The sequence below is a fragment of the Belliella calami genome (assembly GCF_022549695.1).
GTDB classification, from domain to species: domain Bacteria; phylum Bacteroidota; class Bacteroidia; order Cytophagales; family Cyclobacteriaceae; genus Belliella; species Belliella calami.
Genome location: NZ_JAKZGS010000024.1, coordinates 1 through 47,828, shown reverse-complemented (window position 1 = coordinate 47,828; position 47,828 = coordinate 1). Strand labels below are relative to the sequence as shown.

Here is a 47,828-nt window from a genome sequence, read left to right as displayed (position 1 = left end):
ATCTTTTTAATAATCTGAGAAAACAATGTAATATTACACATGAGAGGTCTTTGTTTTTGGTGCAAACCCAAAATACACATTTTGGGCAAAAATTCAGACCTCTCATATTTTATTTAGGACGCTATTGTGAAGTGACAATTAAAAGTTCCTATTCATTAGGTATCTATAAAGTTAGGGTTATTTTTAACCCAAGTGAAAAATCGATTGAATGGTGTCTCTATGAAGTGGGTTCAAGACAGTTTTATACCCCAAGGGAAGTAAAGATGTTCAGGATTGGCGATGATTGATGTATCAGATAATATTTGTTTCCAATACTGAAAAAGTAACCCTTCATGAAAGCGATTTTTATTTTAATCGTTTTGAACTGAAAGTAGTTCCGGTGGCACCTAGCACAGGTAGGATTAAAGTGAAAGCTAAGTATTATATCCAGAGGTGAAATAAAATAAAACAACAAACATCCCCCAAACAAACATCCCTGCTTGGGGGATTTCTTTTCTCAATAAATTCTCGTGGTTCACAGATTTCTGATTTGATGTGTGATCTATCAAATTACAGACATCAGGTCTATGTCCCTTTAAGGATTGTTCTCGTCTTTTTTACTACGAAGATATCAGGACTAACGCCCCTTTTTGTTAATGGGCAATTGGTTTTCTGGTTCATCTATCAAGTTACAAGAATCAGGGGCGTAGCCTATGTTTCTTCGTAGAGAAGTGCATATTCCAGCCGAATTTTAGAGGTGATAGCCCTGTGGTCTGGTTTTTTGATGTTTTGGATTTAAGAAGAATGGGATTCATTGTGAAAGAAAAAACCTCAGGGCTAGCACCCTATTGCGATGATTGACAATTGGTTGTCCTTCCTTTCGGGAATGTTAGAAATCATAAAAAATCATAATCCTATTTTGAAACTTTGGAATTAAATGTTATTATTAAGGATTGATTGTTTAAAATAAAATTTTTATCAAAAACTATTTACTTATGAAACTGAAATTTACCCCCCCCTATCCCATTTATCCATCTTCGGTGAGGTGAAGAGAAAAATTGGAGCTGTTTGCTTGACCGTTTCTATGATGATGTTGGTGTTTTCATGTATGGATCGGGAAGACGTCCTGCAGCTGGAACAAGACGCAGCCTCGGAAATCAAGGGTGTCAAGCAGTGGTTTGATATCAACAAAGTATCCCTCAATAAAGAAGGATCAGATGTTAGAGCAAGAGAAATGAGCAAGGAATTGATATTGCCGTTTTTCGAAAAGGAACCAGATTGGTCAAAGTTTAGTGAATATCATTTCCGAGATGGCCGGAAAGTATATGAAATACATCTCAAGAATTTGAGTGGGATCATGCCAAAGGGATTTTTTGAAGAATACGGCAATTCAGGCAGTGATTTGGTGGAAGAGAGTTTGCTGTTTGTGGAGCAGCCGGGTATGGAAGAAGGGTATTCGGTATTGGTGGCGAGGTACTTTAGCTATGGGGAGAAATCAAAAGGAATGACATATCACAGAATACCTTCGGGATGGTCAGGAAGAATAGATATGTTCAGTTATGACGAACGTCACTTGAGGAGTTTTGAGGTGGATGAAGGGAAGATAGTTTCACATATCACTTATCAGACAGAAGAAGAAAAGAAAAGAATAGGTAGAGAGAATGCTTTGGTAGTTTGTTCTGGCTATTGGGTTGATTTTCCATATTATGGTATTTCCGGAGGGGTTGGTTCTTCAGCTTCAGTTTATGTAACAGAGTGTACTGACGTGCCCACTGGGGGTGGAGGGAGCTTTGGTTATCCTTCAAATGAAGGAGGAGGAGGCAGTTCAGGTTTCGGTGACGGGTCTGGAAGTGGAAGTTCGACCTCAACCCCATGTAACAATACCAATAATTTTAGTGATCATTGTATTCCTGTTCCAGAGAGTTTAGAAGATTATATAGAGAGTATCTCAGATCCAGCAGAAAAAAGGGAAGCTCAATTGGATTATCTAAGGTCTCATGGGGGGAAAGACCTTGTTGAGATAATTGAGGGGTTAATGAATACATCAGGTCTTACAGTAGGGGACGTCATAGAGATCAATAAATTGGTCAATAAATTTTATCTTCAGCAGAAGGGACTTTTTATCATGGCAATCTTTAGCCCAGAGAATGTAGGGACAATACTTACCTTTGCCTTGGCAAATCCTAATTTGACTTCGACAGCAAGGAATAAGACATTTCAGTTATTTTCAAGACATGCTACTTATGGGAAAAATATTGTATACAAATCTCTAACGTCTAGTAATTTTAGGAATAATTTGATTCTAAAAACAGGGATGAACCCTTCTAATGCACAGGCACATCATGTGTTTCCACAAGCATCGGAATTCGCTAATTTTTTCACTTCTAAAGGAATTAATGTTCATAGCCCTGCTTATGGAGCTTGGTGGCCAACTGCTTCGCATCAAGCTAATGCATATGCATATAATCAAGCATGGAGGGTTTTTATAAATAGTAATCCAAATGCAACATCAGTCCAAATTCTTCAATTTGCAAGATCAATAATGGGTGAATATGGAATCGCAATTATGTTTTAATATCTTTGTCTTTAGATTGAAAGTAAATAAAAATGTGAATGAATAATAGTAATATATATACTTTAGGAACTAAGTTGCTGTCAAAAACATTTTCAGTTAACTCTATATGTTTAGGTTCTGGGGCAGATGAAAAAGGTAATAATGATGCAATGAATCTATTGGAAGGACATCTTGAAACATTTAACTTCCCAATTGCTTTTAAACATGTTTCTGGAAAAAACTACTGTGATCTAATGGGTTCAGGTTGGGGTATTTTATACTTGATTTCAGACAGAATGAAACATCTTTTGGAGAAGGAGAGACTTACTGGCTGGAAATGCTTCCCTATAGAAATAGTTGATAAAAATGGTAAGAAGATACAAGAAGTGTATCATGGTTTTTCCATTGTTGGAAGAAGTGGTTCAATAATCTATAAAAAGAGTGATGTTATAGAAAAGCAGTTAGTTCCTAATGGTCCTTTAAGTAAATATTATAAGGGAATACATCCAGAAATGGAAACTTGGGACGGAAGTGATTTTTTCCTTCCTAAAAACCATTGGGGAACTATGGTTACACAAAAAGCTAAAGATATTATGGTGAAAAATAAATTAACTAATATAATGTTGCAAAATCTCGCAGAAATAGAAGTTGGTGTAAATACTGTATTAGATTATTAAAACCAAGTCTAGTTCATAAATTGGATCAAAATTCTAGAATATAAAAAATCAATATGATTTGAATTGTTAGAAAAATAGAAATAAGAAACATCCCTCAAGCACAGATCTCTGCTTGAGGGATTTTCTTTTCACAACAACCCTTCCCCACTTTCAGATTCATCTGCTGCTTTGTGGAGGAAATCATGGAAGGGTTTCATTAGGTGAAAGGATTCTAAGGTTTTGGCTTTGAAGTCTCCTGAAAGAATGTCCTTGTCAGCCAATGGAGTGGAAACAATAAAGCTTTTGTATCTCAGCAAATCGATAAATGGATGCTCAGCATCGTAATCTCTTGGACTGGTTTTGAGCTGTTCGCCTTCGATACCTGAAAAATGATTCTTGAAAGTTTTTTCATTTAAGATATTCAACAATTCTTGTCCTGAGTAATCAATCTCCTGACGGATTTTTTTTAGTATGTCAGCTGATGGCATCCAAATTCCTCCAGCTATAAAACTTTCTCCAGGCTGGATATGCAAGTAATATCCGGGGCCATTGGATTTTTTTCCTCCTTTAGAAAAGTATGCTGCAAAATTGGTTTTGTATGGGGCTTTGTTGGCAGAAAAGCGAATGTCTCGGTTCTGTCTGAAAACACAATCTTTGGGTTTGAATGCAGCCAATGCTGGCTCCCAAGCTGTAACACCTTCTAGAAGTACTGCCACATCTCTCAGAAAAGCTTCTTTTATGTTGAGATATCGGTCACGGTTGGTATCCATCCATTCTTTGGAGTTGTTTGCAGATAAGTCTTTCAGAAAATCGAGGTATGGTGTAGGCATTTTTTTACTTTTGAAGGTTAGTTAAAAACTACGAATCTTTAAGATTGTTAACGTTAACAACGGATTAATCTCTTTTTATGATCTAAAACTCAGAAGCTGTATAAGAATTTTCCATTTTAGATAAATTTTTTTTTGGGACACAGACTAAGGGTAATGGTAAAATCTCTAAGATATCTAATTGTTTAAACAGTATTGTTCTGTGGGGACACAGAACAAGGTGGTCTAGTATCATCATTTGTATTATATAAAATCCACCAATCCTTCCAACTTCATCCCTCTACTTCCTTTGATCAAAATCAGATGGTCTTCTAATTTGGAATCCTGTAGCCAGTTTCTGAAGGAAAAAGGATCTGGAAAATACAGTGCTTTCATCGGAGCTTTGGCCAGTGCCGCTTGCGTATGCTTGCCGGCAAAGCAAATTTTATCAAAAGAATATTGGCTGACCAATTCACCTAATTTCTCGTGTTCGGCTTGGGTACTATCACCAAGTTCATACATGTCCCCCAAGATGATCATTTTGTGTTTTTTCCCAGTCATCTCGCCAAAAGTCTTGATCGCCACTTCCATACTGGATGGATTGGCGTTGTATGCATCTAAGATGATCAAGTTGCTTCGTTTTTCTACGAGTTGAGAACGCATATTGGAAGGCTTGTAATTGACGATAGCCTGAACTGCCTTTTCTATAGAAACACCGAAAAACTTCCCTAAAGTAATGGCGGTGGCAATATTCCCAAAGTTATATGCTCCTATCATGGAACTGAGATATGAATCTTCGCTTCCTTCTACTTTGAATCTTACAAAGGGATTGGCATCCACAAACTCAACTTCACAAAAATCTCCTTTGGATGGATATAGAATCGGTTTGTCGAATCTTTTGGCCATATTAGACAGAATTGGGTCTTGGGAATTAATAAAGACTGTTCCCTTATTTTCCCTAAGATGTTGGAAAAGCTCCGTTTTTGTTTTCAATACACCTTCCACGCCGCCCATTCCTTCCAAATGTGCTCTGCCAATATTGGTAATAAAACCATGCGTTGGCTCCGCAATATCACAAAGCTCTTTGATATCACCAGGTTTATTTGCACCCATTTCTACAATCGCAATCTCGGTATTTTTTTCTATTGCGAGCAAAGTCAATGGTACACCAATATGGTTGTTGAGGTTACCAATCGTAGCTGAGGTCTTAAATTTTTGCTTCAATACAGTATGAAGGAGCTCTTTGGAGGTTGTTTTTCCATTGCTTCCTGTCAGCCCAATAATGGGAATCTGCAACTGTCTTCTATGATGATTTGCCAATTTTTGAAGTGCGGACAGTACATCGTTTACCAAAAAGTACCTCTCGTGATTTTCAGGGATAATTTCTTTTTCATCCACAACAACCAATGCAGCTCCTATTTCGAGTGCTTGTGTAGCAAAAGAATTTGCATTGAAATTTGGGCCTTTGAGTGCAAAAAATATATTTCCTTGATCAATTTTTCTGGTGTCAGTACTGACTCCTGTGGACTGGAGAAAATGTTTGTAGAGAAGTTCGGTGTTCATTATTTATTTTTTACAATTAAAGTTTAAAATTAAGATATTCGAAACATCTTTATCAAAATTCTGTCGTTATTTATATCCATGATCAAGTATTATACTTTTTTTCTTCTCCTAATTTCAAGCTTAAGCTTCGCTCAGACGGCTTTTCGCTATGATCAAAACATTGCGGTAACGCAGAATGATGAGGATTTGAGTATTCCTTTTGCGGGAGGAATAAATGCTGCTCAGATTCAGACCATGGATGTAGATGGCGATGGCATAGAGGAATTGGTGATTTGGGATATTAACGCAAGGCAAACTTCAGTATTCAAAATTTCAGGAAATTCATATATATACCTTCCTGAGATGTCATATTTTTTTCCCTCGGATGTCAATGGCTTCTTGGTATTGGCAGATTATGATGGGGACGGGAAAAAGGATCTGTTTACAAGCAGTCCATTTGGGATTAGAGCTTATAGAAATGTAAGTCTAGCTGGTGCAGGTTTTCCCACTTGGGAACTGGCGCAAAATTTCCTTCGGCTAGACAATAACTCCAACTTGCAAGCCAACAACTTGGATATTCCATTGATCATGGATGTGGATGGTGATGGGGATTTGGATATCGCTACATTTAATTTTGCATCGGGAGATTTTTTGGAATTTTACAAGAATACTTCCGTGGAGCGCAAAGGCGTTCCTGATATTGATGGTTTTGCTTTCCCGGAGGCAAGATGGGGTGGTTTTGAGTTTTGTGATTGTGGGAGCTTTAGTTTTGGAGTGACTTGTGCGGGCTTTCCGATGGGAAGGGTTTTGGAAAATGAAAATAAAAACATCGAACATGCGGGAGGACATTCCATTCTTTATGCAGACTTTGATGGAGATGGCACTTTTGATCTCTTGATGGGACAGGATGAATGTGATGTTTTGTATTTTCTTCCCAATAAAGGAACCAATGCAGTTCCTGTTTTTGATGAATTTTCCAATACACTTCCAAGTGTTGGTGATTTACCTGAGTTTCCTATTTTTCATGCTTCACAGATTTTTCAAAATCAATTGATTATCAGTACCAATTCCTCTTCGATAGCTGGACCTTTCAAAGCTGATTATGGATTGAATATATTTTCAATTCCACTTTCTGGAGGATTGAAGGAGCCTTTTCTTCAAGACCAAATGCTCGATTTTGGAGAGAATTCCCGACCATTTTTCAAAGGGAACAAAAATAATGGATCTCTTATCGTCTCTTCAAATTCACTGATTGGTGGAAGGGTAGTGGGTCGGGCGATTTCGATAAATACCTCTCTGGATTCTTGGGAGATTCTTGATGATGATTATTTAAATTTATCGGAATTGGATCTGACGGACTTACAGTTTATAGAATATGTGAATACCCAAAACCAAACAATGCGATGGTTGGCCGGTACAGATACAGTCAATTTTTCACTTCAAAAAAAGCTTTTGTTTTCTCGTGATATTAATTTTCAAGATCTGGAGGAAATTTCAGTTCCAGGCATAACTCCTAGGCCTCTGGACCACTTTGAGTTTTTTACCTATCACAACCTAGATTATCTATTGATGTCCAGGCAGACAGGGGAATTGGTTTTGTTTAGTATAAGCAATTCAGGTTCTCCACAGCTAACTTTATTGGAGAGAGATTTCTTGGGTTTTGGAGACAGTCCTGCTGCTAGAAATCTTTCAGTTCATGTGATTCCAAATCAAACTCCAAGTTTATATGCAATAGATCAGCGAGGGTTGTTGTTTTTTGTTGAGGATTTTATGAATAGTGAAGAGAGGAAAAATGTTGGTGTACTGATAGAAGAAGAAAAGTTGGATACCAGACTTGGGAGAAACACGTGGTTAAGTCATGTTCCGGATCCTTTTTCGAGCCAATATGATTTGATTTTGGGAAATACAGCCGGTGGAATTCAATACTTAAAGGCTGCTGAAATAGAAGAGTTGCCTAGTGGGGATCGTTTTTTGGCGAACATATACCCTAATCCCACAACAGGGCCAATTAAGATTATTGCAAACCAAAATGTAGAAGCTAGATTAATCAATAGTTTGGGACAGATCTTGATGGATAACATCACCATTGAGGCAAACAGAGAAGTTGAACTGGAAGCAGGGATTTTAGCTCCAGGAGTTTATATTTTGAATTTCAGGTTGGAGAATGGGCAAAGCCTTAGTAGAAGAGTGATTATCAGACCTTGATCATGTTTTGCTGATGATTAACCGAAATAATTCCAGCAAGGTGGTTTAGATCAGTAATTGAAATCCTTATTGGATATCAATTTTGGTTCCACATGTGGAGGCATAGGTTTTAACATAGGAGATTAATTTGGTTTAAAGCAATTCCCCTGCAAGGATTCGGTTGCCTACCTGCATGAAAACGTATGTACATTCTATAAAGTAAACATATACGCTGTTTTACCATTGTGAAATAAAACAGGATGTTTTAATGCTTAGCACACTGCTGCATGTCAACAGTCCACAGTCATCCGACCACAGCAGCTTGAAATGAACTTCATACTATATTATTAATCGCTAGTATTAAGAAAGCGGATACATAATTAAACGAAGAATCAAAACCTGACATTAGACACTAATGTGTAAACCAAATTCAGGCAAGATCACACTGTTGACAGTTGACAGTCGCCTGTTGTCACTTTGATCTTGGCTGAATTTGGTTGCCATTGACAATTCAATAGCTCTCACTTTCATTTGGGAAATCTTTGGACTTGACATCTGTGATATAATCTTGAACAGCTTTTGTCATGATATTTTGAAGATCGGCATACTGTCTCAGGAACCTTGGTTTGAATTCTTGTGTGATACCGAGCATGTCATGAACGACCAATACCTGCCCATCTACATCTCCTCCAGCACCAATTCCAATTACAGGGATACTTACGGTTTCTGCGACTTTCTTTGCTAGTTTTGCTGGTATTTTTTCCAAAACCAAAGCAAAGCACCCAGTTTCTTCAAGTATTTTGGCATCTTCGAGAAGCTTATTGGCTTCTTCTTCTTCTTTTGCTCTGACAGTGTAAGTGCCAAATTTGTAAATGGATTGAGGTGTCAGACCCAAATGTCCCATCACTGGTACGCCTGCACTCAAAATCCTTGTGATTGACTCTTTGATCTCGGCACCACCTTCGACTTTCACTGCGTGTGCACCTGACTCTTTCATGATTCGGATTGCTGATCGAAGCGCTTCAGAGCTATTTCCTTGGTAAGAACCGAATGGGATATCTACCACTACAAATGCCCTTTTCACACCTCTTACTACAGAACTTGCATGGTAAATCATCTGATCCATCGTGATAGGCAAGGTGGTTTCATGACCTGCCATTACATTGGAAGCGGAATCTCCCACAAGGATAATGTCTATACCTGCACCATCCACAATGGCGGCCATTGAAAAGTCGTAAGCCGTGAGCATGGATATTTTCTCACCACGAGATTTCATTTCTTGTAAAATATGCGTGGTGATTCTTTTGATGTTGGATGATTGGTGTACGGACATAATGGGTTTAGTGTAAATGGACAGAATAGTCTTCAGAAGCCAAATTGACTGAAATGTGTTCGTTGAGGGTAGTAGATAATTCTAAGCCAGTATAATCTGGAGAAACTGGAAAGAGCTTATGGCTTCTGTTTACCAATACAGCAAGCTCCATTTTTTTGATAGGGATTTCCAAGAATGGCTTAAGTGCATAGGCAAGTGTTTTTCCTGTATTGAGCACATCATCGACTAGTATAAGGCATTTATTATCCAAATCAATGTTTTTTGATAAAGAAACATCCCCTTGTACGATGGTCTTTTTATCTACAACCACTTCTATAGAATCTACCGATATGGGAGAAATTTCTTTCAACTTACCAGCCAACAGATCAGCGAAGATTTTTCCCATGCCGGAAATACCTGCAAAAACCACCTCTTTTTCTGAAGCATTTCTTTCATAAATCTCGTAGGCCATCCGGGTTATTTTTTGCTGGATTTGACGATGATTTAATACCATTGATTTAGTGTTGCTCATTTGATTTGATTTTCTAAAGAGGAAAATTACGGCAAATGATTTTGGATTCAAATTTTTTTATGATCAGGACTGTCAATTATATCACATATTTTAGCGGTGATCATCTTCTTCGTTGAGGATATTGATGTAGCTGTCATAGCGATAAGGGTGGATGTGCCCTTCTTCCAACTTTTCCAAGACTACACAACCTGGCTCGTTGATATGCCTACAATTGTTGTATTTGCATTGGCCAAGATATTTTCTCATTTCCGGGAAATAATGCGACAGTTCATAATCGCTGACATCCAAAATACCGAATTCCTTGATTCCAGGAGTATCTATCAAATAGCCTCCGTCAATATCAAACATTTCTGCAAATGTAGTAGTGTGAACGCCTTTGGAGCTGAATTTTGATATTTCTTGTGTAAATTGATCAGCTTCAGGGATGATTTTATTCAGCAAAGTTGATTTCCCTACACCTGAATGTCCGGAAAGTAGCGTGGTTTTTCCTCGAAGCAATGGTAAAAATTGATCCTTAAGATCATACTCGCCCAAGGCAGAAATCTCCAGTACATCATACCCCAGGTATTCATAAATCTCATGGATGTCCTGAAGGTATTCCAAATCTTTGCCTTTATACTCCAAGTCCATTTTATTGACAATGATCGTAGCAGGAATTCGAAAACTTTCTGTACTCACCAAAAATCTGTCAATAAAACCAAGAGAGGTTCTAGGGTTTTTTAAAGTGACAATCAAAAAAGCCTGGTCAATATTCGAAGCGATTATGTGTGAAAAATGGCTTTTTCTTGTTGACTTTCTTATAATATAATTTTCTCTTGGGAGAATTTCATCGATTGTCCAAGTGGGTTGACCTTCTTCTTTGGCAACAGTAACATAATCTCCCACTGCTATTGGGTTGGTTAGCTTGAGGTTGTCCTGTTTGAACTTTCCCCTGAGACGAGATTTGACAAGTCCAGATTCGGTTTTTACCAGATACCAACTACCAGTGGATTTGATTACCCTACCTTGCATTGTTTGATTATTTAGATGCCATTACTTGATCGATGATTTTTTTGGAACTTCCTAGGTTTTCTTTGACCAACTTGTTAGCAGAATTGCAAGCTTGATTGTAAAGCTCTGGGTTTTCCAATTCTTTCATTATTATGAGAAGTTCTTCAATGTTTGATACTGAGCAACTGGCGCCATAGTCCATACTTATTTTAGCCTCGGGGAATTTTTTCGGTTTTCTAACTTTCCCAAATACCACAGGTATACCAAATGCCAAAGGTTCTAGAATGTTGTGCAGGCCTTTGCCAAATGCACCGCCTACATAAGCAATATAGGCAAATCGATACAAAGATGAAAGCATGCCGATATTGTCTATAAATAAGACGTCAGCTCCGAAGTTCTTCTCAATTTCCGAATGTTTTACTGTTTTTTTCTTTATCTTTTCAGCCCATCTGTCGACAATAACATCACTGATTTCATGCGGAGCAATTATGAATTTGTATCCATTTGATTCATTGATAAATGGGATTAGAATATTCATGTCTTCTTCCCATGCTGAACCGATCACGATCGTTTTGGAATCTCCAACAAATTGGTTGATTTCTGGAAAATCTCTGGGGGATTCACTGATTTTTGAAACTCTGTCAAATCTTGTATCTCCAGTAAGACTACAGTTTTTGACTCCTATTTGAAGTAGTAGATCAATACTTTTTTCATTTTGGGTAAAAATATGGGTGAAAGATTTTAAAACCCTTCTGAAAAATCCCCCAAATGGTTGGAAATAAACTTGATCCTCCCGCATGGATGCTGAGAATAGATACAATGGTACTTTTCTCTTTTTGGCTTCTAAAATGTAATTGGCCCACAAATCATATTTCACAAAAAATGCCATAGCTGGATTTAAAGTTTCTATGAATTTTTTAGCGTTTTTCCTCGTATCTATTGGTAAATAGACTATCAAATCTAAGTTGTTATTCAATTTCTTTTTGGCATTTTCATATCCGGAGGGACTAAAAAAACTGACTACAATAGAAATTTCCGGCATTTCTTTTTTGAGTTGACTTATTACAGGCTTTGCTTGTTCATACTCACCTAGGGAAGCGACATGAAACCATGCCACTTGCTTAGTATTATTGTTACTGAAATTTATAATCTCCTGAAACACATCTTTTCTCCCTTCTACAAAAAGCTTGATTTTGGGGTTGCTGTTTTTGAAGAGGTTTATGATTACTGAAAACAGCCTCATGGAAAAATTATAAATTAAATTCATTGTGCAAAAGTATGGTTTAGTTTTGGTTGTGAAGGCTTTTGTTTGATTTTCTCACATTTTCACCCAAATAAAATAAATTAATTTTAAAGAAAAAGCCTCAATCAATATTTGATTGAGGCTTTTTTCCAAATTTGTTTTAGAAAGATTAATTGTTCGTCAAATAAGCAGAAACACCTTCTTTTGTAGCTGTCATCGCTTCTTTTCCTTCTTCCCAGTTTGCCGGACATACTTCACCAAATTTCTCTACATGCTGAAGTGCATCTACCAATCTCAATGTTTCGTCAATGCTTCGACCCAAAGGAAGATCATTGATAGTTTCTTGTCTTACAATACCGTTTTTGTCAATCAAGAAAGTCCCTCTGTAAGCCACAGGAATTCCTTCGAAAGTCAATTCACCTTCTTCATTGTAATTCCACTCACCTGCCAATACGCCAAAGTTGTGCGCAATAGTTTTTGCAGTGTCAGCTACGATAGGGTAAGTTACTCCCATGATTCCGCCTTGCTCTTTTGGAGTGTTCAACCAAGCTAAATGAGACTCTTCGGTGTCTGTAGATGCTGCTACTACTGCAACTCCTCTTTTTTCGAATTCAGCTAATTTCTCTTGGAAAGCCAAAATCTCAGTTGGACATACAAAAGTGAAATCTTTTGGGTAAAAGAATAGAATAACTTCTTTGTTGCCAATGAATTGCTCCAAAGAGAATCCTTCAACTATCTCTTCACCGTTGATTACTGCTGGTGCATTAAAGATTGGTGCTTTTTTTCCTACTAATGACATATGATTATTGTTTTATTGTGATGCTATTTGATATTTGGGATTAACAATTTCAGGGGTTTCAATAATTTTCTCGAAGCTTTATACCTGAATTTGTTTATAAGAATCTATTTATTAGGTTATTTATAATGAACAACCAAAATTTTTTCCTTTTAGTTACACAAAAGTAATTATTATTGAAAATATTTCAAAATTGGCGCAAAATGATATTTGGATTATTTTGGGTAAATATAAATGTGGGAATAAAAATAGCCGTAAAAAGCTATTCGAATTCGTATTTGTTGGTTGGAAAATTTTCATGACCAAATAATATTTTTCGAAGGTTTTTTTTAAATGATTTTTTGTAGGTCTTAGGTTTGAATTCCTAGTCAAATTTTATTTATCTTGTATCTCTATTTTCGATTTCATGAAATGATTTAAGCACTCAATGGTTAAAGTTTTATTCGTTTGTTTAGGAAATATTTGTAGGTCACCCCTTGCCGAAGCAATTTTCAATCAAAAAGTTAAAGATAATGGTCTGTCTGAATTTTTCCACAGTGATAGTTGTGGGACATCAGATTACCATATTGGAGAATTGCCCGATGAGAGGACTCTTTTATGCGCCTCAAACAAAGGTGTGGCTATAAATCATAGAGGTAGGCAAATCAATAGAGTCGATATCAGAGAATTTGATTATCTGATTGCTATGGATAATTCAAATAAAATTAATATTGAAAGACTGATAGTTAGTCAGAATCTTAATCACAATCATATTTATTTGATCAGGGAGTTTCAACCAAATACTGATAAATTAGAAGTGCCAGATCCTTATTATGGGGGAATGGAAGGTTTTGAAAATGTCTATAATATCCTTGAAGATTCAATCAATCATTTTTTGGAGTTTCTAAAGGTGGAGCATAAAACCTATGTTTGACACTATACAACTGTATGGAAAAGAAAGGATATCTATAGTTTGTATCCACTTTTGATATATTTGTTACGTATTAGCAAAGGTAACCTTACAGGAATTCAAAGAGTGGTCGATAAGCTTTTAAATTGATGGCTTATACACCATTTGGAATGTGTTTCTTGTCATTTGTTCCAGCATGATTTCTTTTTCTTGAGTTATTTCCTTTATTAGAGTAGAGTTGTGGTTTTTGATTGTTAATAGATTTAGCTTTTCGTTGTATCTAATCGTAAAGTCTTCATCCAATTCACTGATTAACTTTTCCAATTTGAATTTTTGTTCATCAATCACAATCGAAATGCTTATGGCAGATGTTTGAAGAAGGTTAACTTTTAGTTTCAATTTTTCTAAAACACCGTAGATTTGTCGGACATGCGATTCATTGATAAAAGTGAAGTCATTGACTCTAAAGCTCACCAAAATTTGGTCTGTTTTTAAGACCAAACAAGGAGTCTGGTTACTTTTTGCAACATTATGAATGATAGTGCCACTTTCATTTGGGTTCAAAAATGATTTTACAAACAATGGTATGTTCGAATTAGCCAAAGGCTTTATAGTTTTAGGGTGAATTACCGAAGCTCCATAATAGGTTAATTCAGCAGCTTCTTTGTAATCAAGCTCGTCAAATTTGGTTGTATTGTCGAAGATTTTTGGATCGGCATTGAGTACGCCTTCCACATCTTTCCAGATGATCACTTCGCTTGCATTCATACATACGCCAAGGATCGAAGCTGTAAAATCAGATCCTTCTCTACCCAAAGTTGTTGTCTTCCCAATAGAATCCCTGCCGATGAAACCTTGTGTGATTACAGTCCCTTTTTTCAAAAGTTGGAGAAGGATTGCATCACAATTTTGCTTAGTTACATTCCAATTGATTTTTGCAAATCTATAATCGCTATCAGTGCTGATACAAGATCTTGCATCTATCCATTCGCAATTGATCCCACTATCAAGCAAAAAGGACTGAATGATTTTGGTGGAAATCAACTCTCCAAAACAGATTACTTGATCGTAAAATTCATCATATCTGTCGATATGTAAGTCCTCTTTCATCTTCTCTTTAAGCAAAGTGAATTGCGTGTCAAGCTCCAAAAAAACCGAGTGATGTAAAGGGAAAAGCTGTTGACATATTTCCAAATGAAAATTTTCAAAAATTGAAATATTCGAAGAATAGTCCTTTTTCTGAACTTTGAGGTTTATTATGGCTTCCAGAGAATTGGTGCTTTTTCCCATTGCAGAAACCACTATAATTGTAGGGTTTCGCAATCGATTGAATAAAATATTGAATAGGTTTTTGATAGATTTGGCATCTTTTACTGATGCACCACCAAATTTGAATACAATTACTTTTGACATCAGAATTTTAGTTGTAATTTGAAGTGTAAAACAATCTTAAATAGTACCTTTCAAAGATATGAAAATTAAACCCTATATACACAATGAGTCTTCTCTAGCTTATTCAGTTGGAGAGACATTAGACCGATTTATCAAAAAGAAGCAAGATGATTTTTCTTATGCTTCAGGCGAATTGTCTCAGCTATTGCGGGATATTGCTTTGGCGACAAAGATAGTAAATCGGGAAACCAATCGAGCAGGTCTTTCCAATATTGGAGGAGCTTTTGGACAAACGAATGTGCAAGGTGAAGAGCAACAAAAGCTTGATGTGATAGCCAATATCAGATTTACAAGAGCACTCACTAAAGGAGGTGAGGTGTGCGCCATTGTTTCTGAGGAAGATGATGAGGTTATTGACCTTCAAAATAGTTCTGGTAAATATGTTGTTGCGATTGATCCATTGGATGGCTCTTCCAATATCGATGTCAATATTTCCATTGGGACAATTTTTTCCATTTACAGAAGAGTAACTCCAATCGGCAGTCCTATTCAGCTGGAAGATATCATGCAGCCGGGGAACAAGCAAGTGGCAGCTGGATATGTGCTTTATGGTTCTTCTACCATGCTAGTTTATACTACAGGTTGTGGTGTAAATGGCTTTACTTACGAGCAGTCTCTTGGAGAGTTTTTCCTTTCTCATCCAGATTTGAAAGGACCTGAAAACGGGAAGGTTTACAGTGTCAATGAAGGTAGTTACCATCATTTCCGTCCCGGGCTGAAGAAATATATTGAGACTTGTAAAGATAGGGAATATAGTGCTAGATATATAGGGAGTTTGGTAGCTGATTTTCACAGAAACCTCCTCAAAGGAGGGATTTATATTTACCCTGAAACAGATAAAAATCCATCTGGAAAGCTAAGGTTATTATATGAAGCCAATGCACTGGCTTTTATTGCGGAACAAGCAGGTTCGTCTGCTACAGATGGGGAAAATAGGATTTTGGATATCCAACCTACATCACTTCACCAGCGAACTCCTTTGTATATTGGGTCAAAAGTAATGGTAGATGAAGCTATGAGCTTTTTGGCGAAAGAAAAGGCAACTGTAAAAATGTAACTGTACTAAGACTGTGAATATTTTCTCCTTATTTCAACTTTCTTTATCTGCCTATTGATGATTGCTTCCGCCAATTCTACAGCCATTTGCTCAGGATCTGATTCATTGAGTATGTATTTCAATTTGTTTTCGTCCAAATCTATTCGGTAGCAAATCTGCAACAATCTCTCAAATTCACGATTGAGCATATGTTGGATTATTGGTAGGAGCATAGCCAAAAGCTGCTCCTTAAGTTCGACTTGTCCATTGAGTTGGAGTTCAAAGTCCTTCTTGATTAGGTGAAAAGTGTCTTCAATAATTCCTTTTTCCATTTTTTGGGATTATTCGAAAGTAAAAGAAAAAAAACTCGCGGAAATTCAGCAAGCTGAAGCGAGTTTTTTTTTGTTTTTGAAGTGGAGCTAATCTAGTATCCAAAAGGGTGATTTCTCAATTTCATTTCTCAAATAAAATTTATTTGCCTTGAGGTAAATTATGCTTCGGAACAGGAAAGGAGAATTAATCCTCTTTTTCTTCGGAAGTTTCTTCAGAATCATCTTCATTATTCTCTTCTAGTACCTCAGGGGCATAATTTCTGATGATTTTATACCAGCTGATTAATTTTTTGATATCAGAAGGGTATACTTTATCTTCATCAAACTCAGGAAGTACATGCTTCAAAAAAGCCTTTAATTCATCAGCATCCGCTGTGCTATCCAATCCAAGATCTCCCTTGAATTCCGATTCAATTTTGATCAAGATCTCTTCAAGCGCAGTAGCACCCTCTTCTGTCATTGTATAAATTGATATTTCGCTCAAAACGGAAACTCTTTGATTGGCACCAACTACCAATTTCCCTTTCTTCTCATCCATAGATTCCAAAATCACACCACTACGAGTGGGCTTAAGGATCTTATAAAGGCCTGCTTTGCCAGATACTGTTGCTATTTCGTTAAATTTCATACGTGTTTAGTTGCTTTTCTATTGTCTTTACTCGTCCCGGAAATTGGGCTGGAATATCCTGCAAAATTTATTTCTCTACGTGATAAACCTTTCTCGAGGGCATTTCATGATCTCGTTTTCTAAATAAGGTTGCAAATATAGAACTTACCTTCAAAAGCCCAAGCTTAGTTTTCTTGGTTTTGAAATTCTTCTACTTGTTCTTCGATAAAATTCACCACTTCAATTTTCCCATCTCCTGATTCTGCAGATGTGATAAAGTATAAAGGTGCTTCTTCAAAAATTGCTTTTGAAGCTTTTAGGAATTTGGCAACAGTGGATTGGGTTTTTGGTCGGGATTGTTTATCAGCTTTTGTGAATAAAAGTACGATTGGGATATTGCTCTCACCACACCAAGTGATAAATTCTAGATCAATTTTTTGTGGTTCTAACCTACTGTCAATCAACACAAACAATGCAACAAGATTCTCTCTGTTTACCAGGTAATCTTTGATCATTCCCTCCCAGTCAGCTTTGAGACTTTTGCTCACTTTGGCGAAGCCATAACCAGGCAGATCGACCATGTACCATTTGTTGTCTACACCAAAATGGTTGATCAGCTGTGTTTTTCCTGGTCTTCCGGAGGTTTTTGCGAGGTTTTTATTGTTAGCAAGCATATTTATCAAGGAACTTTTCCCCACGTTAGATCTACCAATAAAAGCAAATTCAGCTTTGTCGGGAGCTGGACATTTATTGTAGTCTGTATTACTGATTAAAAAGGTAGCGTTCTTGATCATATCATCTGAATTTTGGACAAAGGTAATTCTTTCCTGATAATTTTCGGGTTTTGAGGATTGATACTTCCTGTTGACACTAATTATTATAACAAAATCCTAACAAGTTTATTGATTAATCTTCAACATTTTTCGAATGCTCAGGTTTACTTAGTAATATTGCATCACCAATAAGAGAAAGTACATGTCAGTAGTACCATACAAAGAGAAAGACTCAGGGAAAAAAGAGCAAGTAGCAGAGATGTTCAACAATATTAGCAAGAAATATGATTTTCTGAATCACTTGCTAAGCTTGGGAATCGATATTATTTGGCGTAAAAAAGCCATAAAAATGCTACAAGCAGATCAGCCTAAGTTGATTTTGGATATTGCTACGGGTACTGGTGATTTTGCTATTGAAGCTTTGGCGCTCAATCCTGATAAAGTGATTGGAGTGGATATTTCCGCTGGAATGCTTGAGGAAGGTAAAAAGAAAATGAAAAAGCGAAAGCTTGACCATATTATTGATATGCAGATGGGAGACTCTGAAAAGCTTCTCTTTGAGGATAATAAATTTGATGCAGTCATCGTTTCTTTTGGTGTCAGAAACTTTGAGAATCTTGAAAAAGGGTTGGCAGATATGTTCAGGGTATTGAAGCCTGGTGGAAAAACAGTCATTGTAGAGTTCTCCAAGCCCAAAAAATTCCCCATGAAACAAGGGTATAACTTTTATTTCAAGTACATTTTACCACAAATTGGCAAGCTTGTTTCAAAAGATAATGCTGCGTACACTTATCTTCCTGAATCCGTTCAAGCTTTTCCAGACGGTATGGATTTTCTTAAAGTATTGGAAAATGTTGGCTTTAAAAACACAAAATGCAGACCACTTACCTTCGGTATAAGTTCGATTTACATTGGAGAAAAATAATTCTCTCGGCTTTCATGCTATTTCTTTGCTCATTTTCTGTATTTGCTCAGGCAAGATTCAATGAAATTAGCAAAGCGGGTCAAGATGATAAATTACTCACCTATGGATTTTTTCTTGCTGGCCACAATAATTATTGGAGGCTAAAGTATACTGATGATTTCCTGAATAATAGAAGTACTTCAAATCTTCAGAGTATAGTTCCTGTTTATACGCAAGGTTTTTCTTTGGGTTTTTTGGCTAATCTGAGGCTGCACGATCAGCTAAGTTTGGTGTTTACACCCAAAGTCGGATTTTATGAATTTAGGGTAGATATCAATACTTTCAATACTGATTTGGATCCAAGTGAAGTTAATCAATCAAATTTTTACCTAACCGAAACAGTTGTCAATGAAGCAACAATGGTAGAGTTCCCGCTTTTTTTTAAATATAAAGCACAAAGATTTAATAACTCGAGGATGTTTTTTACAGCAGGAGGGTCAGCAATGTTTAGATCAAAGAATCAAGAAGAGGCGGATGTAGAAGAGATAGCGACACTTGGAAGGGATTTTACAATTGATTTGGGGGTTGGGTTTGATATGTACTTCAAATTTTTCAAATTTTCTCCAGAGGTAAGATTTTCCCATGGTCTAATGGATATGTACAAGGCTGAGACTACAAACCCCCAGTATGCCAGCAGTATTCAATCTTTGAGAAGAAAAAGTATCACGCTTTATTTGAATTTCCAGTAAAAAGTGTGAAATACGTTTTTTTAAAGATGCTTTAGTTTTTTTGTGGTATTGTTTTTTTAATATTATTGGTTTTATTTTAAGCGTATGCAAATCCTAATTCATATTTTTCTTGCAGTAATCTGGGTGATTGTCAGCACCTCAAAGTTAAAGATTCATCCTTTGATATCCTTAATAATTGCTTCGGTATGGGTAGGTCTAGGTTCAGGAATGGGATTTATTCAATCTTTGGATGAGTTTAGTAAGGGCTTCGGTAGTTTGATTGGCCAAGTTGGGTTGATTATAGTTTTGGGAAGTGTTTTTGGGGTATTACTTGAAAAAAGTTACGCTGCAGTTGCCATTGCACACTCTCTTTGGGTTCGTTTTGGAAAGAAATTCCCTTCTCTTAGCACTAGTTTCATGGGGGCGGTAGTTGGGGTTCCAGTATTTTGTGATTCAGGGTTTATTTTGTTGAATCCCATAGGCAAAAGTTTGGCAAAGACATCGGGATTTTCCCCACTTACGTTTAGCTTATCTTTGGCTGGAGGGCTTTATATGTCACATATTTTGATCCCCCCAACGCCAGGTCCTTTGGCTGTCTCCGGAATTTTCGGGATGGAGCAAAACCTTGGATTGGTACTTTTGATTGGTTTGGCAACAGCAATACCTGTCATTCTGGTCACTGCTTGGTGGGCCGGTAAATTCAAGAAAAAATTCCCGGAATCATATCAAGAGGATTTTGAGCCTCAAGAGCAAAATCTGAAAGTAAAAGTATCTGTTTTTTGGTCAGTTATGGTTATTGCTATTCCATTGATAATGATTACAATTGGGAACTTGACAGTTTTTTTTCCAAATGAATTAGTGAGATCTTTTTTTCTTATTTGTGGGAATCCATTAGTTGCTATTGGAGCAGGGCTTTTGGTTGGTTTTATGACATTAAAACAGCCTATTTCTGGATCCAGTTTGTTTTCAATTTCATTTACCGAAGGGATCAAAATTGCAGGGCCTATTTTGGTTTTGACAGGTGCAGGTGCCGGTTTTGGTGCGGTTTTGAAGCTATTGAATTTAGATCTGATTTTTCAAGAATTCAACTTCAATTCTGATTCAGGTGCTGTTTGGTTATTGGTTTGCTTTGGGCTGGCAGCATTTCTCAAAACAGCACAAGGATCTAGCACTTCTGCCATGATTATCGCAGCTTCTATCGCGTTGAGTGTTATCCCTTCAGGGATGTTGGAAAATCAAGTTTATACAGCTCTTTGTATTTCAGCAATAGGCGCTGGAGCGATGACAGTTTCGCACGCCAATGACAGTTATTTTTGGATTGTGAAAGAATTTACAGGTTTGACAGTCAAGGAAGCTTTACAAAGCTATACAATGCTTACAGCTTTGATGGGAGTTACTGCTTTATTGACTGTTCTGATTTTTTATTGGATATTGTAATTTGAATTTATTAGCACATTTAAATTTATTGAGAGCTATGAAGCTTTTAGTTTTAAATAATCTTTTGTTTTTTGCGATTATCGTGAAAATTTCTGCTTGTTCGGAATCGGGAATTACTCCGCCACCCTCGCCAAATGAAGACAGAAATCCCTATTCTTTGGGGAAAATGGCAGTATCATCAGTTCTGAAGCATTGGCAAATCCGTTTGATGAAAGACTTACTGTGAGAAAATCAAGTTTGATCAATCATCCATTATTGAAAAACACCATCACAGATCAGCATTTTTCCGAACGTAGCAGAGAAGGCAGGTTGGTGGCATTCATGGCTAGGCTTAAATCTCAAGTCGGAGAAAATCAAAGTGTAAGAGCAATTGCAGTAGATGAAAGGACGGCAGTTTTGATTGATAAAGATGGTGGGTTAACCATTGCTGGGGAGAATCAAGCTGTATTTTTGGAAGAAAATGATGCTTTACTTTCACCGGAAAGCATGTCGTCAGGGAATCCCCTCACTTGGGATTTGAATGGGGAAGCAGTAAGATTCTTTTCTGGGAGTTCTTCAGTGGATTTTTCGGGCAAATCTTTGACAGAGTGGAATTTTGGATGGTTGGGATTTTGGGCTGTTCAAGATGGAGAGTTTAAGGTGTATCTCAATTAAGATTCGGCATGATCCTTTTTCTCTTTGATGATTTCCAAGACATCTTCCTGCCGAATCCAGCCTCTGTTTAAAGCATCTTTGGCAGCAGAGATGGTGTCAGTAACCAACATCAACTCAACTCCCAATTCACGGATTTGGGTAGCTATCTGAGTGATCATATTTCTTTTGTTTTCAGCGACATCCCTGATGTAAATCACCTTTACCCTACCAGGGTGTTTTTTGATTACTTGGAGATAAATCTCTGCATCATGTTGTCCAGAATCTCCAATTAGGATAAATGGAATACCAGAAACCAACCTGAAAATCTTTTCTACCTGAGTGAGTTTGTGATCAAAATGACTTCCTGCTATAAACTGTTCACGAGATAGCCCAAGATCCCGAAGCATCAATGGACCCTTTGGAATCTGGTGGATATCCATAAGCTCCAAGAGAAAATCGTAAAGATTCCATGGACTACTCGAAACATAGAACATAGGGTTATTTTCCTTACCATCTGTACCTTTTTCCAGTGCTTGATAGAAAGCGGAAACTCCCTCAAATGGAATTCTCGAATGCGCATTGCCAAAGAATGTAGTCTTCAGCATTTCCCATACCCGTGTAGCACCAGTAGGGACGATGGTGTCATCTATATCTGAAATTACCCCATACTCAACCAACTTGGTAGGTACAAATACCCGAGCAGTGGCCTGAACTATTCCTTGGTTTGGAATTACTTCATCGAGCAATTCAAGTTTCACTTCTTGCCAAGAATTGTCAATTTTCGGAAATGAATGGTTTTTGATTTCAAATTCAAAATACCCTTCATCATCTGTGGTTGCTAGCCATTCTTGTCCATCGAGTGTTGCCTTTATAGTGACATTTGGAATTTCCCAAGTCATGAATCGCTTGTACATTTTACGAAAATTCCTGAATCGACTGTCTTCGAAAGCTGAAAAACCAATGCCGCGATCCCGCAAAACCCTGCCGACTAGAAAAACCTCTTTTTCATTGCCAAAACCTTTGTAAGGCAAGATCATAATGGATTTTACAAGGCCAAGTTTGATTCCAACTTTAAGTTTAAGTTTGGAAAAAGTGAGCTTGAAGGCATATAGTATTGGAAGAATTCGTTTTTTGATAAAGCTTTTGATTTAGAAGTTTGGCTAAAATTATAAAATAAAGGACATTTAATCTAATCTTAAGAATTTGAGGTTACTGGCTTTAGTGAAAACTAATTTTCGTACCTTTGCGGCATGGACGGCAGCACAAAACAAGACATCAGAAAATTGACACTTTCTCAATTAGAGGAGTTTTTTGTCAGCAAGGGGGATAAAAAGTTTCGTGCCAAGCAGGTTTATGAGTGGCTATGGCACAAATCCCTCAAGAATTTTGATGAAATGACTAACATTTCCAAGGAAACTAGGGAGATGTTGAAGGAGCATTTTGCGATCAACCATATTTTGGTGGATTTGATGCAGCATTCTTCTGATGGGACGATCAAAAATGCTGTGAAGCTTTACGATAATAAAATTGTGGAATCTGTCCTTATTCCTACCTCCAAAAGAATTACTGCTTGTGTTTCTTCTCAGGTGGGCTGCAGCTTGGATTGTAATTTTTGTGCAACAGCTAGGCTGAAAAGGATGCGGAATCTCAATCCAGACGAGATTTATGATCAAGTAGTGGCAATCAAAGATGAGGCTGAGGCTTATTTTGACCGACCACTTACCAATATCGTTTTTATGGGGATGGGAGAGCCATTGTTGAATTACAACAATGTGATAGAAGCAATAGATAAGATTACCTCGCCAGAAGGTCTTGGAATGGCACCACGAAGAATTACACTTTCTACTGTCGGCATTCCAAAAATGATCAAAAAAATGGCTGATGATGGGGTAAGATTCAACCTTGCCATATCTCTTCATTCAGCTATCAATGAGACAAGAAGTAGGTTGATGCCAATCAACAATGTAAATCCAATCGAAGATCTTGCTGATTCTTTGAAATATTGGTATGAAAAAACCAAACGAAAAGTTACCTATGAATATGTAATCTGGGAAGGGATCAATGATGATGAAAAGCATGCGAGAGCACTTGCGAAATTTTGTAAAATCATCCCGTCCAAAGTAAACATTATTCAGTATAATCCAATCGACGAGGGTGAATTTAGACAGGCTTCCAAAGAAGCTGTAGAAATGTATGTGAGAATATTGGAAAGCCAAGGTATCATTGCCAAAGTACGAAAGTCAAGAGGTCAAGATATAGATGCTGCTTGTGGTCAGCTGGCAAACAAAAATGAGGTTGGGGAATTGGAGGGGTGATTGTTGATGAAATATTCAAATTTTTTTAAAAATTATTTTTTGCTTTTGAACTAAACACTAAGTATTTTGCGTTTTCAAATTTAAAATAATTCTTGTTATGAAACGTCAAATTTTTAAACTTGGTTTTTTGACTCTTATTGCTGCGTTTAGTTTATCAATAGTTTCATTGAACCAAAAGGATAGTGTGAAAGATAGGGTTGTAACCTTTTTAAACACACTTCAAGAAGAGTTCCCGGTAGAAAAAGCATACTTGCATATTGATAAGTCTAGCTATACTTTGGGAGAGACAGTATGGTTCAGCGCTTATCTGACAGCTGGAAGTACCCAGGTTCCTAGTCCATTGAGTAAGGTTCTTTATGTTGACTTTTTTGGTCCTAATGGAAAAATGATTGAGCAAAGAAAGGTCAATATTGAGGATGGTTTTGGGAGTGGAGATTTTAAATTTCCTGATTTTGGTGAAGAAGGGATTTACTCAATCAAAGCCTATTCCGCCTGGATGAGTAATTTTGGGGATGAGTATTTTTTTCATCAAGAAATAGAAGTTTTTGACGGTGCCTCTAATTCTTTTTTTCCTAAAGTTGACTTTAAAATAGAGGGAGTAAAAGATGGTGTTGTTCAATACCATATTTTCTTGGAAGCATCAAATGGACAAGGCAAATTTCTTGGAGAAGAAAATATTGAAGCCAAAATCATTGCAGATAAAGAAGAATTAGACTTTCGAAACTTACAGTTAAATAGTAGAGGTGAAGTTTCCTTTAATGTTTCTATTCCATTAAAACCATTCAAATCACAAGTTTTGGAATTGACATTTTACGAAAATGAAGATTATTCAGTTAATAAAATTTTAAAAATACCCTATTCGTTCCTTTTAGCAGACATCCAGTTTATGCCTGAAGGAGGGTATTTGGTGAATGGTTTTAAAAGTAATATTGCTTTTAAGGGTGTATTTCCGGATGGTAGTCCAGTAGAGTTGAATGGAGAAGTTTTAGAGAGTGAAGAAAAAATAACTTTCACTACTTTATTCGGAGGCATGGGTAAATTTGAATTGACACCTGAACCAAGCAAAACATATAAAGTAAAAGTATATGACAAGACCGAAAGTGCTTTTCAAGAATTAGAGCTTCCTAAAGCTATTGAAGAGGGGTTGGTAGTACAAGTAATCAATAAACAAGAACTTAATTATGTGACAGTATTTGTTCAGGGAAATTATCAGGATGAAGATCTTGTATTGGTAAGTCAAACTCGTGGATTCATAAATTATATGATCAACGGAAAATTATTGAATGGGATTTGGGGGGTTAGAATTCCAAAAGAATATCTATTTAGTGGAATAAATCATGTCTCTATTCTAAATTCCGAGGGTTCCCCATTGCTAGAAAGGTTGTTCTTCTTTCATTCTCCAAAAAATGAACTGCCATTGATGGTTTCCAAGAAAGGAGAATTGAGGGAAAGATCAGAAATAGAGTTGGATATCATTTCAAGTTTAGGAGATAGTTCTAGCATGGGCAGATTTTCAATTAGTATTGTTGATGAAAAGCAGGAGGAGACAAATTCGGTTTTTAAAAAGACAATTTTGTCTGAATTATTATTAAACTCTGATTTAAAAGGGGACGTGTTTCAGCCCGGTTATTATTTTCAAGGCCAAGATGAACAAAGGCACGAAGCTTTGGATTTAGTCATGATGACCAACGGTTGGAGGAGATTTATTTGGGATGACATGGTCAAGGATAATTATCCTGAAATAAATCAGCTTATCGAAAGAGGTCTGAGTATCAATGGCACTATCTCAGACCTTGAAAAAAGAAAAAAGGGAGTTAGTGGAGGAAAAGTAAATGCATTGATAGGCCAAGGTGAAATGATTATGTCAGGAGAATATACTGAGAATGGTGAATTCTCATTTCTTGAACTTGATTTTATTGGAGAGAAAGAGGTAACGATTAGTGCCGAGGACAGTAAATTGAAAAACTATGTCGAAATACAGATAGAACCAGAAAAGAACTATCTGAATGAGGTTCATCCAAGATTCCCTACTAGCTTAAGGTTTCCTGAGGAATTGCTATCCAGTTTTCAAGAAAGAAACCTAATGAACAGAATGTTCGGTGATGAGCAGATTGTTGATTTAGAAGGTTTTGAAGTTAAAGCTCAGCATCTTGAAGCAGAAGAGGAAAAATCAAGAAAAACCTACGGAGAGGGGGATGTAATCATCAAGCCTGAAGATATTGGTGGTAGTGCGGCATTTTCAAATATTTTTGAAATGATTCAAGGAAGAGTAGCGGGTGTAAGAGTTTCCCCTTCTATGATGAACCCTTCTATCACTATAAGAGGTATAGGTTCAGTCACAGGTGGCACTCAGCCTTTGTATTTGTTAGATAATATGCCTGTTGATGCCAATACATTGTTGTCTATAAATCCTAGAGAGGTCTCGTCTATAGATATATTTAAGGATGCAGCAAGTTCAGCCATTTTTGGTTCCCAAGGTGCCAATGGAGTTATAGCTGTTTATACAAAAAGAGGTCCTCAAGGGTATATGAAAGAACCAGGTAATTTGGTAGTTAGGGTAGAGGGTTTTTCTGAAACCAAAGAATTCTATCACCCAAAATATGATGTGATTACGCCGGAAAATTCTATCCCAGACAAAAGATCAACCATTTATTGGAATCCAAATTTGACTATCGATAATTCAGGAAAGGCAAGTATAAAGTATTTCAACTCAGATATTGCTAAAAAGCATCTGGTAATCATAGAAGGGATTGATTCTAAAGGCCGTATTGGAAGGTATGAAGGAATATTAGAGTAATAAATTAAGGGTTTTTTTTGCATCCTCAATAAAGCCTGTTGATTTTCCAATTGGAAATTGCTTTATTGAGGATGTTAATTTTATTTTGATGAAAAAACTAATAATTATATTGTGCTTTTCTTTTTTTGCAGCAGGTCTTTTTGCTCAAGAACAAGGAGAGATCAGACTGATGGCTGGTGGAGATTACAGACTTACAATAAAAGAAGTTGGGACTTTTGTTGGTGCTGAATACTTCTTCGCTGATAAATTTTCATTGGCTCCGACTTTTACTGTTTGGTTTCCAGAAGTTGGTAATTCCTTTAATCTCAATGCAGATTTGCGATATTATTTGACTGAAGGTATTTCTCAAGTCTATCTTCTTGCTGGTTATAGTAATTATTGGATCAACTTACAACCAGGAAATCCAGGTGTAAATCAAACAAGGGCAGGGGCAAATTTTGGTGCGGGTGCATTTATTCGTGCCACCGAACAATTTGGGTTTATAACAGAGTTTAAAATGCAAAGCCAAAATTCACGATGGCCAGTGTTAAGAGTAGGAGCGGTTTTGAGATTGAATTAATACATTAAATTGTTAACCTCTGCTATTTTGATTTGCAAAAATTATCAAATCAAAATTGCAGAGGTTTTAAATTATTTTTTACTAAACTCAAAAAGCTTCCTCTTTTCTTCCTTGCTAAGTGCCTCGTATCCTTTTTCAGCAATTTTATCCAAAATTTCATCTATTTCCTCTTGAGTAGCATCGCCTTGTGTCGAGTATTTGGAAATAGAGGGTTTGGATTCATAGCGACTCTTGGTCTCTTCTTTTGGGCTATAAGATTTTTTTCGATAAGTAACTTTGATTTTTCTTTTTGATGAAAAAACCGATTTGAAAAACTCCCATATAGCTTGCAATGGTTTTCCCCAATCTGATCCATTTCTTAATTGGGTAATGTACACAAATCCCATCGCTGCTCCGCCTAAATGAGCAAGCTCACCTCCTGCATTACTTCCAGCAGAATTTGCAAAAGCAATAACTACATAAAAGATAGCAATATATTTTATTTTCACATCTCCTAGTAATAGTAGTCTGAACGTCGTGTTTGGTGAAAGGGTAGCCGCACCTACGACGATGGCATATACTCCAGCACTAGCCCCTAGCATCTTGGATGCTGAGACCACATCTGTAAACAAAGGAGAGATATTATACATCAATACATAAAATCCTGCTCCTGCCAATCCACCTAGTATGTAGAGACTGGCTAATTTTTTACTGCCCAGATACTCGTTTACTAGTAAGCCAAACCAATATAAAAAAAGCATATTGAAGACGATATGGAAAATACCTTCATGTAAAAACATGTAAGTGAAAATCGACCAAGGTTGTGTGATGAATACCACCAAATCTGCTGGCATCATCAAATGGCCCAAAAAAGTCTTGTACAATTCAGAAGCTCCCGAAAAACTTAAAACGATCCTCAATACCAAAATCCCAGCAAAAGCCAACAGGTTGATGGCAATAAGTTTGTAAAGACTATTATTGTTATGCTTGAATGCGTTCCTTAAATTATCCCAAAATCCTCCGTACATTGTCTTACTTTTTTAATAAAAATCTGTTCTGCTTTTCTTCCAGTAATATACTAAACCTGCCCCAATAATCAGGCCACCCAAATGTGCAAAATGCGCTACATTATCTGTAGGGTTATTGATGATCACATTGTATATAGTGTAAATACTATAAAAAAGGATCAAGTATTTGGCTTTTACCGGCATAGGAGGAAACAATAAAAGTAGCTCTGTGTTTGGGAAAAACATAGCAAATGCAATCAAAATCCCAAAAAGCGCCCCAGAAGCACCCACCATGGGTATGTTGATTTGAATATCACGAATACCCATGAAATTTTCTTTTGCTCTCTGAATCAGCTCTTTGTTTTCAGGATCTCTGCTGTATTCATCCACAAAATCAAAAACACCTGGCTTGAATAAGTGCCTGTTATCTTTCACAAAATTGCTGAATTTTTCAGGACTGGGATTGTCGTAAAAAGTAGCTATGGTATTGTCAAGTTGACTTATTCTAAATGCATTATACCCCGAATAGAGTAGTCCACTTCCTATCCCACAGACCATCCACAAAATCAGGATTTTTCTAGGTCCCAAGTATTGCTCAAGCAATGGGCCAAATACAAATAACCCAAACATGTTGCTGAATAAATGCCAACCATTCGCATGCATAAACATGTATGTCACAAACTGGGTCGGCATGAAGCGACTGCTTTGGATGAAATACAATGCAAATATAGAATCCAATTGAGGAATCAAATAGCTAGCAATTACAAACATAGCCACGTTAATCAACAATAAGGCTTTGACAACTGGTGTAAGGTTTCTAAACATAATCTATCGACTAAAAAAAGCGTGTATTTTATTTAAATCAAGTTTTACAAAGGTTTTGTTCCCACTTAGTCCATAATTTGGGTTTTGGCATGCAAATAACTGCCCAACTAGAGTTTCCATTTCAGTTGTGTCGAGCCTTGTTCCTTTTTTTGTGGCAGATTTTTTGGCTAACGAGCGAGCCAAATTCTCTCTATTGTCGATGGAAAGCTCGGATTTGAAATGTTTGAACTGCTCCAATAATCCTTCAAACAAAGCTTTTTCATTTGTTACCTGAATATCAGCCGGAACTCCCTGTATTAATACAGTTTCTTTACCAAACTCCACAACCACAAATCCCAAGCTGTTCAATTCGTCTTTTATATCCATTACCAACGCAAAGTCAGCTTGACTTAGTTGGATATGTTGCGGAAACAAACATTGTTGTGATAGGCCAGCTGTATTATTTAATTGCTTTAAATATCGTTCGTACAGAATCCTTTCATGTGTCGCCTGTTGGTCTAATATCAAAAGTCCAGAAGACATCTGGGCGATGATATAGCTAAGCTCTACTTGAAATGTAGCCCCGGTATTTTCCTGCTCGACTGGGAAAATCGAATCACTTTTTCCTGAATCGTTTGCTTTGGAAGAAAATGTAAGAAAATCTTTAGAGTCGTCCAAAACTGATTTTTGTTCAAAATCCTTTTGTATTACTTTTTCCCCTCCTTCAAAAAGCCTTTCCCAACCTGAAACGTCTTGTTTTTTAAAACTTGGTGTTTGAAAATTCCTATAACTATTTTCACTGCTTACTTTGTTAGGCTTGTAGGAGTTTTCTTGGGCAACTTCTGATTTTCTTGTCTCATCATTTCTCCAATTTTCTGTAAAATTGACATCCATGTTGAAATCCAAGGTTGGTACCACATTATGTGCTCCCAAAGCCTGTTTTACCGCGGAACGAATTACTGCATATACAGTTCTTTCATCATCGAATTTTATCTCGGTTTTTGTGGGATGGACATTGATATCGATGTGTGAAGGATCTATTTCTAAGAAAAGCACATAAAAGGGTTGCATTTCTGATGGCATTAATCCATCATAAGCATTTGCTACCGCATGGTGCAAATAATTACTTTTGATATATCTATTGTTGACAAAGAAGTATTGTTCTCCCCTTGTCTTTTTTGCATTTTCAGGTTTGCCAACATAGCCTTTCACATTGAGATGGGGCGTCTCTTCTTGGCAAGTGACAAGTTGACCTTGATAGTTTTTTCCAAAAACCCCTACAATTCTCTGACTCAATTTGCCAGGTGACAAATTGAATAGCTCCATGTCATTTTGCATAAAACTAAAACCAATCTCTGGGTAGGACAAGGCAACTCTTTGAAACTCTTCCACGAGGTGTTTCATCTCTACTGAATTGGATTTCAAAAAATTTCTTCTCGCAGGGACATTGAAGAAGAGGTTTTTTACTGCTATAGATGTGCCTTGAGGACAGGAGATTGGTTCTTGCTTTTTGAATTCAGAACCTTCGATCTGAATCAATGTGCCCAGTTCCTCGTCCTGTTGGCGGGTTTTCATTTCTACCTGTGCCACGGCTGCGATGGAAGCCATCGCCTCACCTCTAAACCCGAAAGTTCGGATTGCGAAAAGATCCTCAGAGCTTCGGATTTTTGAAGTTGCATGTCTCTCAAAACACATCCTTGCATCTGTGAGTGTCATCCCTTTTCCATTGTCGATAACTTGCATAAGCGCCTTACCGGCGTCTTTGACAACCACTTGAACTTGAGTTGCTCCTGCATCTACTGCATTTTCAAGCATTTCTTTCAAAGCTGAGGCAGGTCGCTGAACCACTTCCCCTGCAGCAATCTGATTGGCAATCGCGTCGGGAAGTAGCTGAATGATATCGTTCATTGTTTGATTTTTCCTTTCAATCTGAAATATGCCCACAGCAAAACAGACCCACCTCCTACATATATCAATATTTCGGTCATATCATCTCCCAAATAATAATACCCAAAGACAATACCAACCAACAAAACGAAAATAACTGTTCTTAAAAAACCTGCTGATTGAAGAGGTGAGCTTTTTCTTTTGCTGATTGGCCCACCTTGCGTGAATGCTCCCCTTAAATTTGATCCATAATCTTGCATAAATTCCTCAGACATTTCTCCATCAGATTTTATGGCTCCTTCTGCTTGAAGGTTTCTTTTGATTCTTTCTGTTCTTTGTTCGATTTCTTCTCGCACAGGATCATAATATCTAGGCTTTATTTCAAAGCCAACAGGCTTGGCAGTTCTAAAGATCGAAGGGAATTTCATATTTGATTAGATTCTTTTGTATTATTTCACGTTGTAACTAAACATACGGAATTTTATCAGTTTTGATATAAGGCCAGCATGAATTTAATGTATGTTTGCAGAATTGATTGTATATTCATACAAAGTTATTTTAATTATTAAGCAATAAAAATTTAACATCAGGATGAGGGTAAAAGTTTGGAGCGCACTTTTGGGAATTGCCATGATTTTTCAGGCGGATGGAGTTTCGGGTTGGGATTTTCCAAGCCTCTTTAGTAATGAAGAAGTAAATACTATAGATACGAAGCGGATAGGTAAAGATTCTGTAGCTACAATAAGAGAAAGAAAAGATCCTTTGAAGGCCAAAGATCATAGAAAGCAAATGGCATGGGTGGATTCAGTTTTCAACAGCCAATCTTTTGAGCAGAGGCTTGGGCAACTCTTTATGGTAGCTGCGTATTCCAACCGTGATGCCAAACATAGGGACGAAATAGCCAAACTTATAAAAGAACAAAATCTTGGAGGATTGATTTTCTTTCAGGGAGGGCCAGTGAGGCAAGCGAATCTCACAAATTATTACCAATCCATAGCTGATACGCCACTTTTCATTGCTATGGATGCTGAATGGGGGATCAATATGAGACTTGACTCTGTAATAACCTTCCCAAAAGCCATGACTCTTGGCGCATTGCCTGATGAGAAACTGATCTATGACATGGGAAAAGAAATTGCCCGTCAGTTCAAAGAATTGGGGATGCATATAAATTTTGCACCAGTCGTAGATGTGAATTCCAATCCTGATAATCCAGTGATCGGATATAGGGCATTTGGTGAAGAAAAGAAAATGGTAGCCAAAAAGTCTATGGCTTACATGAAAGGGCTTCAGGATTATGGTGTGTTAGCAAATGCCAAGCACTTCCCAGGTCATGGAGATACTGAATCAGACTCACATTATTCATTGCCTGTCATCAGGCATTCTGAAAATAGAATCAAAGACATAGACCTTTATCCTTATCGTGAGTTGATTGATGAAGATCTAATGAGTGTGATGGTAGCCCATTTGCATATCCCTAGTTTGGAAAGTGAGAAAAATAAAGCGACAACACTTTCGAAATATGTAGTGACAGATTTGCTGAAAAATCAAATGAACTTCAGTGGTTTGATATTCACAGATGCACTGAATATGAAAGGTGTCAGTAGCTATTATAAACCAGGAGAAGTAGATGTTTTGGCATTGTTGGCTGGTAACGATATTTTGCTTTACTCCCAAGATGTACCAAAGGCCAAAGAATTGATTATGCAAGCCATAGCCGATGGTAAAATTAGCAGAGAAGAGGTAGACGAGCGGGTAGTCAAAGTCTTGAAAGCGAAGTATTGGGCTGGGCTCAATAAGGTGAAAGAAATAGATACTAAAAATCTAATTAGCCGTCTGAATAAAGATGAAACTGAATTGCTTGTTGAAAACCTTTATGCTAATTCAATTACAGTTACGACCAATAAAAATGGGTTTTTGCCTTTGAGAAATTTGGATTTGTTGAATATTGCTTCTTTGACGATTGGTGGAGACGGGGTAGTATTTCAAGAAAAAATGGATAAATATGCCAAAGTTGACCATTTTACAATGGATAAAGGTGCCAACACAGTTGTGCTGTCTGATCTAAAATCCAAATTGAAGGATCACAACACTGTGATAGTGGGGTTGATGGGGATGACAAACAGTCCATCGAGAGGTTTTGGTGTAAATAGTTCTGACATCAATTTTATCAAAGAACTCAGCCAAGAAAAATCTGTGATAGTAGTCCTTTTTGGAAACGCATATGCATCCAAAAACCTTATTGGTCTTCCGCACAATATTTTGACATTCGAAAACAATGAATATACCCAAAAGTTGGTGCCAGAGGTGATTTTTGGTGGAAGGGCTGCCAGAGGAATGATGCCTGTGTCGGTTAGTGATCAAATTGCTTTAGGAAGTGGAGGATACCTTGAAGACTTGGGTAGACTTTCTTACAGTCGCCCCGAAAATCAAGGCATGAGCAGTGCTGTACTTTCTGACATAGATAAAATAATGGAAGCTGGCATCAGCAGAAGAGCGATGCCGGGAGGAGTTGTGTTAGTTGCGAAAAACGGGCAAGTAGTTTTTGAGAAGTCTTATGGACATTATGATTATAGTAAAACCAAACCTGTAAGTACTAACACAGTATATGACTTGGCATCGATCACCAAGGTTTTGGCAACAACCCAAGCAGTAATGTTTTTGGCAAGTAGAGATATCATTGACATGAATCAGCCAATTTCAACTTATTTGCCAGAGTTAAAAGGTACAAACAAAGCTGGTTTGATTTTGAAAGACATCATGGCCCATGAAGCTGGTCTTGTTGCTTTTATTCCATATTATGCTAAAACTGTGGCGTCAGGTGCTTGGAAAAGTGAATATTACCGAGATACCCAAAATCATGAGTTCAATGTACCTGTTTCTAACAGTATGTTTGGAAGAGAAAGTCTTAGAGATAGCATTTGGAACTGGACAGTCTCATCCGATTTGAGAAAACTTGAGCCTAACAGAAGAAAACATAGCTATGTGTATTCGGATCTGACCATGTATTTGATGCAAGCAGTAGTGGAAAGAGTGATGAATCAGCCAATGGATGAGTTTTTGGAGCAAAATTTTTATGCGCCATTGGGGATTAATACCCTGACATTTAATCCCACAAAAAAAATAGATATTAATTTGATAGCTCCAACTGAAGATGATATCGCTTTCCGAAAGAGAATTGTTCATGGATATGTCCATGATCCAGGTGCTGCCATGTATGGAGGAGTTGCGGGGCATGCGGGGCTTTTTGGCACTGCAAATGATTTGGCGATAATGATGCAGCTAATGCTAAATGGTGGGACTTATGGAGGAGTAAGTTTGTTGGATGAAAAAACAATCAAGGAATTTACCAAACGACAATCTACCCAGAGTAGGAGAGGTTGGGGGTGGGACAAGCCAGACCCAGAGAGAGGAAAAGGGGGAAGTGCTGGTGTCTTGGCTCCAAAATCGACTTTTGGACATACCGGTTTCACAGGTACTGCTGTATGGGCAGATCCGGAAAATGACCTGATCTATGTTTTTTTATCCAATAGGGTCAATCCAAGTGCAAATAATAATATATTACTTAAAGAAGGTATTAGGACTGATATTCATGATGTTATCTATAAGTCTATGAAAAAAGAGAATAATCTGTCGCTAAAAGGAGATGAATAAAATTTATGAAATTGAACAAACTTGGGCATAAGTCGTGTTATGATACTATTGATTTCCATTTTATAAAAATTTGATATGAAAATAGGCATTGTCTGTTATCCTACTTTTGGAGGAAGTGGGGTGGTCGCAACTGAACTTGGTAAGGCATTGGCTAGGGAAGGTCACCAAATACATTTTATCACTTACAGACAGCCTACGAGACTTGACTTTTTTAGTGCAAATCTCTTTTATCATGAAGTTGATATCAAAAGTTACCCATTATTTGAGCATGCTCCCTATGAATTGGCTTTGGCTAGTAAGATGGTGAATGTAGTGAAATATGAGCAACTGGATTTGCTACATGTTCATTATGCCATTCCGCATGCTTCTGCAGCATATATGGCTAAGCAAATATTGAAAGAAGAAGGAATCAATATTCCAGTTGTGACTACCCTACATGGTACAGATATTACCCTTGTTGGAAAGGATCCTAGTTACGAGCCAGTGGTTACTTTCAGTATCAATCAATCAGACGGTGTCACTGCGGTATCCGAAGATTTGAGGAAAGCAACATATGAATTGTTTGCTGTCAAAAGAGAGATCAAAGTAATCCCAAATTTCATCGATCTTGAAAGATTCAAAAAACAGAAAAAGGAACATTTTAAGTTGGCAATCTGTCCAAATGGCGAAAAACTCATTGTTCATACTTCTAATTTCAGAAAAGTAAAGAGAGTGGAGGATGTGATCCGGGTGTTCTATGAAGTCCGCAAAGTCATACCTGTAAAATTGTTACTGGTAGGAGATGGTCCTGAACGTGATAAAATGGAGAGATTGTGTCGTGAACTTGGTACTTGCGATGACGTTAGGTTCTTAGGGAAATTAGAGGCCGTTGAAGAAGTTTTATCAGTTGCAGATCTATTTATGATGCCATCTGAAAAGGAAAGCTTCGGCTTAGCAGCTTTAGAGGCAATGGCTTGTGAGGTCCCAATTCTTTCATCTGATGCGGGAGGAATACCTGAATTGAACATAGATGGAGAGACTGGTTTTGTATGTAAGATCGGAGATGTCACTACAATGACAGATCGAGCATTATATATTTTGAAGGACGAAAACCTACAGGGATTCAAAGACCGAGCCTTGAAAAGGGCAAAAGAGTTTGATGTGGTAAATATTCTCCCCATGTATGAGTCTTTTTATAACCAAACCATTGAAAAAGCTAAAGATTTGATAATAAAAATCTAAGCTAAATTTACCAACAATTTAGATTTTTATTCGTTTATTAAGCCATTAACCTTAAATTTACACCGTTATAATAAGGTTTGTGTAGCTTCATAAAAAACTTACCAAGACTTAAACAATAAGAAAATGAGTGCCACAATGAAAAAAATAGGTAGGCTTGATAGGCCTGATAATAATGGTTCTGCTCAGATGTTTAGCAATCCAGTATTAGAAAAAATATCGAGAACACACATAAGCATTCCTATAATTTTGTTTGTCGTGATCAGTGTTGTTTCTTTCTACTATGCTATGACTACTACCAATATTGGTTTGGTTGTAGGTTTGCCTGTTTTACTTGCAGGAATAATTGTATTTACTTTTGTGGAATATATGATGCATAAGCACTTCTTCCATATGGAGCCAGATACACCTGTAAAGGATAAATTGCAATATACAGTACATGGAGTTCATCATGATTATCCGAAAGACAAAGATAGATTAGCGATGCCTCCATTCGTGAGTGCTTTTTATGCACTTGTATTTTATGTAGTATTTTCATTTATAATGGGTAGCTATGCACTCTTTTTTTTACCTGGATTTCTTTTTGGTTATGCAGCTTACTTAGGAGTTCATTATATAGTTCATGCTTATCAGCCTCCAAAAAATTTCTTTAAAATCCTTTGGGTTAACCATGCCGTTCACCATTACAAAAATCCAGACGTGGCATTTGGAGTAAGTTCTCCACTGTGGGATTACATCTTGGGGACATTGCCCAAAAAAGATAAATAATCAAAAACCCTCCTAAAAGGAGGGTTTTTTTACTTTAAAAAATCACCAATGAAAATTTCAATTGTGGGCTTAGGATGGTTGGGCAGGCCCCTTGCAGATCGACTTAAAGCCAAAGGACTAAAGGTAAAAGGAACCACTACGACTATTCAGAAGTCAGAAATGCTGACTAATGAAGGTTATGATAATGTAGTCTTGAAATTCTCACCTTTTCCAGAAGGTGAGGGCTATCAGAGAATTTTTGATACTGATGTTTTGATTATCAATATTCCGCCAAGAACAAAAACAGCCCAGCCTACTTTTCACCCTGAGCAAATTAAGTTTCTGAAGGAGATGATTCTCCAACATAAAGTCCCAAAAGTAATCTATGTCTCTGCTACATCCGTGTATCCAGACGAAAATCAGACGGCAAAAGAATCAGACAATTTAACCAAAGAGAATACGGGGAATTTAGCACTTTTTAATGCAGAGAAACTTCTTTGGGCTGACAAGCAATATGACCTTTCCATAGTCCGGTTTGGAGGTTTATTGGGTGTGGATAGGATTCCCGGAAAATACTTTTCAGGAAAAGAAAATGTAGAAGGCACTTCTCCGGTCAATTATATTCATCGTGATGATGCTGTCAAGCTGATTTCTTGGATTATTGAAAAAGAATTATGGAATGATACTTACAATGGGGTGACTCCTTTACACCCTTCGAGGAAGGAAGTCTATGAAAAAAACGCATCCCAAATGGGTTTTGAACCACCTAAGTCTTACGATAGTTCTGGAGCAAAGCCGTGGAAAAAAATTTCTGGAGCTAAAATCTTGGAAACTGGATTTGAATTTGAAATCCCAGACCCATTAGAGTTTTGGTACGCATAAAAAAAAGCGCTATTCGAATACAAATAGCGCTTTTTATAGTTTTTACTTCAATTGATTAATCTTGCTGAGGTATGATTTTCACCATCAAGCCTGTAGCTTCTACTATAGCATAAAGATAGCCATCTGGACTTTGACATACTTGTCTTACTCTACCGATTCCATCCAATAGTTTCTCTTCTCCCACGTAGCTTGTACCTTCCATTTCAACTCTTGCTATATGCTGACCGGCAAGTGCTGCTACTAAAATGTTGCCTTTCCATGAAGGATACTTATCAGAAGTAATTAGGGTCATTCCACAAGTAGCGATAGAAGGATCCCAATAAGTCACAGGTTGTTGCATTCCTTCTTTTTCGGTGTTTTCTGTGATGGTCGAGCCATCATAATCGATCCCAAAAGTCACCTCTGGCCAGCCATAGTTCTTGCCTTTTTCAATGAGGTTCAACTCATCACCACCTTTAGGTCCATGCTCCACTGACCAAAGTCTGTTGTTTTCTTTGTCGAAAATTATTCCTTGAGGATTTCTGTTTCCATAAGTCCAAATAGAAGCCACTGCTCCTGGTGTATTTACAAATGGATTGTCCTCAGGAATTCTCCCATCATCGTGGATCCTGTGGATTTTTCCATGGGAATTGTCAAGCTCTTGTGCATTTTGCGGTCTGTTCCCTTTGTCGCCATTGGAATAGTAAAGGTAATTGTCATTATCAAAAACGATTCTCGTTCCGAAGTGTCTGCCACCTTTCCATTCTGGTAAATTGACTATCAATTCTTCCAAATCAACCAAAGCATTGCCATCAAGCTTTGCTCTAGAGATAGTCAATACTCCACCATCTCCCATGTCTTTTGCATAGGCAAGATAGATCCATCCATTACTTTCATAATCAGGATGAATGGCAATATCCAATAGGCCTGCTTGATTTACCTCGTGTACAGCTGGAACTCCAGTAAGTTTCTCTCCAGTATATTTATCATCTTTGAAGATCAAGATTTCTCCTTTTCTTTCTGTGACAAGCATTCTGCCATCTGGAAGCCAAGTCATACCCCAAGGATTTTCAAAGTCTGTATAAAGTGTGTCAAGAGTGAATGTCAATTTCTCAGATTGAATTGCATTTGGGTTTGATTCAGAGTTCTCGACATTTGCTGATGGTTCGGAGCAAGCGACCATTCCGGAGAATAATCCTGCACTCAGAATAATTGCTAAATTATTTTTCATTTTCAAGATATTTCAGTTGGTTTTAACACAAATCTAATCAATTTTCAGGTGAAATGTTTTTCAAATTGTACAAACGGTATTCCATTTTCAAGAACTTTTATAAGAATCTATGCTTATCTTGATTTTTTAAATGGATTTCAGTAAAAAATATATTCTATGAATAATCAAATATGGCTAATGACCTCAGCTTTTGATCAATTGAATTTGGATCATATTATCGAAAAAGCAAACGAAACTGGTGTGCAAGGTTTGGATGTTTGTGTTTTTCGGAAAGATGGTACCCGAGATGATTTTGTAGCTACCCATATGCATTATGAAGAATTCAACAGAGAAAATGCAAAAGTGATATTGGATAAATTTAATCATGCAAAGCTTAGGTTGTCTTTGGGAGCATTTGATAATTTGATAGGAGGAGATGAAGCAGAAAAGTTGAAAAACCAAAATCACCTTTTGAAATTAATCCGAATGGCATACTTGCTTGGAGGAGATGAAAATGATGTCAAAGTAGGGACTTTTGTGGGTTACAATCATGAAATTGGAATTTTGGAAAATGGTTTTGAAAGGAATCTAGAAGAATATCAAAGGATTTTCACTCCAATTATTAATTATGCAGAAAGCTTGGGAGTGACAATTCTATACGAAAACTGTCCAATGGAAGGTTGGCGGTCTTCTGGCTATTCTACGACTTTCAACAACCTTACTGGAGTATTGGCCGCCCGAAAAATCATGTATGAAATGATCCCGAGTAGAAACCATGGAGAAATCTACGACCCTTCCCATGATGTATGGCAAAATACAGATCCTGTTGAGGTTATAAAACATACAGATATGTCTCGTCTTCACAGAATCCATGTAAAGTCAACACGGAACAATCCAGATCCATATTGGGGAAATATGTATCCTATGCAGCGTGTCAAAGCAGAATGGGCACAGAAAGCTGGTGTCCCATACAGTACCAATGATTGGGACAGACATCATTACGAAGCCACACTCCCTGGGTTTGGGCTAGGTGATTCTATGGATTGGAGAGCATTTGTGAATATCTTGAATGAAAAAGGCTTTGAGGGGCCTTTTGAGATTGAAAATGAAGCAAAGCTTTCAAAGCAAACAGGAAGTTTGGCCGCTATAATGCAAGGTTGTAAAGCTGCTGTTCAGAATCTCGCTCCGCTCTTGTGGCCTTTGAATGAAAATGGATTTTGTTATTCAGAAGCTGAAATCAAACCTTTGAAGGATTTGGAAAGACAAGATGTTCCAGTGAAGACGATGCGAGATTTACATTGAGAAAGTTAAATGATCAAATAATTAGACTTTCTATTGAATGTAGAAAATATTGAGTTTAAGAAAGTGGGTGGGACAATATCTCAAGGCTTCAAACTGAAAATACACCTTCATCACATGATTCTGATCCTGTTCCAATTTTGGAATTTGAATTTGATGCCTACTGGAGTTTTCTGACCTTGAGGAATTATTGTTAAGTATGATTAGCTATAAAAATTAGAAAATGCTAATTAGATATAACAAAAACATACTTTAGAAATCGGTGGTTCTAACAAAGGGATAAAAAAGATTTCCAAAACCGATGAGTCGTTCGTCCTTAAAGACAACATTGAAATCGGTTTTGGAAATACTATACCGCTTTAGCTATTTGGGTTTTTATATTGATTAGTTGTTTTCTTTGACCTGCTTTTCCTGTAGTTCTTTCATTTTGACAGCGTATTCTTTTTGAATTTCTTTCATTTTTTGCTGATACTCATTCATCAACGGCTGTAGCTCCTTTTGAAACGATTTCATCTTTTCTTGGTATTCTTCCATCAATGGTCGGAGTTCTTTTTCATAGGCTTTCATTCTTTCCTGATATTCTTCCATCAATGGTTTATGTTCTTTTTGCCATTCAATCATCTTTTTTTGATACTCATCTATGATTGGCTTCATTTCCTCAGCTTTTAGCTTGTACAATTCTCCTTGAGCCCTTACGTTTGAAAAAAGAGAGTCGTTTTTAGCCTTCTCCATTAAATTTTTACTAGCCGCTGACATTGTTGCCATTTTATTTGTGATTATTGAAAGTTCCTTTATGGCAGTTTCCTTTTCTTCTTCAGTTTTTGCGTTTGTCAATTTCAAAATGGCTTTGTCGATGCTATTTGTATATTTCTCAGTTGTGTCACTTTGGGTTTGACTGAAGCTTATAGGATTACTATAAAAACCTACTGCAGGAGTGCTTTTGACTATTGTCGAATTATATTTTTTGATAGGTGTTGAATTTGTTTTCGTCAGTTCAAGGTTTTGGTATTCCAACTGATTTGGATCATAGCCAATTCTTATCTTTGACGAATTGAAATTTTGAACTTTAGTAGTATCAAAACTCACGTGTGGCATCGTCATCACATCTGAAAGTTTCAGAATAGGCATAACACTAAAGTCCATTCCTTCAAATTCCAAAGGGGTAATTTTTATGGTGTTTATGATTGCCTCTCTATTCGTGAGCTCTTTGTTTAGTGAGTTTGATAGGGTAACAGAATTGTGGGCTTGAAGATTTGACCAAATATGCATCGTGTCTCCCATGATTTTGAAATTATCAAATCCTGAAAAATATTTGATTTTCAGATCTTCTGACATTTCTTCAAACAAAAATGGTTTCCCGTCTTCCGAAAGAGTGATTTTCAGGTCAAAAGCTTTTAGGGTATCCACATTTTCTGTTTGACCTGAATGCGTTTTTGAAGAGAAATTCAAAGAATTGTCAGGAACATTATGTTGAGAGTTTAGATTTTGTTTTAATTCTTCTGAGACTTCAATTTCTAAGTTCTGTGCCGAATTTTTGTCTTGATCGAACGTCTTCCACAAATCCTCTCCTAAGTCTATTTCAGAGTGAATTTCTGTGAGCATGAGTTCTAAATCTTCATTTATGGATTTGTCTGCATGTGCTCCAAGGATCAAAGAGACGCTAAGTAAAAGAGATGTTAACATGGTTAAGCTCGTTAAAGTTGAAGTTTGTTTTTGGGACGGATGAAATCCCATGATTCTTTTTATTCTGTCCAAAGTAGGTGTTTTCGATTTTGCTGCTGCCATAGCAAGTTGTGGTTGCGTTAACTTGGCATATTGCACTACGAGGACAAGTGCTTCTGCCAAATCTCTGGCTTGCACACCGACGCTGATGGCTGCATCATCAGAAGCGTTTTCTCGCTCAGTCTTGATGATCGCATTGATATACCAAAAAACAGGATGGAAGAAAAATATCACTTCCATAGCTGATTGCAATAGATTGATCAGATAGTCGTGTCTTTTGATATGTGCCAATTCATGCGCAATGATGGCTTCCATTTGCATAGGGCTGAGTTGGAAAACCAATCCTGCTGGAATCAATATCACAGGCTTCAAAACGCCAAATGTCAAAGGTGTGTCTATATGATTGCTTTGGAAGATTTTTACTGAATGTTTAATTTTCAACTTCTTGGAAAATTCAGTCAAGGTAACTTGCCATCGTTCAGGCATTCCTTTTTTTGGTTTTTGACCCAAGTTTCTAAGCTCAGCCAAAGAGCCGGCAAACTTGATCATAAAAAGTATTGCTCCGATAAACCACAGGTTGACCAAGAAAGGAATTCTTTTTTCTATTTGGCTTGAGAGTATCTCAAAGTTTGACTTAGCTGTTTGCGGAATATTGCTATATGCTGTAGAAGGAAAAAATTTGTCATCATCCACAAAAACTGATTCATAGGCAATTGTTGATTCTTTTTCAGGCTCAAAGTAAAATAAAACCGTTCCGATGCTGCTCACAATCACTAGAAATAATACAAAAACGCTAGCGCTGTATTTGAATGCTGCCGATTTTTTATGCAAAAACTCCAGTGATAACCACAGGATTAGCCCCAGTCCAGCTATTTGCCAAAGTGAATGCACAAGCATCCAGCCTATAGCATAGAGATAATTTGCCGGTATGATTTCATTCATCCATTCCATTATTTTTCATTTTCTATTTGGTCCAAAAAAGCACGGATTTCATCTAACTCCTCTTTAGAGGTATTTCCTTGGCCTAATGCCTGCATGACAAGATTTTTAGCTGATCCTCCAAAAGCAGTCGCAACAAAGTTTTCAACCAGATTCTTCTGCGTTACTTTCTCCCCAATAGCTGCAAAATACACATGCGTTCGATTTTTCTCATCTCTATGCAGCAATCCTTTTACGTGCATGATTTGCATAGTCTTCAAAGTAGTGGTGTATCCAGTGTCTTTGATTTCGGCCAATTTTTCATGTACATCCCGAACTGTTACTTTTCCTTTTTGCCAAATGATTGACAAAATTTCCAATTCTGACTCTGTTGGTTTTGGTGTCATTTATTTTTTATCTACGATTTATTTCGTACAAATATATACGATGGGTCTCGTAATAAAAATTTTCACTACAAATTTTTTCGTAATAAATGTTAAATTGTTGATCAGTGCAGTATTAGATTTTCTTTGGAATGATTCAAAATGATTTTGGAACGATCATGGCTTCATATTAGTTGTATATACATTGAATTAGAAATTAAACCAACTGAAAGCATGAATAAGCAACCTCTTTTAGAAAAATTACAGATTAGAGATTTAGAATTACAAAATAGAGTCATCATGGCTCCTATGACAAGAAGCAGGGCAAATAATCCGGGAAATGTACCTTTTGATATTCATGTAGAATATTATAGACAGCGTGCATCTGCAGGTCTGATTATCACAGAAGGTGCTCAGATATCGACCAAGGCTGTGGGGTATATCAATACGCCAGGCATTTATACCAAAGAACAAGTTGTAGGATGGAAGAAAGTCACTCAAGGCGTCCATGAAGAAGGGGGGAAGATATTTATTCAGCTTTGGCACGTTGGTAGGATTTCACATCCCGATTTCCATAATGGCGAATTGCCACATGCGCCATCAGCAATCAATCCTAATGCAAAATCTTTTACTCCAAAAGGATTTAAAGACACTGTGACACCAAAAGAAATGTCTATCCCAGAGATTAAGCAAACTATTTTGGATTTTCAGAATGCAGCAAAAAATGCCGTGGAAGCAGGTTTTGATGGAATTGAAATTCACTCGTCAAATGGTTATCTACTACATCAGTTTTTCAGTAGGACTTCAAATGTCCGTACGGATGAATACGGAGGAAGTATAGAAAATAGGGCGAAAATTCTTTTTGAAATTATTGATGCGATCAAAGAAGTAATGCCTGAAGAAAAAATCGGTTTAAGGCTGAACCCTTCACTTCACGGAATATTTGGGATGACTTTAGATGAAGAGACAATTCCTACTTTTGATTACATTATTGAAAAATTGAATACTTATAATTTGGCTTATCTTCATCTTTCGGAGCCATTCAATGATGTGTCAGATGTTCCCCATGCTGTCACAGAGATTGCCCAAAGATATAGACCTATTTATAAAGGTGTCCTTATAATTAATGCGAATTTTGATCAAGAGAAAGGGAATCGTTACATTCTAGAGGGCTTAGCAGATGCTGTAGCATACGGCAAATTGTTTGTTTCCAATCCAGATTTAGCGGTTAGATTCGAAAAAGGTGCTGAACTAGCAGAATGGGATTCGGATACTTTCTACACACCTGGGGAAAAAGGATTTACAGACTATCCAAAAATTGGCAATTAAGCTTCGTGAAATTACATAAAAGGTCGAATTAATTCGGCCTTTTATGTTTTTTTTGCATTTATGTGTTTGATAACCTTTTCTTGGAATAATCATCCTGATTATAAGCTTATCCTTGTTGGAAATAGGGATGAGTTTTTTGAACGTCCTTCTGAGTCTTTGCATAAATGGCAAGAGGGGTTTTATGCAGGCAAAGATTTGCGAGCGGGCGGTACTTGGTTGGGGATGAATCCAAATGGTAGATTCGCTGCTTTGACTAATTACAGAGATTTGAAGAATCCCAAGGCAAACCCAAAGACTAGAGGTGATTTGGTCAAGAATTTTTTGGAAACAGATGTTGATCCTTATCAATATTTAAAAAACCTGGAGGAAGAAAAAGATCAATTTGAAGGGTTCAATCTTTTGGTTGGGGATGATAAAGGCCTTTTTTATTTATCAAATTATAAAGACGGAATAGAAGAATTGAACTCAGGACTTTATGGTTTGAGCAATGCACTTTTAGACACTCCTTGGACAAAAGTAAACGTGGCTAAGCAAAAGTTGCAGGAAAAGTTAGAAAGCGATCTGTTTGACAAATCGGTATTGATGCAAGCAGTACATTCAAAAAAAATGGATCCAGATGAATTGTTGCCTGATACAGGAGCAACGCTCTATCAGGAAAAACATCTCTCAGCACAATTTATACGGATAGATGACTATTATGGAACTGTAAATACCACTGTATTGCTTTGGAGACATACAGGGGAGGTTGAAATGTTGGAGCGGACTTTTGATCAATTGAATGATGCTGTAATTGATAATTTTGTAAAATTCAAAGTAAAGCCCTAGATAGAGAACAGATTTCTATAATTTCCTGTTAGTAGAAAGAATCAAAAAAAGGAAAATGGAATTTTTGGATGTTTTTGTAATAGGTGGAGGCCCTATAGGACTTGCCTGTGGTATAGAATGTGAAAAAGCTGGTCTATCTTATGTGATCGTAGAAAAAGGGGTTTTGACAAATTCTTTATACAATTACCCACTAAATATGACTTTTTTCTCGACTTCTGATAAATTGGAAATGGGTGGGATTCCATTTATGTCTGTATCACACAAACCAACCCGAACAGAAGCATTGGAGTATTATAGAAGAGTTGCTCAAACTTGGAAATTGAAAGTTCAGCTTTATGAGCAAGTAAAAACCCTTTCGAAAAATGATGGTTTTTTTGAAATCATCACTTCCAAAGCTACTTACCATACTAGAAACATTGTAATGGCAACAGGCTTTTATGATTTGCCAAACCTGATGAATGTGCCTGGCGAAGATTTGCCAAAAGTTTCCCATTATTACAAAGAACCTTGGCCATATATTGGTCAAAAATTGCTAGTAGTTGGAGGAGCTAACTCCGCAGTAGATGTAGCTTTGGAAACTTGGAGAAAAGGTGCAGAAGTGACAATGGTGCTCAAAAATGACGGAATTGATGAGAATGTGAAGTATTGGGTGAAGCCTGATATAGAAAATAGGATCAAGGAAGGTTCAATCAAAGCATTTCCAAATTCTATGGTCAAAGAAATCAGAGATAAATATGTGGTGGTCAAAACACCAAAAGGAGAAGTGACAGTAGAAAATGATTTTGTACTCGCAATGACTGGCTATGTTCCAAATTTTTCACTGCTGGATCAGCTTGGTGTAGAAATGAGCTTGGATGATAAAAGGCAACCTTGCTATGACCAAGCCAATCAAGAATCCAATGTGTCAGGGGTTTACTTGGCAGGGGTAGTCTGTGGAGGATTGAATACAAGGGAGTTTTTTATAGAAAATTCAATTGTTCATGCAGAAAATATCATCAGGCATATTTTGGAAAAAAATAAATGATGGAAAAAGAAAAAATGATTGTTGTTGTGGCGGTAACCCATACTAGAAGAAGTCCTAAAAACTGGAAAACAGGAGTTAAACAAAGTTTAATAGTCAGTTATTTTTAGAGTTACTTTTTCTTAGTACTTCCCAATTTATGGATTACATAAATAATAAGGCCGAATCCTGTCCAGATTAAAATGTCAATAATTTCTTCAGTTTGTGTACCTGAAAGTAGCCAAATAGTTGCCAAAATCCCCAAAATTGCGAAGTGATTTCCGTAAGGAATCTTGAAAAATGAATTAGTGTTAGGTTGGTTTTTTCTTAGTTTGATCAGTGATGCACAAACCAATCCATATAAAACTAGCCTAGAGATCACCGATATAGCCAAGGAGTTCATAAATCCCCAAAATATAGCCACAAAAGCTACAAGTGCAGAAAAGAAAAGTAGCGAAACATAAGGTGTGGCAAATTTTGGGTGGATTTTCCCGAAAATTTTCGGCAGTTGATCTTCTTCGCTCAAGGCAAAAGGGAGTCGTGAACCACTCAATATTTGGACGTTTAGCGTTCCCATGATGGAGACAACTGCTCCAACAGTGATGAACATACCGCCCGACCAGCCCATAAACCCTGTTGCAGCATCTGCAAGCGGTTTATCAGAACTGGCCAAATCTGGCAAAGTTCCTATTGAAACGATTTGGATCAAAACATAAAATCCTGCAATTATAGATGCAGCTGTAATGAGCCCGAAAGGTAAATTTTTTCTGGGGTTGACTATTTCACCACTATTTACCAATCCAGCTTCAAATCCTCCAAATGCAAATATCAAAAGCAGAGAAGCTGCTGAGAAATCCTGTAAGCTAGGCGCTGGGCCAGGTTTGAGGTTGGTGAAATCTATGAAAAACAAACCGACAATTATAAAAATTGCAAGTGGGAATAGTTTTGCGACTGTCAGTATATTGCTGACTTTTGCTGTGTTTTTGATTCCAATCCAATTGAAAAAAGTGATTATTCCTGTGATCATTAAGATTATACTTACCCTCACCTCAGGTCTATTGAAAATGTCTGAAAAAAAGGAAAGGTATAAAACCATCAGATTGATCAATGTGGCGTAGCTAAAAAGCCTTGTCAACATCAAAAGCCAACCAATCACAAATGCTGGAACTGGCCCAAATGCTTTGTGGACATAGAGGTAAGGTCCTCCAGTCTGCTCAAACCTTGAACTCACTTCTGCAAAAACCAATATCAACACCATCATGACAAAGGCACAAACCAAAAATGCAAGAATAGAGTAGACGCCTGATATTGCAAAAACTTTAGCTGGTAAAGCGAATATTCCAGCTCCGATGACAGAATTGATGATTAAGAATACGAGGTCCCATCTTTGGATTCCTCTCTTAAGCTTGTGTTGATTTTTCAATAATTCAGGTTAAGACCAAAATCTACTATGATTAATTTCAAGATGCAAACATTTTTATATTAACAGCTGTAAATGATTTTCTTAATTCTCCCATTGAGAAAACCGCTTTATTTTTTTTAAAATAAAAACCTTCGCGCATCCTAGCGTCCATTGCGGCAAATCTTTAAAATCCAAATTGGCCACAAAGTTCGCAAAGGCTCGCAAAGGATTTTTTTTGTTATGTTTCTCTGAGGATCAGACTACTTTCCTTGAAAGCTTTGTTTCTCCCCATTGCCAAAACCGCTTTATTTTTTTTAAAATAAAAACCTTCGCGCATCCTAGCGTCCATTTCGGCAAATCTTTAAAATTTAATTTGGCCACAAAGTTCGCAAAGGCTCGCAAAGGATTTTTTTTGTTATGTTTCTCTGAGGATCAGACTACTTTCCTTGAAAGCTTTGTTTCTCCCCATTGCCAAAACCGCTTTATTTTTTTTAAAATAAAAACCTTCGCGCATCCTAGCGTCCATT

42 protein-coding genes are annotated in these 47,828 nt (G+C 37.1%); 22 read left to right on the top strand and 20 right to left on the bottom strand.

All coding sequences use genetic code 11. The features are described from left to right. From MM236_RS18490 to MM236_RS18480, 3 genes are all read left to right on the top strand, one after another. The coding region (locus tag MM236_RS18490; protein WP_241276484.1) for a hypothetical protein at positions 1-287 on the top strand (287 nt) is incomplete at its 5' end. A gap of 737 nt (positions 288-1,024) precedes the next feature. Beyond that, entirely contained in the window at positions 1,025-2,554 is a 1,530-nt protein-coding gene (locus MM236_RS19820; protein ID WP_241276483.1) for a DUF2380 domain-containing protein, read from the top strand. Positions 2,555-2,592: 38 nt separating this feature from the next. Next, complete coding sequence (locus MM236_RS18480; RefSeq protein WP_241276482.1) at positions 2,593-3,210, top strand: hypothetical protein; 618 nt, start codon at positions 2,593-2,595, stop codon at positions 3,208-3,210. Positions 3,211-3,338: 128 nt separating this feature from the next. On the opposite strand, the gene MM236_RS18475 is transcribed toward MM236_RS18480, so the two are convergent. Together MM236_RS18475 and MM236_RS18470 are read right to left on the bottom strand one after the other, a co-directional pair. Then, the gene (locus MM236_RS18475) at positions 3,339-4,019 is read right to left on the bottom strand and encodes a DUF2461 domain-containing protein (protein WP_241276481.1); all 681 of its coding nucleotides are present in this window, start codon (positions 4,017-4,019) and stop codon (positions 3,339-3,341) included. Positions 4,020-4,259: 240 nt separating this feature from the next. Next, on the bottom strand, positions 4,260-5,558 hold the full coding sequence (locus tag MM236_RS18470; RefSeq protein WP_241276480.1) for a UDP-N-acetylmuramoyl-tripeptide--D-alanyl-D-alanine ligase: 1,299 nt from the start codon (positions 5,556-5,558) through the stop codon (positions 4,260-4,262). A gap of 78 nt (positions 5,559-5,636) precedes the next feature. On the opposite strand from MM236_RS18470, the gene MM236_RS18465 reads away from it, so the two are divergent. Next, positions 5,637-7,742 carry a T9SS type A sorting domain-containing protein gene (locus MM236_RS18465; RefSeq protein ID WP_241276479.1) on the top strand — a complete coding sequence of 702 codons (2,106 nt, stop codon included), beginning with the start codon at positions 5,637-5,639 and terminating at the stop codon, positions 7,740-7,742. A gap of 490 nt (positions 7,743-8,232) precedes the next feature. Here MM236_RS18465 and panB read toward each other — a convergent pair whose 3' ends face one another. From panB to MM236_RS18440, 5 genes are all read right to left on the bottom strand, one after another. Next, entirely contained in the window at positions 8,233-9,054 is an 822-nt protein-coding gene (gene panB, locus MM236_RS18460) for a 3-methyl-2-oxobutanoate hydroxymethyltransferase (protein WP_241276478.1), read from the bottom strand. Positions 9,055-9,061: 7 nt separating this feature from the next. Further along, the gene (locus MM236_RS18455; RefSeq protein ID WP_241276477.1) at positions 9,062-9,565 is read right to left on the bottom strand and encodes a phosphoribosyltransferase family protein; all 504 of its coding nucleotides are present in this window, start codon (positions 9,563-9,565) and stop codon (positions 9,062-9,064) included. A 90-nt stretch (positions 9,566-9,655) separates the two neighbouring features. After that, positions 9,656-10,576, bottom strand: a complete 921-nt coding sequence (rsgA, locus tag MM236_RS18450) for a ribosome small subunit-dependent GTPase A (RefSeq protein WP_241276476.1) — start codon at positions 10,574-10,576, stop codon at positions 9,656-9,658. A 7-nt stretch (positions 10,577-10,583) separates the two neighbouring features. Next, a complete protein-coding gene (locus MM236_RS18445; RefSeq protein WP_241276475.1) occupies positions 10,584-11,822 on the bottom strand; it encodes a 3-deoxy-D-manno-octulosonic acid transferase in 1,239 nt (412 codons plus the stop codon). A gap of 145 nt (positions 11,823-11,967) precedes the next feature. Further along, positions 11,968-12,597, bottom strand: a complete 630-nt coding sequence (locus tag MM236_RS18440) for a peroxiredoxin (RefSeq protein ID WP_241276474.1) — start codon at positions 12,595-12,597, stop codon at positions 11,968-11,970. Positions 12,598-13,021: 424 nt separating this feature from the next. On the opposite strand from MM236_RS18440, the gene MM236_RS18435 reads away from it, so the two are divergent. Then, positions 13,022-13,507: a low molecular weight protein-tyrosine-phosphatase gene (locus MM236_RS18435; protein WP_241276473.1), complete on the top strand. Its 486-nt coding sequence runs from the start codon at positions 13,022-13,024 to the stop codon at positions 13,505-13,507. 117 nt (positions 13,508-13,624) lie between these two features. Here MM236_RS18435 and MM236_RS18430 read toward each other — a convergent pair whose 3' ends face one another. Then, complete coding sequence (locus MM236_RS18430) at positions 13,625-14,896, bottom strand: aspartate kinase (RefSeq protein WP_241276472.1); 1,272 nt, start codon at positions 14,894-14,896, stop codon at positions 13,625-13,627. 58 nt (positions 14,897-14,954) lie between these two features. Here MM236_RS18430 and fbp point away from each other — a divergent pair, with 58 nt between their 5' ends. After that, entirely contained in the window at positions 14,955-15,992 is a 1,038-nt protein-coding gene (gene fbp / locus MM236_RS18425) for a class 1 fructose-bisphosphatase (protein ID WP_241276471.1), read from the top strand. A 5-nt stretch (positions 15,993-15,997) separates the two neighbouring features. Here the strand turns inward: fbp and MM236_RS18420 are convergent, their stop codons facing one another. The 3 genes from MM236_RS18420 to yihA all read right to left on the bottom strand — a co-directional run bounded on the left by MM236_RS18420 (position 15,998) and on the right by yihA (position 17,704). Further along, the gene (locus MM236_RS18420; protein WP_241276470.1) at positions 15,998-16,303 is read right to left on the bottom strand and encodes a hypothetical protein; all 306 of its coding nucleotides are present in this window, start codon (positions 16,301-16,303) and stop codon (positions 15,998-16,000) included. Between the two features lie 184 nt (positions 16,304-16,487). After that, a complete protein-coding gene (locus MM236_RS18415; RefSeq protein WP_241276469.1) occupies positions 16,488-16,931 on the bottom strand; it encodes a DUF5606 family protein in 444 nt (147 codons plus the stop codon). Positions 16,932-17,095: 164 nt separating this feature from the next. Next, entirely contained in the window at positions 17,096-17,704 is a 609-nt protein-coding gene (gene yihA, locus MM236_RS18410; protein WP_241276468.1) for a ribosome biogenesis GTP-binding protein YihA/YsxC, read from the bottom strand. 181 nt (positions 17,705-17,885) lie between these two features. On the opposite strand from yihA, the gene ubiE reads away from it, so the two are divergent. From ubiE to MM236_RS18385, 5 genes are all read left to right on the top strand, one after another. Next, the gene (ubiE, locus tag MM236_RS18405; RefSeq protein WP_241276467.1) at positions 17,886-18,608 is read left to right on the top strand and encodes a bifunctional demethylmenaquinone methyltransferase/2-methoxy-6-polyprenyl-1,4-benzoquinol methylase UbiE; all 723 of its coding nucleotides are present in this window, start codon (positions 17,886-17,888) and stop codon (positions 18,606-18,608) included. Beyond that, a complete protein-coding gene (gene porT, locus MM236_RS18400; RefSeq protein ID WP_241276466.1) occupies positions 18,557-19,336 on the top strand; it encodes a type IX secretion/gliding motility protein PorT/SprT in 780 nt (259 codons plus the stop codon). The genes ubiE and porT overlap by 52 nt, the downstream gene beginning before the upstream one ends. A gap of 84 nt (positions 19,337-19,420) precedes the next feature. Continuing rightward, entirely contained in the window at positions 19,421-20,752 is a 1,332-nt protein-coding gene (locus MM236_RS18395) for a GntP family permease (protein WP_241276465.1), read from the top strand. Positions 20,753-20,789: 37 nt separating this feature from the next. Then, positions 20,790-20,978: a hypothetical protein gene (locus MM236_RS18390; RefSeq protein ID WP_241276464.1), complete on the top strand. Its 189-nt coding sequence runs from the start codon at positions 20,790-20,792 to the stop codon at positions 20,976-20,978. Continuing rightward, the gene (locus tag MM236_RS18385; protein ID WP_241276463.1) at positions 20,945-21,406 is read left to right on the top strand and encodes a type 1 glutamine amidotransferase family protein; all 462 of its coding nucleotides are present in this window, start codon (positions 20,945-20,947) and stop codon (positions 21,404-21,406) included. The genes MM236_RS18390 and MM236_RS18385 overlap by 34 nt, the downstream gene beginning before the upstream one ends. On the opposite strand, the gene MM236_RS18380 is transcribed toward MM236_RS18385, so the two are convergent. Next, on the bottom strand, positions 21,403-22,422 hold the full coding sequence (locus MM236_RS18380; protein WP_241276462.1) for an App1 family protein phosphatidate phosphatase: 1,020 nt from the start codon (positions 22,420-22,422) through the stop codon (positions 21,403-21,405). The two genes, MM236_RS18385 and MM236_RS18380, sit on opposite strands and share 4 nt — an antisense overlap. A gap of 213 nt (positions 22,423-22,635) precedes the next feature. On the opposite strand from MM236_RS18380, the gene rlmN reads away from it, so the two are divergent. The 3 genes from rlmN to MM236_RS18365 all read left to right on the top strand — a co-directional run bounded on the left by rlmN (position 22,636) and on the right by MM236_RS18365 (position 27,056). Beyond that, a complete protein-coding gene (gene rlmN, locus MM236_RS18375; RefSeq protein ID WP_241276461.1) occupies positions 22,636-23,700 on the top strand; it encodes a dual-specificity RNA methyltransferase RlmN in 1,065 nt (354 codons plus the stop codon). 97 nt (positions 23,701-23,797) lie between these two features. Beyond that, a complete protein-coding gene (locus MM236_RS18370) occupies positions 23,798-26,497 on the top strand; it encodes a TonB-dependent receptor plug domain-containing protein (RefSeq protein ID WP_241276460.1) in 2,700 nt (899 codons plus the stop codon). Between the two features lie 88 nt (positions 26,498-26,585). Beyond that, positions 26,586-27,056 (top strand): hypothetical protein, encoded by a 471-nt coding sequence (locus MM236_RS18365; protein ID WP_241276459.1) that lies wholly within the window; start codon positions 26,586-26,588, stop codon positions 27,054-27,056. Between the two features lie 71 nt (positions 27,057-27,127). On the opposite strand, the gene MM236_RS18360 is transcribed toward MM236_RS18365, so the two are convergent. The 4 genes from MM236_RS18360 to MM236_RS18345 are packed head-to-tail and all read right to left on the bottom strand — an operon-like array spanning position 27,128 to position 31,161. After that, the gene (locus tag MM236_RS18360; RefSeq protein ID WP_241276458.1) at positions 27,128-28,063 is read right to left on the bottom strand and encodes a rhomboid family protein; all 936 of its coding nucleotides are present in this window, start codon (positions 28,061-28,063) and stop codon (positions 27,128-27,130) included. A 12-nt stretch (positions 28,064-28,075) separates the two neighbouring features. Beyond that, entirely contained in the window at positions 28,076-28,867 is a 792-nt protein-coding gene (locus tag MM236_RS18355) for a rhomboid family intramembrane serine protease (protein ID WP_241276457.1), read from the bottom strand. Positions 28,868-28,870: 3 nt separating this feature from the next. Further along, positions 28,871-30,754 (bottom strand): DNA mismatch repair endonuclease MutL, encoded by a 1,884-nt coding sequence (mutL, locus tag MM236_RS18350; protein ID WP_241276456.1) that lies wholly within the window; start codon positions 30,752-30,754, stop codon positions 28,871-28,873. Then, on the bottom strand, positions 30,751-31,161 hold the full coding sequence (locus MM236_RS18345) for a hypothetical protein (RefSeq protein WP_241276455.1): 411 nt from the start codon (positions 31,159-31,161) through the stop codon (positions 30,751-30,753). Before MM236_RS18345 ends, mutL begins: the two co-directional genes overlap by 4 nt. Positions 31,162-31,324: 163 nt before the next feature. On the opposite strand from MM236_RS18345, the gene MM236_RS18340 reads away from it, so the two are divergent. The 4 genes from MM236_RS18340 to MM236_RS18325 all read left to right on the top strand — a co-directional run bounded on the left by MM236_RS18340 (position 31,325) and on the right by MM236_RS18325 (position 37,234). Next, complete coding sequence (locus tag MM236_RS18340) at positions 31,325-34,387, top strand: serine hydrolase domain-containing protein (protein WP_241276454.1); 3,063 nt, start codon at positions 31,325-31,327, stop codon at positions 34,385-34,387. Between the two features lie 75 nt (positions 34,388-34,462). Continuing rightward, positions 34,463-35,608 carry an N-acetyl-alpha-D-glucosaminyl L-malate synthase BshA gene (gene bshA / locus MM236_RS18335; protein ID WP_241276453.1) on the top strand — a complete coding sequence of 382 codons (1,146 nt, stop codon included), beginning with the start codon at positions 34,463-34,465 and terminating at the stop codon, positions 35,606-35,608. 135 nt (positions 35,609-35,743) lie between these two features. Beyond that, complete coding sequence (locus tag MM236_RS18330; RefSeq protein ID WP_241276452.1) at positions 35,744-36,373, top strand: sterol desaturase family protein; 630 nt, start codon at positions 35,744-35,746, stop codon at positions 36,371-36,373. A 48-nt stretch (positions 36,374-36,421) separates the two neighbouring features. Beyond that, positions 36,422-37,234: an NAD(P)-binding domain-containing protein gene (locus tag MM236_RS18325; protein ID WP_241276451.1), complete on the top strand. Its 813-nt coding sequence runs from the start codon at positions 36,422-36,424 to the stop codon at positions 37,232-37,234. A 55-nt stretch (positions 37,235-37,289) separates the two neighbouring features. On the opposite strand, the gene MM236_RS18320 is transcribed toward MM236_RS18325, so the two are convergent. Further along, positions 37,290-38,444 (bottom strand): PQQ-dependent sugar dehydrogenase, encoded by a 1,155-nt coding sequence (locus MM236_RS18320; RefSeq protein ID WP_369415223.1) that lies wholly within the window; start codon positions 38,442-38,444, stop codon positions 37,290-37,292. Between the two features lie 156 nt (positions 38,445-38,600). On the opposite strand from MM236_RS18320, the gene MM236_RS18315 reads away from it, so the two are divergent. Next, complete coding sequence (locus MM236_RS18315; protein ID WP_241276449.1) at positions 38,601-39,725, top strand: sugar phosphate isomerase/epimerase family protein; 1,125 nt, start codon at positions 38,601-38,603, stop codon at positions 39,723-39,725. Positions 39,726-40,106: 381 nt separating this feature from the next. Here MM236_RS18315 and MM236_RS18310 read toward each other — a convergent pair whose 3' ends face one another. Further along, positions 40,107-42,386, bottom strand: a complete 2,280-nt coding sequence (locus MM236_RS18310) for a M56 family metallopeptidase (protein ID WP_241276448.1) — start codon at positions 42,384-42,386, stop codon at positions 40,107-40,109. An 8-nt stretch (positions 42,387-42,394) separates the two neighbouring features. Continuing rightward, positions 42,395-42,769, bottom strand: a complete 375-nt coding sequence (locus tag MM236_RS18305) for a BlaI/MecI/CopY family transcriptional regulator (RefSeq protein WP_241276447.1) — start codon at positions 42,767-42,769, stop codon at positions 42,395-42,397. Positions 42,770-42,979: 210 nt separating this feature from the next. Here MM236_RS18305 and MM236_RS18300 point away from each other — a divergent pair, with 210 nt between their 5' ends. The 3 genes from MM236_RS18300 to MM236_RS18290 are packed head-to-tail and all read left to right on the top strand — an operon-like array spanning position 42,980 to position 45,923. Then, entirely contained in the window at positions 42,980-44,074 is a 1,095-nt protein-coding gene (locus tag MM236_RS18300; protein WP_241276446.1) for an alkene reductase, read from the top strand. A gap of 60 nt (positions 44,075-44,134) precedes the next feature. Further along, entirely contained in the window at positions 44,135-44,899 is a 765-nt protein-coding gene (locus MM236_RS18295) for an NRDE family protein (protein WP_241276445.1), read from the top strand. Between the two features lie 55 nt (positions 44,900-44,954). Continuing rightward, a complete protein-coding gene (locus MM236_RS18290; protein ID WP_241276444.1) occupies positions 44,955-45,923 on the top strand; it encodes a YpdA family putative bacillithiol disulfide reductase in 969 nt (322 codons plus the stop codon). A 109-nt stretch (positions 45,924-46,032) separates the two neighbouring features. On the opposite strand, the gene MM236_RS18285 is transcribed toward MM236_RS18290, so the two are convergent. Then, positions 46,033-47,322, bottom strand: coding sequence for an APC family permease (locus MM236_RS18285; protein WP_241276443.1), 1,290 nt, complete (start codon positions 47,320-47,322; stop codon positions 46,033-46,035). Positions 47,323-47,828 lie beyond the last annotated feature (506 nt).

Excerpts from the sequence above, each read along its gene's own strand:
- MM236_RS18480 (WP_241276482.1), top strand. The coding sequence starts at position 2,593 with ATGAATAATAGTAATATATATACTTTAGGAACTAAGTTGCTGTCAAAA.
- MM236_RS18475 (WP_241276481.1), bottom strand. The coding sequence starts at position 4,019 with ATGCCTACACCATACCTCGATTTTCTGAAAGACTTATCTGCAAACAAC.
- MM236_RS18470 (WP_241276480.1), bottom strand. The coding sequence starts at position 5,558 with ATGAACACCGAACTTCTCTACAAACATTTTCTCCAGTCCACAGGAGTC.
- MM236_RS18465 (WP_241276479.1), top strand. The coding sequence starts at position 5,637 with ATGATCAAGTATTATACTTTTTTTCTTCTCCTAATTTCAAGCTTAAGC.
- panB (WP_241276478.1), bottom strand. The coding sequence starts at position 9,054 with ATGTCCGTACACCAATCATCCAACATCAAAAGAATCACCACGCATATT.
- MM236_RS18455 (WP_241276477.1), bottom strand. The coding sequence starts at position 9,565 with ATGAGCAACACTAAATCAATGGTATTAAATCATCGTCAAATCCAGCAA.
- rsgA (WP_241276476.1), bottom strand. The coding sequence starts at position 10,576 with ATGCAAGGTAGGGTAATCAAATCCACTGGTAGTTGGTATCTGGTAAAA.
- MM236_RS18445 (WP_241276475.1), bottom strand. The coding sequence starts at position 11,822 with ATGAATTTAATTTATAATTTTTCCATGAGGCTGTTTTCAGTAATCATA.
- MM236_RS18440 (WP_241276474.1), bottom strand. The coding sequence starts at position 12,597 with ATGTCATTAGTAGGAAAAAAAGCACCAATCTTTAATGCACCAGCAGTA.
- MM236_RS18435 (WP_241276473.1), top strand. The coding sequence starts at position 13,022 with ATGGTTAAAGTTTTATTCGTTTGTTTAGGAAATATTTGTAGGTCACCC.
- MM236_RS18430 (WP_241276472.1), bottom strand. The coding sequence starts at position 14,896 with ATGTCAAAAGTAATTGTATTCAAATTTGGTGGTGCATCAGTAAAAGAT.
- fbp (WP_241276471.1), top strand. The coding sequence starts at position 14,955 with ATGAAAATTAAACCCTATATACACAATGAGTCTTCTCTAGCTTATTCA.
- MM236_RS18420 (WP_241276470.1), bottom strand. The coding sequence starts at position 16,303 with ATGGAAAAAGGAATTATTGAAGACACTTTTCACCTAATCAAGAAGGAC.
- MM236_RS18415 (WP_241276469.1), bottom strand. The coding sequence starts at position 16,931 with ATGAAATTTAACGAAATAGCAACAGTATCTGGCAAAGCAGGCCTTTAT.
- yihA (WP_241276468.1), bottom strand. The coding sequence starts at position 17,704 with ATGATCAAGAACGCTACCTTTTTAATCAGTAATACAGACTACAATAAA.
- ubiE (WP_241276467.1), top strand. The coding sequence starts at position 17,886 with ATGTCAGTAGTACCATACAAAGAGAAAGACTCAGGGAAAAAAGAGCAA.
- porT (WP_241276466.1), top strand. The coding sequence starts at position 18,557 with ATGCAGACCACTTACCTTCGGTATAAGTTCGATTTACATTGGAGAAAA.
- MM236_RS18395 (WP_241276465.1), top strand. The coding sequence starts at position 19,421 with ATGCAAATCCTAATTCATATTTTTCTTGCAGTAATCTGGGTGATTGTC.
- MM236_RS18390 (WP_241276464.1), top strand. The coding sequence starts at position 20,790 with ATGAAGCTTTTAGTTTTAAATAATCTTTTGTTTTTTGCGATTATCGTG.
- MM236_RS18380 (WP_241276462.1), bottom strand. The coding sequence starts at position 22,422 with ATGATCTTGCCTTACAAAGGTTTTGGCAATGAAAAAGAGGTTTTTCTA.
- rlmN (WP_241276461.1), top strand. The coding sequence starts at position 22,636 with ATGGACGGCAGCACAAAACAAGACATCAGAAAATTGACACTTTCTCAA.
- MM236_RS18370 (WP_241276460.1), top strand. The coding sequence starts at position 23,798 with ATGAAACGTCAAATTTTTAAACTTGGTTTTTTGACTCTTATTGCTGCG.
- MM236_RS18365 (WP_241276459.1), top strand. The coding sequence starts at position 26,586 with ATGAAAAAACTAATAATTATATTGTGCTTTTCTTTTTTTGCAGCAGGT.
- MM236_RS18360 (WP_241276458.1), bottom strand. The coding sequence starts at position 28,063 with ATGTACGGAGGATTTTGGGATAATTTAAGGAACGCATTCAAGCATAAC.
- MM236_RS18355 (WP_241276457.1), bottom strand. The coding sequence starts at position 28,867 with ATGTTTAGAAACCTTACACCAGTTGTCAAAGCCTTATTGTTGATTAAC.
- mutL (WP_241276456.1), bottom strand. The coding sequence starts at position 30,754 with ATGAACGATATCATTCAGCTACTTCCCGACGCGATTGCCAATCAGATT.
- MM236_RS18345 (WP_241276455.1), bottom strand. The coding sequence starts at position 31,161 with ATGAAATTCCCTTCGATCTTTAGAACTGCCAAGCCTGTTGGCTTTGAA.
- MM236_RS18340 (WP_241276454.1), top strand. The coding sequence starts at position 31,325 with ATGAGGGTAAAAGTTTGGAGCGCACTTTTGGGAATTGCCATGATTTTT.
- bshA (WP_241276453.1), top strand. The coding sequence starts at position 34,463 with ATGAAAATAGGCATTGTCTGTTATCCTACTTTTGGAGGAAGTGGGGTG.
- MM236_RS18330 (WP_241276452.1), top strand. The coding sequence starts at position 35,744 with ATGAAAAAAATAGGTAGGCTTGATAGGCCTGATAATAATGGTTCTGCT.
- MM236_RS18325 (WP_241276451.1), top strand. The coding sequence starts at position 36,422 with ATGAAAATTTCAATTGTGGGCTTAGGATGGTTGGGCAGGCCCCTTGCA.
- MM236_RS18320 (WP_369415223.1), bottom strand. The coding sequence starts at position 38,444 with ATGAAAAATAATTTAGCAATTATTCTGAGTGCAGGATTATTCTCCGGA.
- MM236_RS18315 (WP_241276449.1), top strand. The coding sequence starts at position 38,601 with ATGAATAATCAAATATGGCTAATGACCTCAGCTTTTGATCAATTGAAT.
- MM236_RS18310 (WP_241276448.1), bottom strand. The coding sequence starts at position 42,386 with ATGAATGAAATCATACCGGCAAATTATCTCTATGCTATAGGCTGGATG.
- MM236_RS18305 (WP_241276447.1), bottom strand. The coding sequence starts at position 42,769 with ATGACACCAAAACCAACAGAGTCAGAATTGGAAATTTTGTCAATCATT.
- MM236_RS18300 (WP_241276446.1), top strand. The coding sequence starts at position 42,980 with ATGAATAAGCAACCTCTTTTAGAAAAATTACAGATTAGAGATTTAGAA.
- MM236_RS18295 (WP_241276445.1), top strand. The coding sequence starts at position 44,135 with ATGTGTTTGATAACCTTTTCTTGGAATAATCATCCTGATTATAAGCTT.
- MM236_RS18290 (WP_241276444.1), top strand. The coding sequence starts at position 44,955 with ATGGAATTTTTGGATGTTTTTGTAATAGGTGGAGGCCCTATAGGACTT.